This window comes from Caulobacter sp. GW822-FHT07D08 (assembly GCF_058798735.1).
In genome coordinates, this window is sequence record NZ_JBXAKU010000017.1 from 1 (window position 1) to 56,305 (window position 56,305).

The window sequence follows — 56,305 nt, forward strand, 5'->3', positions numbered from 1 at the left end:
CGATGGCGGCGGCTCCGGCGGCCGAAGCCGCGCCCGCCGCCGCCGCGCTTCCGGCGCGCCTGTCCCCCATCGCCGCGCCCCTGGCCACGCAGCCGGCGGCCCCCGTGGTCGCGCTCGCGCCGCTGCGACGCATGGCGCCGCCGCGAACGTCGTCAGGCCCCGGCCCGAACCCCGATCCGCGTCCGAATCCCCATCCGGACCCACACCCGAACCCGCGGCCCAATCCCCAGCCCAGCCCGAGGGTGACGAGGGACATCAACATCAATGTCGACGACCGACAGAAGGCCAGCGTCGAGATCCGAGCCGATCGGCAGGAGCAGACCCTGGGCGCGACCGTCTATCTCGGCGACGTCACGCTGCGCGGCCAGCTGAATCCGGTGCTGGTCAATCTGAAGGTCAACGGCCGCGTGGCGCCGATGAACTTCACGCCGAGCGACCTCGCCCGGGGAACGATCGAGCGCCTGGAAGTGACCGGCCGCGACGCCTCCGTCGACCGCAGGATGACGGTCAACGTCGTCCTCAAGAACACCGCCCCGTAGGCTCACGCAGCGGAGAAACCCCATGAACGCGCTCTTCGCCTCCGCCGCCCTGGGCCTGGTCGCCGCCTGGCCCGCCAGCGGCCTGGGCTGGATGCTCGGCAAGGCCGCCGACCGGCTGACCGGCGATCCCCTGACCCGCGCCACGGCCTGGAACCGCGCGGTGGCCCTGCCGCCGACGGTGCTGGGCCTGATGGTCGGCGTCTCGGCCCTGCCCCAGGAGACCACCGACCCGGTCTATCAGGTCGCCATGACCACCCGCGCCGCGGCCACCGCCGGCGCCGTGGTCCATGACCTGTCGACCCGCGCCCTGCCAACGGTCGATAGCGGCGAGATACTGAGCGCCGTGCTGATCCTGGGCGCGCTGGGAGGCCTGGCCGTCGCGGGCGCCCGCCAGATCGCCGGCCGCGCCAAGCTCGAGCGCATCGTCCGCGACGCCCGTCCCGTGTCCCAGGAACTGGCCCTGGCCGTCCGCGCCGCCGCCCGCCGCCTGGACACCGGCCGGCCCGAGGTGAAGGTCAGCGACGTGATCGACCAGCCCCTGCTGGCCGGCCTGACGACACCGGTCATCCTGCTGCCCGCCGAGTTGGTCGAACGGCTGGACGTCCACCGCCTCGTGCCGATCTGCGCCCACGAGCTGGCGCATCTGAAACGTGGCGACAACTGGCGGCTGCTGGTCGAGCATCTGCTGGGGGGCCTGTTCTGGATGGTCCCGCCGTTCGCCGCCATCCGCGCCCGCGCCGCCGCCACACGCGAGGAGCTGAGCGACGCCCTGGCCCTGGACGGCGCCAGCCCCGCCGACCGCCACGGCTATGCCGAGGCCCTGATCGCGGTGTTGCGCGGCCGCGCCGCCCCCGCCCTGCATCCCGCCTTCACCGGCAAAGGACGAAAGCCGACCGCCATGCGCCTGCGAGCCATCACCCATCCCCAGGACCCCGCCAGCTTCACCCGCCGCGCCCTGCTGGGCCTGGCCAGCCTGCTCGCCATGGCCGTGATCGCCAGCGGTTCGATCGCCCTGGCTCAGCAAGGCGAGAACCAGCGCGGCAGCCGGACCATCATCAGCGACAACGGCAGCGGCCAGTATGTCGAGATCCGATCGGACATGGTCCGTGTCAGCAACGCCGAGATCGTCAAGGGCAAGCTGAAGGTTCCGGACGGCCAGGTCTCGACCTATCACGGCCACGTCCAGGTTCGCGGTCGGCTCAAGGCCCCCGAGACGACGGTGCTGCTGAACGGCGACACCCCGCCGGCCGGCTTCGATCCCACCACCCTGCCCGACGGGGCGATCGAGCGGCTGGACGTCGTCAACCACTCGACCGGCGGCAAGTCGCGCGTGACCCTGAACGTCTTCCTCAAGCCTGGCGTCTAGCGCCGCGAAGGCGCACGGCTAGGCGGCGGAGGTCGCGCCCCCACCGCCGGCGCCGAGCCGTGTCAGGCCGGGCTCAGGACCTTGAAGTCGGCCTTGGCGCGAGCGGCGTCACCGGTCTTCACGGTGAAATCGTAGTCGCTCCAGTAGATCGCGATGATGTTGGGCGAGCTGCTGTTGAACGACACGGTGTGGGACTCACGCCGCGAGGCGTAGATGCTCAGATAGTAGACGTCGTGCGTCTCGTCCTCGAAGGCCAGGTACATCGAGCCGCTGAAGGCGCCGCTGGGCCCTTGGGCGTCGACGCGAACCTGGTAGCTGTAGAAGCCGGCGTTCGACAGGAGCTCGATCCCAAACACCGTACCCTTGTCGTTGGCCACGACGCAGTTCTGCGGCGAGTTGCCGTTCACCGTCGCCGACTGACCCACCTGCATGCCGCCGGGACAGGTCGCCTTGTGGTACTTGCCCCGGTCGGAGCATTCGCCGCAATCACCCGCAAAGTTCGCCACACCACTGGTCATTTGCTTCTCCCATCGGTTTTTCGTGAGTGATCGGCGCGTCCCATTCCGGGGATCGACGCCGAGCGCCAAGGTACCAGCCACCCCTCGAAATACAATCTATAAGGCTTTTTAAATCAAATTCTATTCAAACGAGCATTTGAGCTTGAGTGTTAAGCCCGGCGGCTTTGCCCAGCCCGACGTTTCCGCTAAACCCCCCGCCATGTCGCACAACACCTTCGGTCACCTGTTCCGCGTCACCACCTGGGGCGAAAGCCACGGCCCGGCGCTCGGCTGCGTCGTCGACGGCGTGCCGCCCGGCATCGCCCTGACCGCCGAGATGATCCAGGCGTTCCTCGACAAGCGCCGGCCGGGCGCCGGCAAGTTCGTCACCCAGCGCCAGGAGCCGGACGCCGTGCGCATCCTGTCGGGCGTGTTCGAGGACGAGCGCACCGACGGCCAGCGCACGACCGGCACGCCGATCAGCCTGATGATCGAGAACACCGACCAGCGCTCCAAGGACTATGGCGAGATCGCCCAGGCCTTCCGCCCGGGCCACGCCGACTATCCCTATTTCGCCAAGTACGGCGTGCGCGATTATCGCGGCGGCGGCCGCAGCTCGGCGCGGGAGACCGCCGCGCGGGTGGCGGCCGGCGCGGTGGCGCGGCTGGTGATCCCCGGCGTGACCGTGCGCGCCGCCCTGGTGCAGATCGGTCCGCACGCGATCAACCGCGACAACTGGGACTGGAGCCAGACCGAGCAGAATCCCTACTGGTCGCCGGACGCCGCGGTCATCCCCGTCTGGGAAGAGCACCTGGAGACGATCCGCAAGGCCGGCTCCTCGACCGGGGCCGTGGTCGAGGTCGAGGCCGTCGGCGTGCCCGCCGGCTGGGGCGCGCCGCTCTACGGCAAGCTGGACGCCGAACTGGCCGCCGCCCTGATGTCGATCAACGCCGCCAAGGGCGTCGAGATCGGCGAGGGCTTCGCCAGCGCCGCGCTGACGGGCGAGGACAACGCCGACGCCATGCGGCTGGGCGACAACGGTGAGCCGGTATTCCTGTCCAACCACGCCGGCGGCGTGCTGGGCGGCATCTCGACCGGCCAGCCAGTGGTGGCGCGCGTGGCCTTCAAGCCGACCTCGTCGATCCTGATCCCGCGACAGACCCTCAACGAGGCCGGTCAGGAGATCGACCTGCGCACCAAGGGCCGCCACGATCCGTGCGTCGGCATCCGCGGCGTACCGGTGGTCGAGGCCATGACCGCCTGCGTGCTGGCCGACGCCTTCCTGCGCCATCGGGGCCAGACGGGCGGCCACGTATTCGCGCCCGGCGCGAGCCGCCAATAAGAGTGACCAAAGATCGAAAACCACGATTTCCGAGCCCTGGTCACTGATTAGGCTCAGCTTTTCGGGTTGACGTGCATACGATTGCAAAGGTATGGCTCAATACGCGTATCCCCTGGCGCGCGAACGGCACACGCCATGGTTGTGATACGTTACGCGAGGACGAGGGGGCTCGGCGCGTGCGATTCGATCTCCTGAAAATCCTGCTGGTCGACGACAACCAGCACATGCGGATGTTGCTGATCGAGATCCTGCGGGCGATCGGCGTGCGCTATGTGTTCGAGGCCATGGACGGCGCCGAGGCGCTGGCGATCCTGCGCTCCACCGCGATCGACGTGGTGTTCACCGACCTGTCGATGAACGGCCTGGACGGCATCGATTTCGTCCGGCTGGTCCGCCAGTCGCCCGACAGCCCCAACCCGTTCGTGCCGATCGTGATGATCACCGGCCACTCGACCGAGCGCCGGGTGCATGAGGCCCGCGACGCCGGGGTCAACGAGTTCCTGACCAAGCCGGTCACGGCGCGCGGCGTCATCCACCGCCTGACCCTGCTGATCGAGAACCCCCGCCCGTTCGTCCGCGCGGGCGACTATTTTGGCCCTGACCGCCGCCGCCGCGCCGATCCCCGCTACCGGGGCGAGCGCAGGCGCGAAGACGACAAGCGGGCGCTGTATGTGGACGACGCCGAGGCGGGTCGCGGCCATCCGACGCGGAGAATTTAAACCTTTGGCCGGCTAGAACGTGGTGAACAGCGTTTTGCGAGCTTCACCATGACCCTTCGCCGCCTGGCTCCGCCTTCCCGCGTCGCGCCCCTGGCCGCCATCCTGACGATGGTCGCGCTCTCTCAGACCGGCTGCCTCGCGGCGGCCGCCGTCGGGACCGTGGCCGGCACGGCGATCGGCGTCACCGGCGCGGTCGTCGGCGGCGCGGGCAAGGCCGTCGTGGCCACCGGCAAGGCGGTGATCCCGGGCGACGGCAAGAAGGACCGCGATCGCGACGACTACCGCCGCTAGCGCTAAGGCCTAGGGCAGACCCAGATATTTGTGGGTCTGGACGCTCAGGCGCCATTGCGGGTGCGCCAGGCAGTAGGCGACCGCCAGCTGCGTGTTCCGGTCGCGATCCGGCCCGTCCATCGGCTGCAGGTAGAAGCGCTCGAAATCCAGACCGACGAAGCGCTCCGGCATGGCCTTGTCCTGCGGGAAGACCAGCTTCAGCTCCTGGCCCGAGGTCTGAACCACCGGCGCGTCGGCCTTGGGGCTGATACAGATCCAGTCGATCCCCGCCGGGGCCTCCAGCGTGCCGTTGCTCTCGCAGGCGATCTGGAAACCGCGCGCGTGCAGCGCCGCGATGACGGCGTCATCCAGTTGCAGGAACGGCTCGCCGCCGGTGCAGACCACCAGCCGGTCGTCCGGCCCGCCGGTCCACTGGGCCTCGACGGCGGCGGCCAGGGCCTCGGCCGTGGCGAACTTGCCGCCGTTCTCGCCGTCGGTCCCGACGAAGTCGGTGTCGCAGAAGGTGCAGACCGCCTTGGCGCGGTCCTGCTCGCGGCCGGTCCACAGGTTGCAGCCGGCGAAACGGCAGAACACCGCCGCCTTGCCCGCCTGGCCGCCCTCGCCCTGCAGGGTCAGGAAGATTTCCTTGACGGAGTAGGTCATTCTCCCTTCCCCCTTGGATGGGGGAAGGGTTGGGGATGGGGGTGACAGCGCGTCAGGACGGAGCGCGAGCCGAACCGCCGCGACACCCCCACCCTACCCTCCCCCATCAAGGGGGAGGGAGCTGTAGAGCGGATGCTCATTGCGCCGGCGCCCCCTTGGGCAGCGCCTCGCGTCCCGCCGCGACCCACTCGACATAGCCCTTCTCGCGCAGCTCGCACGCCGGGCAGGTTCCGCAGCCATGGCCCCAGGCGTGGAGTTCGCCGCGTTCGCCCTGGTAGCAGGTGTGGCTCTCCTCGATGATCAGCTGAACGAGGTCTTCGCCGCCTAGCGCCTTGGCCAGGGCCCAGGTCTGGGCCTTGGTCAGCCACATCAGCGGGGTCTCGACCCGGAAGTCGCGGTCCATGCCGAGGTTCAGGGCGCTCTGCTGGGCGTCCAAGGTGTCGCGCCGGCAGTCGGGATAGCCCGAGAAGTCGGTCTCGCACATGCCGCCGACCAGGGCCTCGATCCCTCGGCGATCGGCCAGGGCGGCTGCGTAGATCAGGAACACCAGGTTGCGGCCCGGCACGAAGGTCGAAGGCAGGCCGCGCTCGGTCATCTCGATGGCGCGGTCGGCGGTCAGGGCCGATTGGGCCACGGCGCCGAAGCTCCGGATGTCGAGGACGTGGTCCTCGCCCAGGCGATCCGCCCACTGGGGAAAGCGCGCGGCGACCTCGCGGCGCACGGCCTGGCGGGCCTCCATCTCGACGACGTGGCGCTGGCCATAGTCGAAGCCGACCGTCTCGACGCGCTCATAGCGCTCGAGGGCCCAGGCCAGGCAGACGCTGCTGTCCTGGCCGCCGGAGAACAGAACGAGCGCGCCAGTGGACGTATTCGGGCTCATGCGAGCCTCTCAAGGTGGAAAAGGGGGAACATGGCCCCTCCTCTACACGAGGCAAGGCCAAGCCGGAACCGCCAGGGGCAGCATCGGGAGCGCGCCAGGCCGACTCATGCGATACTCAATCGACGAACGAGAGCGAGATCTTTTACCCGCCGAACCCAGTCATATCTCGCCATTGCGAGATATATTGACACCCCTCGGCGCCGCGTTCCGTTACGGAAACACCAAACTTGATCTTCTAATCAATCAAAACGCACCCGTACCGGGAGAACACCGCCTCCTGGAAAGTGAAAAGGCGTAACCTATCGCTGTTCACTTACGAATGCGCCAGTTGACAGCTTTCAAACGCAAGTATGCAATCTCGGAATGCTGCGATGGGTTCGCCGTACGCCCGCGTGGTGAGAACAGTACGGCGCCGAGGAAACATCGGCCCTCGCAGGCTCCATTCATAAGGCGCCGCCCGGGTCCAGGGAGGGAATTCAATGTCGCAAACTCTGCGTATGCGGAGCCTATTGGTCATGGGCGCTTCGGCGGTCGCGATCTCCGGCTTCGCCGTCCCCGCGTTCGCCCAGCAGGCCGCCAAGCCGGCGCAACAGAACACCACCGTCATCGAAGAGCTGGTCGTCACCGCCCAGAAGAAGGAAGAAGCGCTCCAGGACGTGCCGATCGCCGTGTCGGCGTTCAGCCAGGACTCCCTCGAAGCGCAGAAGATCGACGGCGGTCCGAACCTTCAGCAGGCGATTCCGAACGTCAGCTTCGCCAAGAGCAACTTCACCAACAGCTTCAACTTCCAGATCCGCGGCATCGGGGCCAAGGCCGTCGGCGCCTCGGCCGACCAGGGCGTCGGCGTCCACCTGAACAACGCCCCGATGCAGTCGGGCAACCTGTTCGAGGCCGAGTTCTACGACGTGGAGCGCGTGGAAGTGCTGCGCGGCCCGCAGGGCACCCTCTACGGCCGCAACGCCACCGGCGGCGTGGTCAACGTCATCACCGCCAAGCCGACCGACCAGTTCGAGGCCAATATCCGCGCCGAGTACGGCAACTACAATTCGGTCAAGCTGCGCGGCATGGTCAACGTGCCGATCTTCGGCGACAAGCTGGCCGTCCGCCTGTCGGGCGCCTCGCTGAAGCGCGACGGCTTCGTCACCAACACCTTCAACAACCACGTCGTCGACGACCGGGACCTCTATTCGACCCGCGTCCAGGTGATGTTCAATCCGACCGACAAGCTGCGCACCAACTTCCTGTGGGAACGCTTCCACGAGAACGACACCCGCGCGCGCACCGGCAAGCAGCTCTGCACCAAGGACAACGGCCCGGCCACGGTCGGCGGCGTGCCGACGGGCGCGGCGCGCGGCTTCCTGACCCAGGGCTGTCTGCCCGCCTCGCTGTACGGCGCCAGCGCCTATGGCACGGTCAACACCTCGGGCACGCTGACGGGCCTTCTGGGCAACATCTTCGGCTTCACTTCGGGCGATACGAACCTGGGCGACACCACCTCGACGAACCTGCGCGAGATCGAGACGGCGCTGGATCCGCTCTACCGGTCGGGCTCGAACGTCTATCAGCTCACCCTGGCCTACGACCTGACCGACGCCCTGACGGCCACCTCGATGACCGCCTACAGCAAGGGCAGCGTCTATACGAAGCAGGACTACAACCGGAACGTCTCGCCGGTCCCCTTCAACAACACGCCCTTCACGCCGGGCGGGTTCTTCAACGACCCGCAGGTGGGCAATACGAACAAGTTCACGACCATCGACGTCTCGTCGGGCCGTTCGGAACAGTTCAGCCAGGAACTTCGCCTGCAGTCGGCCTTCGACGGCCCGCTGAACTTCACCGTCGGCGCCATCCACTTCACCTACCGGACGCTGACCGACTACTACGTGATCGGCAACTCGCTGACCCTGTCGTCGCTGGCCCTGAACTTCTCCAAGACCGGCAATCCGAACTGCAACCCGGCGACCACCGCCAACTGCATCGGCATCGACACGGCGGCCGACCCGACCGGCGACGGCCACAACTACTATGACAACCGCACGCCCTACACCCTGGTGTCGGACGCGGTGATGGGCGAGCTCTACTATCAGGCCAGCGAGGACCTGAAGTTCACCCTGGGCCTGCGCCAGACCCGCGACAAGAAGGCGGTCAAGAACTACTCGACCGTCCTGCTGGCCCCCGGCTACGGCCTGACCTTGAACCCGACCAACCCGGACCAGCGCGCCCGCTTCAACGAGACCACGGGCCGCGTCGGCGTGGACTACAAGGCTCATCTGGGCTTCACCGACGACACCCTGCTCTATGCCTTCTATTCCAAGGGCTACAAGGGCGGCGGCATCAATCCGGGCGTCCCGGCCGGGGCGGTGGGCATCAGCCAGACCTTCGACCCGGAGTTCGTCAACGCCATCGAGATCGGCGCCAAGAACACCCTGGCCGGCGGCAGCGTGCTGATCAACGCCACGGGCTTCTCGTACGACTACAAGGGCTATCAGATCTCCAAGATCGTGAACCGCACCTCGGTGAACGAAAACGTCGACGCTAAGGTCTACGGCTTCGAACTGGAAAGCATCTGGTCGCCGGTCCGGAACCTGAAGCTGAACGCCAATATCGGCTATCTGCACACCAAGATCGGCGACGGGGTCACCTCGATCGACACGATGAACCGCACCCAGTCCAACCCGGCCTATACGGTCGTGAAGGTGGGTCCGAACTCGTCGGCCGTCGGCGCCAACTGCGTGCTGGCCTCCGCCGGCGTCGCCACCATCCTGGGCGCCGGCGCCGGAGGCACCCTGCCCTGGGCCTGCTCGGGGGCGGCGGCCTATCAGGCGTTCCTGTCGACCCCGGCCGCGCTCGGCGGCGCGGGCCTCCCCGCGCCCACGGCCGCCTTCCTGGCCAACGCCACCGGGCTCTACACCTACGGGGCCGGCTACTCGATCGAAGGCACGGCGGCGAACCTGTCGGGCAATGAGCTGCCGAACTCGCCGCACTGGACCACCTCGCTCGGCGCCCAATACACCTTCGAGCTGCCCTCCGGCTGGTCGGCCACCCTGCGCGGCGACTACTACCGCCAGAGCCAGCAGTTCGCTCGCGTGTACAACACCGAGTACGACCGCCTGAAGTCGTGGGACAACGGCAACATCACCCTGAAGGTCGAAAAGCCGGAATGGGGCGTCTCGATCGACGCCTATGTGAAGAACATCGGCAACAAGACGCCGATCGTCGACGCCTACACCACCGACGACAGCTCGGGCCTGTTCACCAACGTGATCACCGCCGAGCCTCGCCTCTATGGGGTGTCGATCACCAAGTCCTGGTAGGTCCGGTTACGCAAGAAAATGGAGGGGACGGCGGGTCATCCGCCGTCCCTTTTTCGTCGAGGCTCCGGAGGCTCGGCGGAAAGGTGAGCGATTTCCCACGATTACCGCGCCGCGACCGCGCCCAACTTAACGACTCCGCAAGGCCGGCTGGGGCAAGCTGTCGTTCCAAGTCCCAGCGAAACGCCGCATGGAAACGCTATACCGTCTGATCGATCTGAGCGACCCGATCGCGCCCGGCACGTCCTGCGCCGAGGCGGCCGCGATGTTCGACGCCGATCCGGCCATGCCGGCGCTGGCGATCGTCGACGCCGACCGCGCGCCGATCGGCCTGGTGTATCGCGACGTGCTGCAGGGCATGATGCGGGTCGCCGAGGAAGCCCTCGCCGGCAAGCCGATTTCCGAGGTCATGGACACCGCGCCGCGTATCGTCGCGGCCCAGACCGACGCCAGCAGCTTCGTCAACGCCCTGGCCGACAGCCCCACGCCCGTCTTCCGCACCGCCTATATCGCCGTGGACGCCGCCGGCCGCTATGTGGGCGTCGGCGGCCTGGGTTCGCTGCTGGCCTCTCACCGTCGGCGTCAACGCGACGCCCGCGACGCCATGGGCATGGCCGAGCGCATGGCCGTCGACATCGGCGCCCACCTGGACGGCGTGCTGGCCATCACCGAACGCCTCGAGCAGCAGCGCCTGACGCCGGACGCCTCGGCGTTCGTGCGCGCCATCGGCGACACCAGCCGCGACATGGGCGCGACGGTGAACCGCGCCATCGACCTGCACCGCTCGTCCCGCGGCCAACTGACCTTCGCCCCCACCCCCACCCGCCTGCGCGACCTGGCCGACGCGGTCGAGGCCCGCTGGGCCGAACGCGCCCACGAGGGCGGCTCCACCCTGTTGGTCTCCTACAACGGCGATCCGGAATGCGGGGTCGAGGTCGACGGCGAGCGCCTGCTGCAGGTGTTCGACATCCTGATCGAGAACGCCCTGGCCGCCGGCCGCGGCATGATCGAGACCCGCCTGACGGCCCGCGCCGACGGCGACCAGATCCGCCTGGAAGGCCTGGTGCGCGACAACACCGAGGGCCACGCCGACGAGCGCCTGGCCCGGATCAACGACCCGCTGGGCCCGTCCAGCCTGCAAGACCGCAACGAGATGGCCCTGGGCGTGGGCATGGCCCTGGCTCACCGCGTCCTGCGCGCCATGGGCGGTCCCTTGCACGCCGAGGCCAATCGCGGCGCCGGCCTGACCGTCGGCTTCGGCCTGACGCTCGCGGCGGCCGCCGCCGAGGCCGAGATCCACGAGGAGCAGGCCGTCGCTTCCCGCGCCGCCCACATCCTGATCGTCGACGACAACGCCACCAACCGCATGGTCGCCGAGGCGCTGTGCGACATGTTCGAGTGCACCTCCGAACAGGCCGTCGATGGCGTCGACGCCGTCGAGATGGCCAAGGGCGGCCGCTTCGATCTGATCCTGATGGACATCAAGATGCCGCGCATGGACGGCATCGCCGCCACCCGCGCCATCCGCGAGATCGGCGGCCGCGCTGGCGGCGTGCCGATCGTGGCCCTGACCGCCAACGCCGATCCGGCCGACGTCCAGACCTACATCGCCGCGGGCATGCAGGACGTGGTCGAAAAACCGATCAAGCCCGAGCGCCTGGCCACCGTGCTGAGCGCCCTGTTGGGCGAGGACGAAGACGGCGAAGAAGCCGCCGCCTAAAAGCCAGATCAACAGGCTCTAATTCATAGACTTAGAGCGCGGTCGAGCGGTTTACCCGTTCACACCTAAACCTAACGCGCTCCAGCCGCGCCCGCGCATCCGGCGACAATTGGACGCCGCTTTCCGACGCTACCCTGGATAGCACACGCTTGGCGCCGAGGCGGATCCCAGCCTAGCTTCGCTCTCAGCGTGAGTACGGAGCGTCCCGAGTGCTGAATACGGCGGAACAACAGGCCTGGGCGTTTCTCAGCCAGGCGCCGCACCTGGGCTCGGCCCATGAGGTGGAAAGCCATTTCGCCCAGGCGATCGGGGCCTTCGGTTACGACAAGTTCTGCGCCACCCTGGTCAATGCCGAGCACTATGGCAAGGAGCCGCCGACGCTGAGCCGCCGCGACTTCGAGGGCTGGGACCAGCGCTATTGGAGCGAACGCTACGTCGTCCACGATCCGTGCGTGAAGCTCCTCCTGAAGTCGCCGCGCTCGTTCGCCTGGACCGACGCCAAGCCGCTGGGCGACGGCCGCGCCCAGTCCATGTGGGGCGAGGCTTCCGAGCTGGGCATGAACGACGGCTATGTCGTGCGCGTCTTCGGCCCGGCCGGCCAGGAAGTGCTGATCCGCATGTCGACCGAGGCCCCCACCACCGACCCGACCGCGCGCGCGGTCATCGACAGCCTGGCCACGGTGTTCGGCGCGATCATGCTCAAGCACTGGGAAATGCAGGACGACAATCCCGACTACGGGGTCATCTCCGAGCGTCAGGCCCAGTGCCTGTACTGGGCCAGCCGCGGCAAGACCGACTGGGAGATCGGCGCGATCCTGCAGCTGTCGCCGCGCACGGTCCATCACCACATCGAGGCCGCCAAGAAGCGGCTGGGCGTGGTCAAACGCCAGGAAGCCGTGCTCAAGGCGGGTGAGCTGGGGTTGCTCTCCAAACTCTAACCCAGACCCCCGCGGCCCTGACAAGCACCCTCCGCGCGCAAGGCTTAGGCCGTTTGGCCTATCGTCCGTTCGCCGGATCATGCCCCCTAATGCAGGCCGTTCCTGTTTTCGCCAGCTTTGGGGGCCGGCCATGATCCACATCATCACTTCCGAGAACCGTCATCTGTACGGCCCGCAGCTCTGGGCCATGCACGAGGAACGCCGGCGCCAGTGCGTCGAGAAGAACGGCTGGGTCGACCTCGTCGTCCTGGATGGCGGCGAGGTCGACGACTATGACGACCACCGCGCCATCTATCTGCTGGGCTTCAATGACGCCCTCGAGCTGGAAGTCGGCCTGCGCCTGCGGCCCACCGACGACCGCTGCATGCTGGCCGATAAGTTCGCTCACCTTATCGCGCCCAGCGAAACGCCCAAGAAGGGCGCCGACATCTGGGAGGCCTCGCGCCTTTTCACCACCGAGGCCTATCGCCGGCGCAAGGGCCCCGGCCGGGGCGAGCGCGTGTTCGAGTGCTGGGCCGCCGCCTTCGAACTGGCCCTGCGCCGGGGCGTGACCCGCTTCGTGGGCATGATCGACATGCAGCTCTATCCGGGCATCCTCAACTCGCCGATCGACACCCGTCTGGTCGGTATTCCGCGCCCCTACGCATACGGCGTGGTGGCGGGCTCCGAGATCGCCGTCTCGCAGGCTCTGCTGGACCGCGTGCTGGAGGCGATCGGCCGTGAATCGCCGATCGGCTACGAGATCGACGCCCTGGACATGATGGCGTTCGGCGATCTGGCCTCGGTGCAGCGCCAGGTCACCCGCGCCATGACGCCGCAGCTGACCGCCGGCGCCCCGCGCGACGAGACCCTGGCGGCCGAGACCCTGTTCCGCCTGCACGACAGCACCGGCGAGGCGCGGCGCATCTGGGAGGGCCGCGCCGACGGGTCGCCCCTTCACGCATAAGAATTTGCGGCGTGCGGTTCGTTCCGATAGGAACGGGCCGCACATGGACTTTGGCCACTCGCGCTGGGCGGCAGCGGATCGCCCTTCGGTTGGCGGCGAATCGTCTCCTTGGCGGCTAACTTCCTCGGATCGGGGAGGCCAGCTGGACCATCGCGACGTAACGCCGCGCTATGAACGCCCCAGCTTCCGCCGACGTCACGGTCGTGTCATTTTCTCCGAACAACCGTTGGAGGCGGAAAACAGATGAGCGAAGAAACAGAAGGCCGACGCCCCAACCCTGTCGACCTGCACGTGGGCGGCCGTGTCCGCATGCGTCGCAAGCTGCTGGGCGTGAGCCAGGAACAGCTGGCCGACAGCCTGGGCCTGACCTTCCAGCAGGTGCAGAAGTACGAGCGCGGCGCCAATCGCGTCAGCGCCAGCAAGCTCTACGAGATCGCCAAGACCCTGCAGGTCCCGGTGTCGTTCTTCTTCGACGGCCTGGCCGATCCGATGAGCGGCGCGCAAGTCGACGACGCCGCCCAGCACGCCGAAAAGGTGGTTCAGGAGTTCCTGACCACGCCGGAAGGCCTGGAGCTGGCCGAGGTGTTCCCGCGCATCGGACGCGGCCGCGTCCGTCGTCAGGTTCTGGACCTGGTGCGCGCGATGGCCGACGAAGCCTCTCGCGAAACCGCCTGAGGCCAGAGCCCTTTAGCTCTAGATGTTTGATTCTAGGGCCTGTTTATCCCGTTTAGACGGTTCCATCCAACCGGGACAGGCACTAGGCGCGCTCCGCTCAAGCGCGCCCCGCTCTAGCGAAAAATGAGAAGACCTCGGCTCGCGGGCCGAGGTCCTTTTCATATTTACCCTGTCGAGACACCGGATTGCGAGGCCAGCCAGATCCGCTTGGCGGCGCCCGCGACGGCGGGGGTGAGGCCGCGAAGGTCGTAGGTGCGGACGATGCGCATGCCCACCTCGCGATCGCGCTGCCAGGCCACGGTCACGTCGTGGGCCAGGCCAGCGACCAGATCGACCAGCTGCGCCTTTCCCGGCGGGGCGGCGCCGGACAGCATCTGGATGCGCGCGCCGCTGCTCGACAGGTCGCGGATCACGCAATCCCATGCGAAGGCGCCACACAGGATCTTGCCGGATCTCTGAGTCTGAATACGGACGGCTGTCCGTCGATCGTGATCGCCGCCTGACGCGTACTTCGCCATGCGGGGATAAACGCACGCCGCGGTTAATCGGCCGTCTAAATTTAGGATTTAGTCGTGAAGGTTAACGCGGCCAGAACTGGAGGCGGGGTTTGACTTTGGCGGTGACAACCCTGTCATAACGTCGTTCTTCAGGGATATCGCCATTTGCCGGTCCATGTTACCGGTACAACAGGGTTCACCGAAGCCGGACAGAAGATCCGGCCGTGCGAGGAAACGACATGGCTAAGGGATCGGTCTTGCTGGCCGACGTGAACGGGCGCGACCTGGCGTTGGCGGTCGTGCGTCCTGGCGATCCGCCCCGCGCGCACCAGGAACTGGCCTGCGGGTCCCTGCGCGAACTGGAGCTGCACCTGGCCACCGCCCTCGCCAAGGGCGGCCATGGCGAGTTGATCGGCGCGGCGGTCTGCGGCGCGGGTCCGGAGATCGACGGCGCGATCGCTCTGACGGCTGGCGACTTCACGGTGACCCAGTCGTGGCTGAGAGCGGTGCTCAAGACCCCACGCGTGACCCTGCTCAACGATTTCGCCGCCTGCGCCCTGGGCGCGCCGCGGCTGGCGAACACCGCCATGACCCTGATCCACGCCGGCAAGCCGGCCAAGAACGCGCCGATCGCGGTGATCGGCCCCAATCTTGGCCTCGGTGTCGCGGGCCTGTCGCCACATCGCAACGACGGCTGGGTCCCGGTGGTCAGCGAAGGCGGCCACATCGACTTCACGCCCGGCGAGGCGCGCGAGGTCCCGGTCTTCTCGGCCCTGCAGATCAAGTACGGCCGGGTCTCGGCCGAACACTTCCTGTCGCAGCAGGGCCTGGCGGACATCCATATGGCCCTGGGCGGCGATACCGACAGCGACGATGTGATCCTGTCCCGCGCCCGCGACGGCGACGCGCGGGCCCGCGAGGCGGTGTCGATCTTCAGCGCCCTGCTCGGCGCCTTCGCCGGCGACGCGGCCCTGATGTTCGCCGCCCGCGGCGGCGTCTACATCAACAGCCCCCTGATGGAGCGCTTCGGCGACCTGCTGGACCGCGCGGCGTTCGCCAGACGGTTCTCCGACAAGGGCCGGATGGGCGCGTATGTGCAGGGGATTCCGGTGTACCTGGCCATCGGCCGCTGCACCCTGCTCGGCTTGTCGGGGCTCTTCAGCGCCAGCGACATGAAGTACGCGGCGGACGAGGTGAAGTTCCTGGACTGTTGAGATCGCCCCCTGCGTCAGGCGGAGATGGCGCCCTCGGTCGGCCTCGCGGACAGGTCCCCCGGCGGGGGAGCGGCAATCGCCAGCGCCCCTTCCAGATCCCCCAGAATATCCGCCACGTCCTCCAGCCCGACCGACAGCCGCACCAGCCCCTCGCCGATGCCCGCCGCCGCCCGCTCCTCGGGCGAATAGGGCGAGTGGGTCATGCTGGCCGGGTGCTGGATCAGCGTCTCGGCGTCGCCCAGCGACACCGCCCGGCGGATCATCGTCAGGCGGTTCATCAGAGCCGCGCCCGCCGTGTGACCGCCCTTCAGCTCGAAGGCGATCATGCCGCCGCCGCCGGCCATCTGGCGTTCGGCCAGGGCGTGCTGCGGAAAGCTCCTCAGGCCCGGATAGAACACCCGCGCGACGGCCGGATGCGCCTCCAGCCAGCGAGCGACGGCCTCCCCACTCTGGCTGTGGCGGGCCATGCGCAGCGCCAGGGTCTTCAGGCCCCGCATGACCAGAAAGGCCGTAAAGGGCGACATCACCGCCCCGGTCATGTCCTTCACGCCGACCAGGCGCACGCGGCGCATGTCCTCGACGCCGCCGACGGCGACGCCGCCCACGAGATCGCCGTGACCGCCCAGATACTTGGTCGCCGAGTGGACGACGATGTCCGCGCCCAGGCTGAGCGGCCGGGTCAGGACCGGCGTGGCGTAGGTGTTGTCGACCACCACCTTGGCGCCGGCGTCGTGCGCGATCCGGCTGATCGCGGCGATGTCCACCAGGCGCATGTTCGGATTGGCCGGGGTCTCGAAATAGACGATCCGGGTCTTGTTCGAGATCGCCTCGGCCAGGGCTTCGGGCCGGGTCATGTCCACGGTTCGCACCGTCACCCCGAACCGGGTCAAGCCGTCGCGCAGAAAGGCGAAGGTGCAGCCGTAGAGGGTCTGGTCGGTGATGACCTCGTCGCCCGCCCGCAGGAAGCTCCACAGCGTGGCGGTGATCGCGCCCATGCCCGAGGCCGTGGCGACGGCCGCCTCGCCGCCCTCCAGGCTGGCCAGCCGGCGCTCCAGAAGATCGGTCGTGGGGTTGGAGATCCGCGAGTAGAAGTGCCCCTCCCGCGTGCTGGCGAACATCTCGCCGCCGGCCTCGGCGCTCTCGAACGCGAAGGTCGAGGTCAGGTGCACCGGCGGCGTCAGCGCCCCGTGCTCGTCGGCGGGATCATAGCCCGCATGGATCGCCCGCGTGGAAAAGCCGCTCTGGTCGTTACGCATGTCTCACTCCCTGTCGGGTGAGAGTGGCGCGAACATCGACGGCATAGATTGCGAAGTCTGCCATGATGAGCTTCAGTTTTGGCAGATTCTGCTCAGGAGGCGCGCATGGACACCAAGGACCGCCAGATCATCCGCGAGCTGCAGAAGGACGGCCGCCTGACCAATCAGGATCTGGCCGAGCGGGTCAACCTGTCGCCCTCCCCCTGCCTGCGCCGGGTGCGCAACCTGGAGGCCGAGGGGGTCATCACCGGCTATACCGCCCTGGTCGACCAGAAAGCCTACGGCCTGCCGATCACCGTCTTCGTCCGCGTGCGCCTGAACAGTCCCAGCCAGGACCTGATCACCGGCTTCGAGGCTCAGGTGCAGCGCATCGACCAGATCCTGGACTGCTTCCTGCTGGCGGGCAGCGACGACTATCTGCTGCGGGTGATCGTCGACAGCCTGGAGGCCTATGAGGCCTTCATGCGCCGCAAGCTGCACGCCATCCCCGGCATCGCCTCGATCGACACCAGCTTCGCCTATGGGGTGGTCAAGCAGACGCGGGTGTTCCCGGTGGCCGGCTGAGCCCGATCACCCTGCCGCAGGGTGCGGCAATTCGTCCGACAACCTGTCACGGGAAGTTCAGCCCCGACACCCGCCGCGAGCGGTACCATGGAGCGCGATGATCAACGAAGCGCCGCCTCTGTCTGGCTCGCCCAGCGTCACCACGGCGCTGAAGCACGCGCCTTTGGGCATCGCGATCTTCGACAACCAGATGCGCTACCTGGCCGCCTCGCGGCAGTACCTGACCGACCAGCACCTGCCGCCCGACATGCCGCTGATCGGCCGGCGACACTACGACGTCTTCCCCGAGATCCCGCGGAAGTGGCGCGACCTGCACGCCCGGGTCCTGGCCGAGGGCGTCGAGCTGCGCCACGAGGGCGACCCCTACGTCGACCGCGACGGCCGCACCGAATGGATCCGCTGGTCGATGGCGCCGTGGCGCACGGACCCCACTGACGATGGGGGCGGCGAGATCGGCGGCCTGGTGCTCTACACCGAGGTGGTCACCGCCAACGTCGAGGCGCGGCTCAAGCTGGAGGCCGCCGAGGCCCGCTACCGCGCCGTGTTCGACCAGGCGGCCATGGGCGTGGCGCGCCTGACCCCCACCGGGGAGATCATCGAGGCCAATGACAGCTTCTGCGCCCTGCTGCGGCGCGACCGCGACGCTCTGCTGGGCGTTGCCCTGCAGAGCCTGGTGCATCCGGACATGCTGGATCAGGCGCTCCTCTCGAGCGCGGCCCTGCTGTCGGGCGAGATCGAGACCTGCGCGGCCGAACGGCGCTTCCTGGTGGGCAACGGCGACCTCTGGATCCACCTGACCGCCTCGATGGTCCGCATCGACGGCCAGCCGGCCTACATCCTGGCGATCATCTCCGACATCAGCGTGCGAAAGGAGGCCGAGGACGCCCAGGCCCGCCACCAGAGCCAGCTGCGCCTGCTGATCAACGAGCTGAACCACCGGGTCAAGAACACCCTGGCCACCGTCCAGTCGATGGCCGCCCAGACCCTGCGCAACGAGCCCGATCCGGTGGTGGCCTTCGAGAAGTTCGAGGCGCGGCTGCTCGGCCTGTCGGGGGTGCACGACATCCTGACCCGCGAGAGCTGGCACGGCGCGGAGCTGCGGGAAGTGGTCGAGCGCGCCCTGCGCCCCTTCGACCAGGCCAGCGAGCGCTTCACCATCGAGGGTCCGGCCGTGCGCCTGCAGCCGGGCGGCGCGCTGACCATGGCGTTGATCCTGCACGAGATGGCCACCAACGCCCTGAAGTACGGGGCGCTGTCGAACGCCGGGGGCCGCGTGAGCCTGTCCTGGACCTATGACCCCGACGACCGCGTGCTGGAGGTCGTCTGGACCGAAGCCGGCGGCCCCCCGGTGGCCCCGCCCACCCGCAAGGGCTTCGGCTCGCGCTTGATCGAGCGCAGCCTGAACGGCGAGCTGAAGGGCGCGGCGACCATGGACTATCGCCCCGAAGGCCTGAGCTGCATCCTGCGCGCCCGCCTGACCGAGGCCCCGGCGAACGAAACCTCGACCGGCTAGGTCGGTCGCCCTCTCGCCCAGGCCCGCGGTCGCCGTTAGGTTGGGTTCCATGACGCTCGCCCGACTCACCCGCCGCTCCGCCTTCGCCGCCCTCGCCGCCGCCGGCCTCGCGCCTGGCCTGGCCGCCGCCGCGCCCAAGAAGAGCCCGCCGAAAGAGGACTGGAAGGCCCTGGCCGCCGACGTCCGCAAGGAGTTCCAGTGGGCCTGGCGGGGCTATGTCGCCAAGGCCTGGGGCAAGGACGAGATCAATCCCGTCAGCGGCACGTCGCAGTCGTTCTTCGTCGAGGGCCACGATCTTGGCCTGTCGCTGGTCGAGGCGCTGGACACCCTGTGGATCATGGGCCTGGACGCCGAGTTCCAGGCCGGCGTCGACTGGGTGAAGTCGTCGCTGCACTTCGACGTCAATGGCGAGGCGCAAGTCTTCGAGACCAATATCCGCCTGGTCGGCGGCCTGGTTTCGGCCCACCTGGCCTGCGGCGACCCCGTGCTGCTGGCCAAGGCCAAGGACCTGGCCGACCGCCTGCTGAAGGCCTTCGACGCCTCGCCCCACGGCCTGCCCTGGCGCTATGTCAACCTGAAGACCGGCGCGGTCCGCGATCCGGAGACCAACCTGGCCGAGATCGGCACCTACATCACCGAGTTCGGGGTGCTCAGCCAGCTGACCGGCGACAAGCGCTATTTCGACGTCGCCAAGAAGGCGATGAAGCATGCGCTCGACAAGCGCTCGAAGATCGGCCTGATGGCCGCCAACATTGATGCGCGCACCGGCGAGTGGATCAGCCGCGCGGCCAGCATCGATATCTATGCCGACAGTTTCTACGAATATCTGTGGGACGCCTGGGAGCTGTTCGGCGACGAGGACTGCAAGCGCTGGGCCCAGGAGGTCACCGCCGCCCAGTTGGCCCACCAGGCCAAGCGCTATGACGGCCGCCTGTGGTTCCCGATGGTCGACTACGAGACTGGCGCGGTGCTGAACACGTCGCAGAGCGAGCTGGCCGCCTACTATGCCGGCCTGCTGGCCCAGGTCGGCTTCAAGACGGAGGGCGACGACTACCTGGCCTCGTTCACCGAGATGCAGGCGACCTATGGCGTCATCCCGGAATCGATCGACGTCGCCACCCGCCAGGCCCGCCGCAAGGCCACCGGCCTGCGCCCCGAATATGCCGACGCCTGCCTGAACCTGTGGCTGCTGGACCGCGACGACCGCTATCGCCAGCTGACGGCGATCCACTATCGCGAGATGAAGGCGACCAGCCGCGCCGCCTATGGCTATACCGCTCTGAAGGACATCACGACCAAGCCGATGACCCAGGGCGACAACTGCCCCGGCTACTGGTGGTCCGAGCAGATGAAGTACTACTACCTGATCTTCTCGGACACGCCGCGCATCGACTACGCCAAGCTGCAGCTCAGCACCGAGGCCAATGTCCTGCGGGGTTTCCGAAAGGTCTAAGCCGTCCGCCCCGACCAACCTGTCGCGTTTGAAAGCCTGAGGCGCCTCCGCCTCGGCGACGTCATCCCAATGAGTCCGAACCGCCGCACGGCTGTCGCCTGAATCAGCGATGCAGTGGGAAGGGCTGGGGAGCTTTGACCATGCGACTTGATGCGCTTTCGATCGCTTTAGCCATCGCGACGCTGGCGGGTTCGGCGCATGCCGCCGACCCGCGCCAACGCCTCTACGACCCGGCCGACGGCGTCATGGTGGTGGCTCACCGCGCCTGCCACGCGCCCGCCCCGTCGCGCGGCCTGACGAGCGCCGTCCCCGAGAATTCCATCGCCGCCCTGGAGCGCTGCATCGCCCTGGGCGTCGACGTCGTCGAGATCGACGTGCGCCGCACCCAGGACGGCGCCCTGGTCCTCATGCACGACGCCAAGGTCGACCGGACCACCACCGGCAGGGGTAAGGTCTCGGACCTGACCCTCGGCGAGCTGCAGGCCCTGCGCCTGAAGGCCGGCGACCAGGCCACCGACGCCGCGCCGCCCACCCTGGGCGCCTTCCTCAAGGCCGCCCGCGGCCGCATCCTGGTCAATATTGACCTTAAGGAAGGCTCGCCCGCGCGGGTCGCCCGCCTGGTCAATGACGTCGACGCCGCCGACTGGGTGCTGTTCAAGGCCCGGGTCGGTCTGGGCGACGCGCCGATCGCGGACCAGCCGCTCTACAAGAACCTGGCCTTCATGCCGATCGTCGGCGGCAAGGGCGCCCCGCGCGCCGTCCAGTTGGCCGAGATCGCCACCGCCCAGGCCTCCGGCGCGCGGGCGATCCCGGCCATCGAGCTGGGCGCGCTGAAGAAGGACGGCTTCATGGCCGTGCGCGACGCGGCCCGCGCCGCCCGCGTCCGCCTCTGGACCAACACCCTGGCCGGCAAGGGTCCGAAGGGACTGCCCGACGCGGCCGGTGACGCGCGCGCCCTGATCGATCCCGGCAAGGCCTGGGGCGGCCTGATCGCGCAGGGCGTCAGCGTCGTTCAGACCGACTATCCGGCGGCGCTGCTGGACTATCTCGACGGCCAGGGCCTGCGCGGCGGCGCGAGGATCACCGTCGCAGACGCGCGATCGTCTTCTCCAGAGCAGCGCGGCGCTTCGCCCAGGAGCCGCTGAGCGCGACGGCCTCGGCGTCGAGCCCGCGGCGACGCTGTTCAAGGTCGGCCTCGGCGTCGCGTTGTTCGGTCTCGGCGGCGTCGAGCGCGGCTTCGGCCTCCGCCAGCGCCCGCTTGCGCTCGGCCTCGGCCTCGGCCTGATCGTCAACCTTCTTGGCCTTGGGCTTCGGCAGCCTGTCGACCGCCGACTTCAACCCGCCCTCGGCCCGGCGGATCACCGCGCCGGGCGCGGCGAGAGCGGCCTTGGCGTCGGGCGCCTCCGGAGCCTCCTCGGCGACGCCCTCCTTGAACAGATCGCGATCGGTCTCCCAGGCCGCCAGGGCCTTGGCGCGCGAGGTCTCGGCCACCGTGTAGCGATGGAAGCCGTCCGACCACGTGAAGACCTTGAGCGCGCGCGCCATGCGGCGAGAACGGGCGGCGCCGAGAAGCCGTTGCTTGCTCGCGTCGATCGCGCTATTTTCGTAGCTACAAGAATTGATATCGCAAATGGCGATATGTAAGATAAACTCAATCTATGAGATAGTCGTGTCGGAGGAACGCTTCCGACATGGATATCGAATTCGATGAGGAGAAACGCCGCCAAACGCTGGAGCATCGCGGCTTGGATTTCGCGGATGCGGCTTCAGTGTTCGACGGGCCGGAACTCACGCCCCCGACGATCGCGAGGACTATGGAGAAAATCGCTTTCAGACAGTCGGCCGACTAGACGGACGCCTGATCATGGTCATTTGGACGCTACGCGGAAAGACGCGGCGCATCATCTCGATGAGGAAATGCAATGCCCGAGAACAAAGAAAATTCGGAAAGCGCGTGGGTTGATCCGGATGACGCTCCCGAATGGACCGAAGACCAATTCGCTCGCGCTGAAATCCGGATCGGTGATCGTGTCATCCGGCCCGCCAATGGCACGCTGACGCGGCCTGGCCGCCCAAAATCCGACAGTCCCAAGAAGCAGGTCACCTTGCGCCTGGACCAGGAGGTGATCGAAAAGCTGCGCGAAGGCGGGCCCGGCTGGCAAAGCCGCGCGAATGAGATCCTCAAGAAGGCCGTCTGCGCCTAACTCGGAAGATATTGAATTCTAAGGAGAAAGTATTCCGTCCTGGTGGCGGGGGGCGGGATCGAACCGCCGACCTGTGGGTTATGAATCCACCGCTCTAACCATCTGAGCTACCCAGCCATAGCCAGGACGGACGGGGGTCATACTCCCGAGCGCGCTTCGCATCAAGCCTTAGAGTCGACGTGCATCTGGCGGCGAAACCGCACACACTTTCGCCTGACGCACTTTACGATAGCATTCCGTCCAGCGCGGCCTCCAACCGTCGCGCCAGCGCGTCGGGTCCGTATTCGGTCAGCACCAGTTCTCGCGCCGCCGCGCCCAGGCTCCGGGCCGTATCGCGGTCGCTGATCAGCTCGCCCAGGGCCTCGGCCAGCCGGTCGGGGTCGTCGTCCGGCACGAGGCGGCCGGTGATCCCCTCCTTGAGGATCTCGACTGGCCCGTCGATCTCGGTGGCCACCACCGGCAGGCCGACGGCCATGGCCTCGAGCAGGGTCAGCGGGAAGCCTTCCTGATGCGAGGGAAAGGCGAACAGGTCGCCCGTGGCCAGAAAGCCCGCGATATCGTCGGTCCAGCCCGTCAGCTTCACGCACGGATCGAGATCCAGCGCCTTGATCAGCGCCTCCAGGTCGGCGCGCTCGCCGCCCTCGCCGGCGATCTCGCAGGTGACGTCGACGTCCCAGGCGCGCAGCTTGCCGACCGCGCGGATCAGGACGTCGAAGCCCTTCTTGGCGTGCAGCCGGCCAGCGGCGACGATCTTCACCGGGCCGTCCTCGCGGGCGAAGGGCCTGGCTCGGACCTTTGGCGGCCGGACGGCGTTCTGAACGACGTGAACATGATCCGCGGGCGCGCCGCGCTCCAGGGCCAGGTTCGCCAGGTGCTGGCCGACGCACAGATAGTGGGTCCCCGGCGTCACGTCGAAGCTGGGCTTGTGCACGCAGACGGCCTGGATGACGCCGGCCGGGGCGGCCTTGGCGAACACCCGCGCCGGACGCTGGCCGTGGCTTAGGATGATCGCCGGCCTGTTCGCCCGGACCACGGCGCGCGCCGCGCCGAGGGTGATCGGATCCCAGTCGGTAAAGGCCGGCATGGCGGTCAGGGGCGGGGTTCGCCCGGCTTGCGCGGCGGCCACCTTGCCGCCCTTGCGCACCACGCCGACGCACCGTCCGCCGCGCTTGGCGGCCCAGGCCTCGAGGATCGGCTGATAGTCGAGAAACACCTGCTCCAGACCGCCCAGACCCTTGCCCAGCATGGCGTGCAGCAGGTTGGTCAAGGCGAACTCCGGGGACAGCGTACGGCGGCGGACCATCGGCGGGCGCCGATCCAGTGTCAACGCGGAGCTAGACGGCCGGCTCCCCTAGCAGCCTCGTGGCGACCGTCTCGCCGATCGCCAGAGAACTGGTCAGGCCCGGGCTCTCGATGCCGAACAACGCCATCAGGCCTTCGAAGCCGTGGTCCTCGGCGCCGCGCAGCTGGAAGTCGGGCTGCGGCGCGTCGGGGCCGTGCAGCTTGGGCCGCACGCCGGCGTAGTCGGGCTGCAGGGCGCCGTCGGGCAGGCCCGGCCAGAACTTGCGGATATAGGCGGCGAAGACCTCCGCCTTGGCCGGGTCGACGGAATAGTCGGGCTCGGGGACGTATTCCAGGTCCGGCCCGAACACCGCCTGGCCGCCCAGGTCGTTGCGGTAGTGGGTGCCCAGCGCCCCGTGGATCGGCGGCGGATAGATCAGCCGCTGGAACGGCGCCTTGCCGGTCAGGCGGAAATAGACGCCCTTGCCGTAGTGGGCCTTGGGGATGTGGTCGGCCGGATAACCTTCGATGCGGCCGGCGACGTCCTGCGATGACAGGCCCGGCGCGGTGACCAGCAGGCGGCAGGTCAGGCTGGTCGGATCCGCCCCGCCGGCCCGAACCGTGAAGCCGCCCCCAGACAGCGCTTGCGCGCCCTCGAACGGCGTCGACAGCACCACCGCCCCGCCGGCGGCCTCGATCTCGCCCTGCAGGGCCAGCATGTAGTCGTGGCTGGCGAAGACCCCGCTCTGCGGCGACAGCAGCGCCGCGTGGGCGTTGAGGCCGGGCTCCAGGGCGCGGGCTTGCTCGCCGGTCAGCCGCTCCATGCCCTCGACGTCGTTGGCCAGGGCCTGATCCCAGATGGCGTCGAGGCGCGGGATCTCGTCGTCGGACGTCGCCACCACCAGCTTGCCGCAGCGCTTGTAGGCAACGCCGTGCGTGTCGAGGAACGCGTACAGTAACCGCCGCCCCTGGACGCATAGCCGCGCCTTCAGCGATCCGGTCGGATAGTAGAGCCCGCCGTGAATGACCTCGGAATTGCGCGAGGAGACGCCCTGGCCGATGTGGCTCTCGGCCTCCAGCACGGCGACGATCAGGCCCCGCCTGGCCAGCGCATAACCGCAGGCCAGGCCCACGGCGCCGGCCCCGACCACGACAGCGTCGAAATCGAAATCAGCCATGGGAACGCCTAGGATCCGGCCTGGGCCTTCAGGTCCGCCAGCATGTCGGACAGCGAGCGCTTGCCGCCAACCCAGTCGGCGGGGTCCTGCGTCTCGACCACTTCCAGCTTGTCCAGCAGAGCCTCGAGCTTCTCCGGACCGCCGACGATCTCCGCCGCCCGCCGATAGTTCAGCTCGGCCAGCTCCGCCGCCACGCCCTCATCCAGCGAGGCGAACTCGCCCCGCTCGACCCGCGCCTGCAGGTCGGCGGCGTCCTCGGCGTTGAGGGTGACGGTCACGGGGTTCGGAGGCTTGTTCATGGTGGGAAGCCTAGCACGAACCCCGGAGCGCGCCACGCAGGTCCCTGATCATTTCAGCGCCACCGGCCTGCGCGCGCCATGCCGGACACTGAGGATGAGGATGTCCGTTGCTCGTATCCGATACAGGATCACATAGGGCGAAACTGTTACACCGCGCACGGCGGAGCCGTATTGCGGCTTCAGTCCGTAGCCTTCAGGCGCGTTGGCCACACTCTCGCAGCGCTGAAGCAGCTGAGCCACGAAAGCCACTGCGGCCTGGGGCTTATCGCGCTTTATGTCCTCGCCTATCCGGCGGATTTCCTTAGCGGCCAGCGCGCTGAGACGCACTGGCTTCAAGCGCGGTCGTCCTGAGCGGCAAAGCGCTCATATTCGTCTTTCAGCGCGTGCAGGAACTCGAACGCGTCGACCTCGCCGACATGGGCTTCGGAATCGGCCTCGATCTTGCCCGCCAGAGCCTGAAACGCCGCCTCGCCACCGACCAGTTCAACCGCGCGAAAGTGCTCAAGCTCCAGGAGCGCGGCCGTGACGGCCTCATCCAGGCTGCCGAACTCTCCCGAGGCAACGCGCGCGCTAAGTTCCTCCACGGCGCTGCTGGGAAGGGTCACTGAAACCGAGGCATCGCGAACCGGCTTGTTCATGGCGGAAAGTCTATCACAGACTTCCCGCCACGATACGGTGGTCAGCTACCGCCCCACTGCGCCCACAGCTTGGCCTCCGCCGCTTTCGCCGTGACCACCGAGGCGTCCTTGACGTGGCCGTAGCCGCGGATCTGTTGCGGGATCTCGGCGATCATCACCGCCAGCGGCAGGCTCTCCTGGGAGAGGCCGGCGGCCAGGCGGTCGAGGGTCGTCTCGTAGGACGCCATCAGGCCGCGCTCCATCCTGCGCTCCTCGGTGTGGCCGAAGATGTCCAGGGCGCCGCCGCGCAGGCCCTTCATCCTGGCCATCATCGGGAAGGCGACGTCCAGCATCCAGCCGCCGAAGGCGATCTTCTTGGGCTTGCCGTCCGGCCCCTTGGGGGCCAGCAGCGGCGGCGAGAGCCAGACCTTGGCCTTGCCGCCCTTGAAGGTCCCGGCCAGCTCGTCCTTGAAGCGACCATCCGTATACAGACGAGCGACCTCGTACTCGTCCTTGTAGGCCATCAGCTTGTAGAGGTTCACCGCCGCCGCGCGGGTCAGGGCCTCGCCGCCAATGCCGGCTTCGGCGCTGCGGACCTTGGCCACCTTGTCGGCGTAGCGCTGGGCGTAGGCGGCGTTCTGGTAGGCCGTCAGCTCCTTGATGCGGTGGGCGATCAGGTCGTCCAGCGGCATGGTCTCGGGCGTGGCGACCTTGTCTTCCTTGACGGTGATCGAGGCCGGGTCGTGGGCCACGCGGCGGCCCAGTTCGAAGGCCTGCAGGTTGGCCTCGGCGTCGACGCCGTTCAGCTTGATGGCGCGATAGAGGGCGCGGCTGGAGACCGGGATCACCCCGCGCTGCCAGGCAAAGCCGACCATGATCATGTTGGCGTAGATGGCGTCGCCGAACTCGGTCTCGGCCAGGCGCTGGGCCGGGCAGGCGTCGAAGGTGTTGGTCGCGCCCTTCACCCGGCGGGCCATGGCATTGCTGTCGAACTTGACGTCGCGGCTGGTGACGAAGTCGGCGGTCGGGGCGAAGTCGCTGTTGCCGAAGGCGCGCGTGCGGTCCTTGGCGTAGAGCGACAGGCCCTCGGGCGAGGCCGCCACCAGCAGGTCGCAGGCGATCAGCACGTCGGCGCTGGCGGCCGGCACGCGGCCGCCGACGATGGTCTCTTCGGTCTCGCCGATCTTGACATGGCTGAACACCGAGCCGCCCTTTTGGGCCAGGCCCGTCATGTCGACCACGCTGCCAGCGCGGCCGTCGATGTGGGCGGCCATGGCCAGGATCGAGGCCACGGTGGTGACGCCCGTGCCGCCGACGCCGGTGAACAGGATCTTGCGCACGCCGGTCAGCGGCTCGAACTCGGGCAGCGGCGTCGACTCGGCGGTCAGCGCCGCCGGCGTCTTCTTGGACTGGGCGCTCTCGGCCCCTTCCAGGGTGATGAACGAGGGACAGAAGCCCTCGACGCAGCTGTAGTCCTGGTTACAGGACGACTGGTTGATCTTGCGCTTGCGGCCAAACTCGGTGGCCAGGGGCTCGACCGAGACGCAGTTGGACTTCACCGAGCAGTCGCCGCAGCCTTCGCAGACCAGCGGGTTGATGAACACGCGCTTCGTCGCCTTGGGCATGGAGCCGCGCTTGCGACGGCGGCGCTTTTCGGTGGCGCAGGTCTGGTCGTAGAGCAGCACCGTCACGCCAGCCGTGTCGCGCAGCATCTCCTGCACGCGCATCAGGTCCGAACGCGGGAAGACCTCGACGCCCGGCGCAAGATCGGTGACGCCCTCGTAGCGGTTCAGCTCGTCGACGACGATGACGGTCTTGGTCACGCCCTCGGCCGCCAGCTGGCGGGTGATCTGGGCGGGGGTGAAGCCGCTCTCGGCGCGCTGGCCGCCGGTCATGGCGACGGCGTCATTATAGAGCAGCTTGTAGGTGATATTGGCCTTGGCCGCGATCGCGCCGCGAATGGCCAGCGAGCCGGAGTGGTTGTAGGTGCCGTCGCCCAGGTTCTGGAAGACGTGCTTCTCGCTGGTGAATGGCGCCGCGCCGACCCAGGTCAGGCCCTCGCCGCCCATGTGGGTGTTGAGGTCGGTCATCGGGTCATTGAACCCGGCCATGTAGTGGCAGCCGATGCCGGCCAGGGCGCGCGAGCCCTCGGGCAGCTTGGTCGAGGTGTTGTGCGGGCAACCCGAGCAGAAGAACGGCTTGCGGGCCTGGTCGGCGGCCAGGCTGACCGCGGCGACGCCGGCGGCCGAGACACGGTTCAGATAGGCGCGCGCCCGCTCCATGTGCGGGCCGTCCGGCAGGCGGTCGTAGATGGCGAGCGCGATTTCGGCCACCGACAGCGAGCCGAGTTCCGACAGCAGCGGGGCGCCGCGTTCGTCGACCTTGCCGATGATGCGGGGCCGAGCTTGCGCGGGAAGGTCATACAACGCCGCGCGCGCCTGAGGCTCGATCAGGCCGCGCTTGTGCTCGATGACCATCAGGGTCTCGAGGCCGGCGGCGAAGGCGCGCAGACCCAGCGGCTCCAGCGGCCACGGCATGCCGACCTTGTAGATGGATACGCCCAGGTCGGCGGCTTCCTGCAGGGTCATGCCCATGGCCGTGAAGGCCTCCAGCACGTCCTTATAGGCCTGGCCCTGGCAGACGATGCCCAGGCGCGCCTTGCCCACCCGCACGTGCGAGGCGCCCAGCACCACGCGGTCGATGTGGTTGGCGCGGGCGAAGGCCAGGGCGGCCGGGAGCTTGTGGAGCCGCATGCGCCGCTCCTTCTCCATCGGCTGGTCCTTCAGCCGGATGCCCAGACCGCCGGGCGGGAATGGGAAGTCGGGGATGACGGCGTTATGGCGATCCAGCGAGACGTCGATGGTCACGCCCGAGTCCATGGTGTCGGCCAGGGCGATCATGCCCGTCCACAGACCCGAGAACCGCGACAGGGCGATGCCGAGGACGCCGTAGTCCAGCACCTCCTGCACGTCGGCCGGCGACAGCACCGGCATCTCGAAGTCCTGGAAGGCGAATTCCGACTGCGACGGCAGGGTCGAGCTCTTGCAGCCGTGGTCGTCGCCGGCCACCGCCAGCACGCCGCCGGTCGGGAAGGTCCCCGCGAAGTTCGCATGCTTGAAGACGTCGCCGGTGCGGTCGACGCCGGGCGCCTTGCCGTACCACATGCCGAACACGCCATCATAAAGCGCGCCTGGGAACAGGTTGGCCTGCTGGCTGCCCCACACGGCGGTGGCGGCGAGGTCCTCGTTGAGGCCTTCCTGGAAGACCACGTCGTGCGCGGTCAGCAGTTTCTTGATGCGCGCGGCCTGCTGGTCGAGACCGCCCAGCGGCGAGCCGCGATAGCCGGAAAGATAGCCCCCGGTGTTCAGGCCCGCGAGGCGATCAAGACGCTTGCGATCCAGCAGAACCCGCAGCAGCGCCTGAACGCCAGTGATGAAGGCTCGACCATTTTCGAGCACATATTTGTCGTCGAGAGTGACTTCAGAGTGCCGCATGGCAAAAATTTTCCTCCGGGGTCTTCTCGCCCGTAACGCAATATCTTATAGAAGCGCGGAAATTGTTTGCCCAAGGCGTGCCCGACTCAGGCCCCCTTTGCGCAAAATTGGAGCGTCAACGCCCGCTTGGGGGAGGAATTTCTTGTCCGAACAACTCGACGCCGTGGATGCCAAGATCCTCGATCTCATCCAACACGACGCCGGACTGTCCGTCGCGGAGATCGCCGAACGGGTCGGCCTCTCGTCCAGCCCATGCTGGCGCCGGATCAAGCGCCTGGAAGACGCTGGCGTCATCCAGCGTCGCGTCACGATCCTGGACCGCGAGAAGCTGGGTCTGGGCTTCGAAGTCTATTGCACCGTCAAGCTGTCCCTTCCGACCAAGGAAAATCTGGACACGTTCGAACAGGCCGTCGCCAAGTGGGCCGAGGTCGTGCAGTGCGCCACCGTTACTGGCGCGGCTGACTACGAGATGCGCATCGTCACCCGCGACATGCGCGCCTTTGACGAGTTCCTGCGCGAGAAGCTGCTGTCGCTGGGCCTGGTCAGCAACATCGAGAGCCGCATCGTCATCCGCGGCGTCAAGAACTCGACGGCCGTGCCGCTGGGTCTGGTGAGTCCGTACGTCAGCCCGCTGGGCTGATCCTTCACGATGGCGCGTGACGGCCCAGGGGCCGTCCGCGTCGATCTTCCGACACCTTGGGGAGAGGCCAGATGGCCCCATCGAGCGCCGGCGGCGCGTCGACGCGACGCGTGCTGGCCGCCAGCCTGATCGGCACGGCGGTCGAGTTCTACGACTTCTATATCTACGCGACCGCCGCCTCGCTGGTGTTCGGGCCGCTGTTCTTTCCCGCCAGTTCGCCAGCCATGCAGCTCCTGGCCTCCTACGCCAGCCTGAGCGTGGCCTTCATCGCCCGCCCGCTGGGCTCGATCGTATTCGGCCATTTCGGCGACCGCATCGGGCGCAAGTCGACCCTGGTGGCCTCGCTGCTGATCATGGGCGGCTCGACGCTGCTGGTGGCCTTCCTGCCGACCTACGCCACGGCCGGCTGGGTCGCGCCGTTCCTGCTGTGCCTGCTGCGCTTCGGCCAGGGCTTTGGCCTGGGCGGCGAGTGGGGCGGCGCGGCCCTGTTGGCGGTCGAGAACGCCCCGCCCGGCTTCCGCGCGCGCTTCGGCATGTTCCCGCAGCTGGGCGCGCCGGTGGGCTTCATCGCCGCCAATGGCCTGTTCCTGGCTCTGGGCGCCGTCCTGACGCCGGAGCAGTTCCAGAGCTGGGGCTGGCGATTGCCGTTCCTGGGCAGCATCCTTCTGGTCGGGGTCGGCCTGTGGATCCGCCTCAAGCTGACCGAAACCCCCGCCTTCCAGGCCGCCGCCCACGCGGCCCCGCCGCCGCACGTGCCGGTGGCCGAGCTGCTGAAGACCCACGCCCGCGAGACGATCGGCGGCACGTTCGCCGTCGTCGCCTGCTTCGCGCTCTTCTACCTGACCACCGCCTTCTCGCTGGGCTACGGCGTCACGGCCCTCGGCTATGACCGCCAGGTGTTCCTGGGCGTGCTGCTGGTCGCCATCCTGTTCATGGCCGGCGGCATCGTCTGGGCCGGCTATTGGGCCGACAAGACCAGCCCCCGCCGCGTGCTGATGGCCGGCTCGCTGCTGACCATCGCCGCCGGCGCGGCCCTGGCGCCGATGATGGGCTCGGGCTCGCTCTGGACGATCGGCGTCTTTCTGTCCCTGGCCCTGGTGGTCATGGGCCTGGTCTATGGCCCGCTGGGGGCCTGGCTGCCCAGCCTGTTTCCGGCGCGGGTGCGCTATACCGGCTCGTCGATCGCCTTCAATGTCGGCGGGGTGATCGGCGGCGGCATGACCCCGGCCATCGCCCAGGCCCTGGCCACCCACGGCGGGCTGAAGCTGGTCGGCCTGTATCTCGCCGGCGCGGGCGCGATCAGCCTGCTGGCGCTGCTGCCGCTGAAGAAGGCCGCCGACACGCTGTAGGGATCAAAAACGCGAACCTTGCATTGCCGGCTTTGCACAAGACGCGGCGGTCTTGTCCCAGCTAAGCTCCGCGTATTCCTTCCCGGAGCCGACCCATGATCGACCTCGTCATCGAAGCCCGTCGCCACGACATCGGAAACTTCGAGGTTGGCCGCGTGCTGCCCTTCCACGCCAAGCGCATGGTCGGCCCGTTCACCTTCCTGGACCACATGGGGCCGGCCGACTTCGCGCCGGGCTTCTCCAAGAGCGCCGACGTCCGCCCGCATCCGCACATCGGCCTCTCCACCCTGTCGTACCTGTTCCAGGGAGAGATCACCCACCGCGACAGCGTCGGCTCCGAGACCGTGATCAAGCCGGGCGAGGTCAACTGGATGACCGCCGGCTCGGGGATCACCCACTCCGAACGCTTCGAGACCCTGCGCCGCCAGGGCGGCCGCATGGACGGCATGCAGGCCTGGATCGCCCTGCCGAAGGAATATGAAGAGATCGCCCCCAGCTTCAGCCACCACGAAGGCCCGGCCGAGCTGCCGTCCTACGAGAGCGGCGGACTGAAGGCGCGGCTGATCGCCGGCGAGGCGTTCGGCGCCAAGGCCAATGTGCCGGTGTTCTCACCGCTGTTCTACGTCCACTGGGAGCTTGAGCCGGGCACGACCGCGGCCCTGCCGGCCGAATATTCCGAGCGCGCGGCCTATGTCGCCGACGGCCGGGTCGAGGTCGACGGCCGCGAGCTCTCGGCCCTGCGGATGGCCGTCTTCGCGCCGGGCGAGACCGTGGTGTTCAAGGCGCTGGAGCGCTCGACCATCATGCTGCTGGGCGGCGAGCCGATCGGCCCGCGCTTCATGGAGTGGAACTTCGTCTCCTCGTCCAAGGACCGCATCGAGCAGGCCAAGGCCGACTGGAAGGCCGGCCGCATGAAGCTGCCCGACCTGGACCACGACGAGTTCATTCCGTTGCCGGAAGGGCCGCCGAAGACGCCGCAACCGCTCTAGGCAGGCGCCTGTCCTCTCCGCACTGGCGGCGGACGGACGGGTCCTGCGCATAAAGCTTGGGATGACAGTTGAAAGGCGTCGCTAGGGAGGCTCATAACGTCCGCATGATCGACACCGCCTTCACCGACTTTGTCCGCGGCCTGCCCAAGGCCGAGTTGCACATGCACATCGAGGGCAGCCTCGAGCCCGAGCTGATGTTCGAGCTGGCCCAGCGCAACGGGATCACCCTGCCCTTCAAGTCGGTGGACGAAATCCGAGCCGCCTACGCCTTCTCGAACCTGCAGGACTTCCTGGACATCTACTACCAGGGCGCGGGGGTGCTGATCACCGAGGCTGACTTCAAGGACCTGGCCCTAGCCTATTTCAAGCGCCTGGCCGCCGACGGCGGGACCCACGCCGAGATCTTCTTCGACCCCCAGACCCACACCGATCGCGGCATCGCCTTCGACACTGTGATGAAGGGCCTGCTGGCCGGCATGGACGAGGCCGAGAAGACGCTGGGCGTCACCTCCAAGCTGATCCTCTGCTTCCTGCGCCACCTGTCGGAGGAGGCCGCCTTCGAGACCCTGGAACTGGCCAAGCCCTGGCTCGACAAGATCGCCGGCGTCGGCCTCGACAGCTCCGAAGTCGGCCACCCGCCGGCCAAGTTCGCCCGGGTGTTCCAGGCGGCCCGCGACCTGGGCCTCAAGATCGTGGCCCACGCCGGCGAGGAAGGCCCGCCCGAATACGTCTGGGAAGCCATCGACCTGGTGAAGGTCGACCGCATCGACCACGGCAACCGCGCCCTCGAGGACGAGGCCCTGACGGCGCGCCTGATCGCCGATGGAACCACCCTGACGGTCTGCCCGCTGTCGAACCTGAAGCTGTGCGGCGTGCCCAGCCTGGACGTCCATCCCCTCAAGAAGATGCTCTCCCTGGGCCTGAAGGCGACCGTGAACTCCGACGACCCGGCCTATTTCGGCGGCTACCTGCTGGAGAACTACATGGCCACCGCCGACGCGGTCGGTCTTACGCGGGACGAGATCGTCACCCTGGCCAAGAACAGCTTCACCGGCTCTTTCCTGACCGAGGCCGAGAAGGCCCGGCGGGTGGCGCAGGTCGAAGCCTACGCGGCCGCCCACTAGAGTCGTGAGCCCCTTCCCGTGAGCGTCGTCGCCGCCAGCGCCTATGTCGCCGGCCAGGCCGTTCGTCCGGTCAGCCTGGACGATCCGGACAGTCTGCGGCCGCGCGAGGGCGAGTTCGTCTGGATCGGCCTTGTCGAGCCCGACGAGGCCGAACTGCGCGTGCTGCAACAGGCCTTCCACCTCCACCCTCTGGCGATCGAGGACGCGCTCAATGCGCGCCAGACGCCCAAGGTCGATGTCTATGGCGACCAGCTGTTCGTCGTGGCCAAGACCGCCCATCTGGACAATGACCACATCGAATATGGCGAGACCGACTTCTTCGTCGGCCACCGCCACCTGATCACCGTCCGCCACGGCTCGGCCCGCGCCCACACCGAACTGCGGGCCCAGCTGGAAGCCGCGCCGGCCCTGCTGGCCCACGGCGTCGACTACGTGCTGCACGCGGTGCTCGACTTCATCGTCGACGGCTACATGCCGATCGTCGACGCCATCGAGGAAGAGCTGGTCGCGTTCGAGCGGCGGGCGCTGGACGCCTTCCTCAGCCGCGCCGAGATCGCCCGCATCTTCAACCTTCGCCGGGCGCTGATGAAGTTCAAGAAGCTGCTCGGGCCCATGACCCAGGTGGTCAGCGCGCTGGAGCATCACGATCTGCCCTGCATCGACAGCGAGGTGCGGCCCTATTTCCGCGACGTCCGCGATCACATCCAGCGCACCGAGATCCTGGTTGACGGCCTGCGCGAGGTGCTGACCTCGGTGTTCGAAATCTCCAGCCTGCTGGAACAGCAGCGCCAGGGCGCGATCACCCGCCAGCTGGCCGCCTGGGCCGCCATCCTGGCCGTGCCGACGGCCGTGGCCGGCATCTACGGCATGAACTTCGAGCACATGCCCGAGCTGAAGTGGCAGTATGGCTACTACGGCGTGCTGGCCGTGATCGTGGTGGTCTGCGGACTGCTGTACCGGCGATTCCGGAAGACGGGCTGGCTCTAGGCCCCGCAAATCTCCAGGATCTCGTGGTGCCGCGCGGCGTCGATGCCGTCGCGCTGGTCCTGGGCCAGGCGGCTCTTGTCGCCCTCCAGCAGCATCAGGGTCGGGCGCTCGTCGGGGGTCTGGAACTGGATCAGCAGACGGGTGCCCAGCGTCGTGCCGGGATAGGGCGCGAGGCGGTTGGCCAGCTTGGCCGGGTGCGGCGGCTCCTCGCGTCCGTCGGCGTCATAGAGGTCGAGATAACGCTCGAAGACCTCGGCCTCGACCTCGGCCCAGGCGCCCCAGCCGAAATAGTCGTCCGTCCCCTTCAGGGGCACGGGCAGGATGCAGCGGATGAAAACCCGGTCGCCCCACTGGCAGAGGTCGTCATTGTAGCGGGCTTGCGCGTCGCGCTCGTCCTCGGGGATCGCCCAGACCTCGTCGGGCAGGGTGAAGCCCCAATCCAGGGACAGCGGCTCTTGAGACTCTTCGGCCATCGCAACCTTCGGCGTGAATACGCGCCGATAATTAGGCCAAGTCGGCGGCCGCCTCTAGGCCACCGCGTCGCGCAGGGCGTCGCACAGGCGGTCCAGACCCTCGATGTCGAGCCCCGGATCCAGGGTGATGACCACGGTCGAGGCCGCCAGGTGGTCGGCGGTCGGGGTGTCGTCGGCGGCCAGGGCGCGGTCGCGGACCGAGCAGCTGGCGGCGATCCCGGCCGCCTGGAGCTTCCAGGCCACGGCGCCGGCGTCGTCGGTCGGCAGGGACAGGGCGCAGGTCTGCGAGATCCAGCTCATGCCCCAGCCGGGTTGGAAGCCGACGCCGCTGTCCAGCAGCAGGACGCGCAGTTGCTGGGCCGTGCCGCACAGACGCTGGCGCAGGCCCGGCCAGGCGGCTAGGCCGTCGTCGCCGGAGAAGGGCGCGGCGTCGATGGCGTTGATCGGGGTGGCGTCCTCGCAGGCGACGAAGACGCCCGACCCAGCGGGCAGACCCACGAGAACAGGAACCGGCGCGGCGATCACCACGTCGAAGGCGCCGGCGGCGTCGATCAGGATCGGCAGGCCAGTCTCGGCGCGGAAGGCGGCCCAGGCGCGCATGTCGGGAGCGCGGCCGTGGGCGGCGGCGGGAACGATGGCCTCCAGCGGGCCGGGCGCATCGGGCAGGCGCGCGCGCAGGTGGCCGGTGTCGAACATGGCGCTGAACGGGTCGACATCGACCAGCCAGGCCCTGAGTCCCGCGGCGGCGACGCCGGCCAGGGTTTCCGGATCGGCCAGGGCGGAGACGACGCAGACGCCGCCCTCGCGCACGCCCAGGGCCTTCAGCGCCGCGGCGGTGGCCTCGACGCGGTCGGCGAAGGCGCGAACGGCGACGGGACGGGCGAACCGGGCGGCCAGGCGCTGATCGAGGTCCGAGCTGTGTCCGGCGACGCCGAGCGCGGCGGCGACCGCGTCGAAATCGATGGGGCCGCCAGAAGCGCGGATGAACGTCTTCGCTTGAGGAGCGGCGATCTGAGCGGCGGCGGCGGGCTTCGGGAGCATGGCTTTAGAACGCATTCCACGACGAACCGGGCGACCTCCATGGCCGCACCATATGGTTAAGCAACCGTATTCATCGATTCCGCCTGGCCTAATGCGGCGCGCCGTCGCGGCAAAAAGTTCACTGACTAGGCGAAACTTGCCCCGAAGCTTGCCCCGAAGCTTGCCAAGCGTCCCGCAGTTCGCGCTTCAGCACCTTGCCGATATGGCTGCGCGGCAGGCTGTCGACGATCTTCACATCGGCCAGGCGCTGGGTCTTGCCCACCTGGCCGTTGACGAAGGTCTTGATCGCCTCGGCGTCGGCCTCGCCCTTCACCGCCACGAAGGCCACCGGGGTTTCGCCCCAGGCGTCCGACGGCACCCCGACCACCGCCGCCTCGACCACGGCCGGATGCTGGACCAGCACCGCTTCCAGGTCGGACGGATAGATGTTGAAGCCGCCGCTGATGATCATGTCCTTCTTGCGATCCATCAGGGTGAGGAACCCCTCTTCGTCGAAGCGGCCGACATCGCCGGTGCGGATGAAGGTCCAGCCCTCGGGCGAGGTCCAGATCGCCTCGGCGGTCTTGTCCGGGCGGCCGTGATAGCCGCTCATGATCGCGGCCGAGCGGCCGACGATCTCGCCGACCACGCCGGGGCCGACCTGGACGCCGTCCTCGTCGATCAGGCGGATGTCGTGGCCCGGCGCGGGCTGGCCGACCGTGTGCAGCTTGTCCGGATGCTCGTGGGCGATGAGGATGCAGGTGCCGCCACCCTCGGTCATGCCGAAATATTCGACCAGGCCGCCGGGCCAGCGCTGCAGCACCTGGGCCTTCAGTTCGGCGCCGAACGGGGCGCTGGTGCAGAACTTCAGATGCGTCGAGGACAGGTCGTAGCTGTCGAAGTCCGGCCGCTCCATCAGGCGGCGGTACTGCACCGGCACCAGCATGGTGTGAGTCATGCGGTGCTTCTGGGCCAGCTCCAGATATTTGCCGGCGTCGAACTTCTTCATCAGCACGACGGTCCCGCCGCCAGCCAGGGTGGGGAAGAAGCAAACGAGCGTGGTGTTCGAATAGAGCGGGGTCGACAGCACCGCGACCGCGTTCGGCCCGTAGCCAACCGCGTCACCGCGGAAGACGTGCTTCCAGCGCATGCCGTGCGACTGGACGATGCCCTTGGGCGTGCCGGTGGTGCCGCTGGAATAGATGATGTTGAACGGATGCTCGGGCGTGATCGCGACCGGGCGCGGCGTCGCGCCTTCCGGAGCCAGCCAGGCGTCGAAGGCTTCGCCGGCGCCTGAACCGTCCAGGGCGATCTGGCGCACCGGGATCGGCGCGGGCCTCTGCGCTTCGGCGACGCCGGCGTCGAGAAAGAACAGCCTGGCCCCGCAGTCGGCGACCATGCCGGCGATGGCCTCGGGCGTCGAGGACGGCGCGATCGGGGCCACCGCGACGCCGACCCGCAGGCCGCCGAGGAACACCGCCGCGTAGGGGATCGACGACAGGGCGCAGACGGCGATGGCCTCGCCGGGCGCGATCCCGTCACGCTGCAGGGCGGCGGCGACGCGGTCGACCAGGGCGTCGAATTCCGCGTAGGTCACCCCCTCGCCGGTCTCCATGATCACGGCCGGATGGTTGGGGCCTTCCTGGGCGCGCTGGCGAAGGATGTCGCCCATCACGCCGTAGTCGGCGGACATCATGGCGGCGATGGTGGTCATGGGTAACTCCGATAACAGGTCTGCGCAGCCCCCTCCGGCCCTTCGGGCCACCTCCCCCATAAAGGGGGAGGAAGGGCGCGGTTCTCCTCCCCCTTTATGGGGGAGGTGTCGGCGAAGCCGACGGAGGGGGCAGCGCCGCCCTAAGCGTCCTTGAACCCCTTGCCCTCGGCCACCAGCCGCTCCAGCAGGGCCGACGGCTTGAAGTCGTCGCCGTGCTGGGCGTGGAACTCCCGCATCTTGGCCAGGATCTTATCCAGCCCCACCAGCTCGCCCCAGAACATCGGGCCGCCGCGATAGACCGGCCAGCCGTAGCCGTTGATCCAGACGATATCGATGTCGGACGCCCGGATGGCCTTGCCCTCTTCCAGGATCTTCGCGCCCTCGTTGACCATCGGATAGAGGCAGCGCTCCAGGATCTCCTGGTCGCTGATCTCGCGGCGCTGGATCTGGCGCTTCTCGGCGAAGTCGCGGATCACGCCTTCGACCTCGGCCGACGGCTTGGCGTTGCGGTTCTCGTCGTAGTCGTAGAAGCCCTTGCCGTTCTTCTGGCCGCGACGGTCCATCTCGCACAGCACTTCGCGCACGGTCGACGAGCTGGTCTTGGCCGGGTCCCAGCCGATGTCGAGGCCGGCCAGGTCGCTCATCGCGAACGGGCCCATCGGCAGGCCAAAATCGTACAGCACCCGGTCGACGTCCCAGGGCATGGCGCCTTCCAGGATCAGCTTCTGGGCCTCGCGCTGGCGCTGGGCCAGCATGCGGTTGCCGACGAAGCCGTGGCAGTTGCCGACCAGCACCGCGACCTTGCCGATCTTCTTGCCGATCTGCATCGCGGTGGCGATCACCGACTTGTCGGTCTTGGCGCCGCGCACGATTTCCAGCAGGCGCATGACATTGGCCGGCGAGAAGAAGTGCAGGCCGATCACGCTCTCGGGCCGGCTGGTGCTGGCGGCGATCACGTCGATGTCCAGGTACGAGGTGTTCGAGGCCAGGATCGCGCCGGGCTTGGCGATCTTGTCCAGCTTGCCGAAGACCTCCTTCTTGATCTCCATCAGCTCGAACACGGCCTCGATGATCAGGTCGCAGTCGGCCAGGTCCTCGAGGTTCATCGAGGGCGTCAGCAGGCCCATGCGCTTTTCGACGTCGTCCTGGGTCAGGCGGCCCTTCTTGGCGGTGTTCTCATAGTTCTTGCGGATGATCCCGACGCCACGCTCCAGGTTCTCCTGTTTGGCCTCGATGATCGTCACCGGGATGCCGGCGTTGAGGAAGTTCATCGAGATGCCGCCGCCCATGGTGCCGGCGCCGATCACGCCGACCTTCTTGACCGGGATGATGGGGGTGTCGTCCGGCACGTCGGGGATCTTGGCGGCCTGGCGTTCGGCGAAGAACACATAGCGTTGAGCGGCCGATTGCGTGCCGGTCATCAGCTCCATGAACAGCCGGCGCTCTTCCTTCAGGCCCTCGTCGAAGGGCAGGTTCACCGCCGCCTCGATGCACTTGATGTTGTTCTCCGGCGCCATGAAGCCACGGAACTTCTTGGCGTTGGCCTTGCGGAAGTCGGCGAAGATCTCGGGCTTGCCGCGCGCGGCCTCGACCTTGTCGTTCAGCTCGCGGACCTTGTTCAGCGGCCGCCCCTCGGCCAGCACCACGCGGGCGAAGGCGATGGCCCCGTCGCGCAGGGCGCCTTCCTCGACCAGGGAGTCGAACAGGCCCATGGCCAGCGCCGCCTTGGCCGGCACGTGCTGGCCGCTGGTGACCATCTCCAGCGCCTTTTCGACGCCGACGATGCGCGGCAGGCGCTGGGTGCCGCCGGCGCCCGGCAGCAGGCCGATGTTCACTTCCGGCAGGCCGGCCTTGGCCGAGGGCACGGCGACGCGGTAGTGGGCGACCAGCGCCACCTCCAGGCCGCCGCCCAGGGCGGTGCCGTGGATCGCCGCCACGACGGGCTTGGGCGAGTTCTCGATGACCGCCTGGACGTCCTGCAGGCTGGGGCCGGTCATGGCCTTGCCGAACTCGGTGATGTCGGCCCCGGCGATGAAGGTCTTGCCCTCGCAGATCAGCACGATCGCCTGCACGGCCGGATCGGCGATGGCCGCATCGAACGCGCCCTTCAGCCCTTCGCGGACGGCGGCCGACAGCGCGTTGACCGGCGGCGAGTTCAGCGTGACGACGCCGATGTCGCCTTCGACGGAAAGATCGGTGACGGCATTGATCGCGGCCATGGCGTTTCGACCCCTATTTTCGTTTGAACGGTTGTTTGAAGCCAAGCCTGCACGGTCGCGCGAAGATGTCCAGACCTCCGTGACGACACGCGCTTTCGGAGCGCTTCGAGACGGGGCGACGTTGACGAATTTCATCACATACTACAAATTCGAAATCACGGTTTCAGCCGAGATCATCCGTGGGGGTGGGTGCGGCGTCGAGGGGCTGCTCGACGCCGCATTTGCCTGAAATCCAGAGAGAATGATCCGCGCTGGGGAGGGCGTTCGCGGGAAGTCATGGACTTTGGATGCGCCTTGCACGCGTCCTCACAATTCGAAGTCGGTGAATTCCGCGAGCGTGGCGCGTTGCTCGCAATGCGTCGGACTTTGGTAAAAGCGCAACTCGGCGCGGGAGCTGTCTCCCGCGCCGCTTTCTTCCGTGTCAGCCCGCCGCTTCCGTGAAGCTCGAATAGACCAGCGTCCGCAGCTCCCGACGGATCGGATAGGAGGTCGACGGCATCAGCTGGGTCATGAACACTACCGCCAGGTCCTCGACCGGGTCGATCCAGAACGCCGTCGAGGCCATGCCCCCCCAGAAATATTCGCCCAGCGAGCCCAGGTTCTTGGTCCGGGCCTGGTCGATGGTCATGGCGAAGCCGAGGCCGAAGCCCAGGCCTTCGAACACCGCCTCGCTAAACAGCGACTTCGAGACCTGAACCAGCTCCTTGCCGCCCGGCAGGTGGTTCATGGTCATCAGCTTGATGGTCTTGGGGCTGAGCAGGCGCGCGCCGTCCAGCTCGCCGCCATTCAGCAGCATCCGGCAGAAACGCATGTAGTCGTCGGCGGTCGAAATCAGGCCGCCGCCGCCGGACTTCACCGACGGGTCCATGAAGAAGCGGCTCTTCTCCGGATCGTCCTGCAGCACCACCCGGCCCGAAGGCGTCAGGGCGTAGCAGGCGGTGAAGCGGTCGCGCTGGCTCTCCGGCACGAAGAAGCCGGTGTCGACCATCTTCAGCGGATCGAAGATGCGGGTCTTGAGGAAGACGTCGAACGGCATCCCCGAGATCTTCTCGACCAGATAGCCCAGCACGTCGGTCGAGACCGAATAGTTCCACGCCTCGCCCGGCGAGAACTCCAGCGGCACGGTCCCCAGCGCGTCGACGAAGCCCTGCAGGCCGCCCTCGCTGTCGATCCCGTCCAGCTTCAGCTTGCGATAGGCCGCGTCGACATTGGTCCGCTGCTGGAAGCCGTAGGTAAGACCCGAGGTATGCCGCAGCAGGTCGAGCGTCCGCATCGGCTCGCCGGCGCGCTTGGTCTGGAACGCCCCCTCGACCCCGGCGGCGAACACGCCCAGGTCGCGCCAGGCCGGGATGAAGCGGTGAACCGGATCGTCCAGCGACACCAGGCCGTCCTCGACCAGCATCATGAAGGCCACGCTCGTGACCGGCTTGGTCATTGAGTAGATGCGGAACAGACTGTCGGCCTTCAGCGGTTTTCCCCGCTCGACATCGGCGCTGCCCAGCACCGAGGTATAGGCCAGCTGGCCACGCCGCCAGACTTGGGTAAGCGCGCAGGGCAGTTTTCCGGTGTCGATATACTTGGACTGGATGAAGCTATCGATGCGCTTCAATCGCTCGCTCGACAGTCCGACGGCTTCTGGCGTGCTCAAGTTCCTGGTCTCCCCTTGCGACCTGCTCTGGTCGCGCTTGCATACCGTTAGATCGAAATCGAAGACGGGGCTTTTTTCCGCAACGTAAACTTTACCCGATCCTGCGAGTATCGATTGAAAACGAGGAAACGGGGATGGGCAAGGTCTTGGACGCCGAGGCGGCCTCCAGAATTGAAGCCGCGGCCGCGGACTGGTTCTTCCAGAGCAGCCTCGACATGTTCGTTGTCCTGGACGACCGGGTGATCGCCCGCGTCAACCCCGCCTGGGTGCAGCTGACGGGCTGGTCGCCCGACGAATCGGTCGGCCGGCACATGCACGACTTCTTCCACCTGCATGACAGGCTGATCATCGAGGACATCGGGCGGGCGCTGGAGGCGCGCGGCCAGGCGTCCGGCGAGCATCGCCTGGCCCGCAAGGGCGGCGGCTGGCTCTGGGTGCGCTCGAAGTCCAAGGTCCTGGAGGGCGGCGGCCTGATGATCGTCTTCCAGGACTTCAGCGAAGACCGCGCCCGCGAGATCACCCGCCAGCAGGCCGAGCGCTCCAACGAACTGCTGCGCAGCGCCGCCGGCGTCTACGTCTGGCGCTTCAACCCCCGCAAGGGCGTCTATGTCTTCGACCAGGACATCCCCACGCCCAGTTCGCCGCAGGGCGGGGTGCGGATCATGACGGTGGCGGAGATGACGATGTCGATCCACGCCGAGGACCGCGTGCGCGTTTGGGACGCGTTCTCGCGCACCCTGCGCGGCGGCGAGCATGTCGAGATCGACTACCGCTACCTGGATCCGGCGACCAGCAACTGGGCGCACATGCACTGCGCCTGGCGCGGCGTGCGCGGCTCCAGCCCCGACGCCTACGACGTCATCGGCATCAGCCAGAACGTCACCGAACTGGTCGAGGCCCGCGACGCGGCCCTGAGCGCGGCCGAGGCCAAGAGCCAGTTCCTGGCCAATATGAGCCACGAGATCCGCACACCGATGAACGGCGTGCTGGGCGTGCTGCACCTTCTGAAGACCGAGACGCTGACCGACGACGGCCGCCGCCTGCTGAACGAGGCGCTGGGCTGCGGCGAGATGCTGTCGGAGCTCTTGAACGACATCATCGACTTCTCGAAGATCGAGGCCGGCAAGCTCGAGCTGGGGTCCGAGCCGGTCGATCCGGCCGAGTTGCTGGTCGGCGTCGCCGACATGCTGCGACCGCAGGCCGAGGCGAAAGGCCTCTATCTGCGTGTCGAGGCGCCTCCCAAGGGAGACGAGGGCGACCTGGGCTGGGCGGCCACCGACCCGCTGCGCCTGCGTCAGGCCCTGTTCAACCTGCTGGGCAACGCCGTGAAATTCACTCTGGAGGGCGGCGTCGTGGCGCGGCTCTCCGGCAAGCGTACGGATGGAAAGCTCCGCCTGCGCTTCGAGATCACCGACACCGGCGTCGGCATCGACGAAGAGGCCGGCAAGAGCCTTTTCGAGCGCTTCCGTCAGGGTGACGGCTCGACCACCCGCCGCTTCGGCGGTTCGGGCCTGGGCCTGTCGATCTGTCGGCGCCTGGCCGAGATGATGGGCGGCGAGGTCGGGTTCGAGAGCAAGGTCGGCCAAGGCTCGACCTTCTGGCTGCAGGTCGAGGCCGACGCCTGCGCCGCGCCGCATATCGGACATGGAGCGGCCCACGTCGACGAACCCGACACCTCGTTGTTCGACGGCCTGCGCGTGCTGTTGGTCGAGGACAACGCCACCAACCGCCTGATCGCCGGCCGCATGCTGGAGGCGTTGGGCGCCCAGGTGAGCTCCGCCGAGGACGGCGTCCAGGGCGTCGCCGCGGCCCGCGCGGGTTTCGACCTGATCCTGATGGACATCCAGATGCCGGTCATGGACGGGATCGAGGCCACCCAGCGCATCCGCGCGCTGCCCGGCCCCGCGGGGGCCGCGCCGATCCTGGCCATGACGGCCAACGCTCTGTCCCACCAACAGGCCAGCTATCTGGCGGCCGGCATGGACGGGGCGATCGCCAAGCCGCTGTCGCCGCGGGCCCTGACCCAGGCCATCGTCCGGACCCTGGCCGCCAGGCCGTCGGCCGCGCTGGAGGCGTCCTGATCGGGATTGCCGTCGCGGGCGCGATGCGCTTGGTTGCGGGCCAACTTTCCTGGGAGGCGCCGATGGCCCTTTTGATCCTGAGCGTCATCGGCAGCGACCGGCCCGGCTTGACCCAGGCCATAGCCAGCGCGGTGCTGTCGGCCGGCGGCAACTGGCTGGAAAGCCACCTCAGCCAGTTGGGCGGCCTCTATGTCGGCTCCGTGCTGGTGGAAGCCGGCGACGCCGACGCCCTGCGCGCCGCCGTCAGCGCGGTGGACGCTCAAGGCCTCGACGTGCGGATCGCGCCGGCGGTCGAGACGACCGGACCCGAGGGCCAGGCCGTCGCCTTCAGCCTGGTCGGCCAGGACCAGCCCGGTATCGTCCATCAGGTGACGGCCGTGCTCGCTGGCTTGAACGCCAATATCGAGGCCTTCGAAACCCGTATGAGCGTCGAGCCCTACTCCGGCGCGCCGCTGTTCCATCTGGACGCCCGCCTGCGCCTGCCGCCCGCCCTGGACGCCGAGGCGGTCAAGGCGGCGCTGGAGACCATCTCGGCCGAGATCATGGTCGACATCTCGCTGACCCCGGCCGAGTGAACGCCCGACCGGCCAGCGCTTCCGGCCGCCTCGGCTGATCCGTTCTCAACCACCGAGCCATACCGGGCCTCTGTTCAAAGCGCCGCCGCGCCGCTAACCCTCGGCCGGAGGTCGAGCAAGCGCGACACCCTGGGGGACCATGCTCTTTTCGTCGCCGCTGTTCCTGTTCTTCGTCCTGCCGCCGGCGCTGCTGCTGTATTTCATCGCGCCCAAGGTTCTGAAGAACGCCGTCCTGCTGATCGCCAGCCTGCTGTTCTACGCCTGGGGCGAGCCGGTCGCGGTGTTCGTGGTGCTGGCCTCGGCGCTGCTGGACTATGGCCTCGGCCCCCTCGTCACCCGGCCCGGACCGGCAGGGAGCCGCTGGCTGGCGCTGGGCGTGTCGGCCAACATCCTGCTGCTGTTCGTCTACAAATACGCCGACTTCCTGATCGACACGGTGCAGCCGCCTCTCTCGTCCCTTGGCGCGCCACCCCTCCCCCATCTGAACCTGGCCCTGCCGCTGGGCGTGTCGTTCATCGTCTTCGAGAAGATCACCTACCTCGTGGACCTGCGCCGGGGCGAGAGCCAGCGGGCCAGGACCCTGCGCGACTACCTGCTGTTCGTGTTCTTCTTCCCCAAGGTCCTGGCCGGGCCGATCATCAAGTATCACGAGATCGACGACGCCTTGCGCGACCGCAAGGCCGACTGGGACGACCGGACCTGGGGCTTCCTGCGCTTTCTGTGGGGTCTGGCGAGGAAGGTGCTGGTCGCCGACGTCTGCGGCCAGGTCGCCGATCGCGCCTTCGATCCGGCCAACGGCCCCATCGGCTTCGCCGGGGCCTGGATCGGGGTGCTGGCCTTCACCGTGCAGATCTATTTCGACTTCGCCGGCTATTCCGACATGGCGCTGGGCCTGGCGCGGATGTTCGGCTTCCGCCTGCGCGAGAACTTCGCCCACCCCTATGGCGCGACCAGCGTCACGGAGTTCTGGCAGCGCTGGCACATCTCGCTGACCACCTGGATCCGCAGCTATCTCTACATCCCGCTGGGCGGCAACCGACAGGGACCGGCGCGAACCTATCTGAACCTCTGGCTCTGCTTCCTGCTGTCGGGCCTGTGGCACGGCGCGGCCTGGACCTTCGTGCTGTGGGGAGCCTGGCACGGGGCGTTCATGGTGCTGGACCGCCAGAGCTGGTGGAAATGGACGCAGCGCCTGCCCTCGCCGCTACGCGTGGCCGGCGCCCTGGCGCTGGTCATGATCGGCTGGGCGATCTTCCGCAGCCACGGCCTGCCGCAGCTCTCCGCAGTGCTCTCCGCGATGGCCCAGCCCGCGCTGGACGGCCAGTTCCTGGCGGTGCGCGGCCACGAGGCCGCCGCCATGAGCATCGGCCTGCTGGGCGCCCTGGTCGCCGCCGCGCCCCAAGTCCGGACCCTGACCGAGCGCGCCGCCGCGATCCCGGCCGCTCGCGCCGCCGCCTCGCTGGCCATCGTCCTGCTGGGCCTCCTGGCGATCGCCAAGGCGGTGACGACGACCTTCAACCCGTTCCTCTATTTCCGGTTCTAGGCCATGCGCGCGCTGCTCACCTGGACGCCCCGGATCCTGGCCCTGGCCGTGCTGCTGGGCCTGGGCGCCATCGGCGCCTCGGCGCTGAAGGACCACCCCGCCGACGCGACCCTGCTGGGCATGCGGATCCCGCCGGAAAAGGTCGCCCTCTCGCCCGCCGCCCTGTGGCGTGGCGAGTACCAGAAGGCCGCCGAGGCCCGCGCCGCCGCGTCGCTGCCGGCCCGCCCGGCCATCGTCCGCGCCTACAACCAAGCGCAATGGGACGCCTTCGGGACCTCGTCCATGGCCTCGGGCTCGATCATCCGGGGCCGCAAGGGCGCCCTGTTCGAGGAGAGCTATATCGATGCCCACTGCGGCCTCAAGCTGAAGGTCGACGTCGCGGCCATGCCCGACTACGCCCGCCGCCTGCGGCGCGCGCAGGACTGGTTCGAGGCGCGCGGCCAGAAATTCGTCTACGTCCTGGCCCCGATCAAGACGACCTGGTTCCCGGACCTCGTGCCGCCGAGCTACCCCTGCGCGGCCAGGCGCGACAGCGTCTATCCCGCCGCCCGTAGCGCCCTGACCGCCGCTGGCGTCCACTGGGTCGACGGCCGCGCGACGCTGGAGGCCCAGCGCGGCAAGCTCGGCTACGAAATGTTCCCCCGCAACGGCATTCACTGGAACCAGCTGGGCGTCGCCCTGGCCGCCCGCGCCTTCGTCGGCGAGCTGAACCGCCAGGGGCTCGAAACGCCGGCGCTGGACTGGGACGTCGCGCAGGCCCCGGACGAGACCGGCCTGGACCGCGACCTTTCCAGCCTGCTGAACCTGCGAAAGCCGCCCAAGGGCTGGAAGGCCCCGGCCGTCACCGCCCATCCCGTCGGACCGCCTGGCTCGGGCGTGTTCACCCTCGCCGCCGTCAACGACAGCTTCTTCGATCCGCTGGCCCTGTTCCTGACGCAGGCGCGCCTGGCCGGCCGCGCCCGCAACTACGGCTATCTGACGCTCGCGCCCATCGAGTACCGCGACGGCGGCGCCTATCCCCTGACCGCCACGCCGCGAAGCGTGCTCAAGGACCTGATGGCCGCAGACGTGGTGGTGCTGGAGCAGGTCGAGAGCCAGACCGGCGGCGCGGTCGGCCGCAAATTCCTCGACCTGGTCGAAACCCAGATGGCGGCGGAAGGCCCGTCAAAAGCGGGCGTCCTGAAACATTCCTGACAAACCCTGACGCTAGGTGAGCGCCAATTGTCCCTCGACGGACGGAGCGCCCTTTAAGCCGGCCCTCCACACGCCTAGATTGGACCCGATAGTCCAGTGCCTGGCGCGGCCGCCGAAGGTGAGTGGACTTGGGGATTTTGTTATGGACGACGGTCGGGTGGCGGGGGCGGCGACAGCGCGCTACGCCCGCAAGAAGGAGACGATCCTGGCGGCGGCCACGGCGATCCTGAACCGCCAGGGCGTGCGCGGCATGACCCTGGCCGATGTCGCCGCCAATGTCGGGCTGAACACTACCAGCGTCACCTACTACTATCGCAGGAAGGACGATCTGGCCGCCGCCTGCTTCATGCGCGGCCTGGAGCGCTTCGAGGCCATGGTCGAGGAGGCCGCCGCCGAGGCCGCGCCCGCCGCGCGCATCCTGAAGTTCCTGGACCTCTATCTCGACCTGAACCGCCGGGTCCGCCTGGGCGAGGCCACGCCCCTGACCAGCTTCGCCGAGATCAAGGCCCTCAAAGAGCCCCTGCGCGGTTCGGTGGTCGGCGCGTTCAACGATCTGTTCCGCCGGGTGCGGAGCTTCTTCGACGACCCGTCCCTGGCCCACCTGGACAAGCGCCAGCGCACGGCCCGCACCCATCTGCTGATGGAGCAGGTGTTCTGGTCGGGCCGCTGGCTGCGCCGCTACGACGTCGACGACTATGGCCGCGTGCGCGACCGGATGGGCGACATCCTGCTGAACGGCCTGCCGGCCAGCGGCCAGGTCTGGGCCCCGCGCGCCCTGCCCGACCCGACCCCGGTGTCGCCCGAAGGCCAGGAGTGGCGCGAGACCTTCCTCGTCGCCGCCACCCGCCTGATCAACCAGCGCGGCTATCGCGGCGCCTCGGTCGAGGAGATTTCGGCGGCGCTGAACGTCACCAAGGGCTCGTTCTACCACCACCACGACGACAAGGACGCCCTGGTCGCCGAGTGCTTCGAGCGCACCTTCACCGTCACCCGCCGCTCGCAGCTGGACGCCCGCGACCTGCCGACCGACAACTGGACGCGACTGGTTTCCACCGCCGCCGGCCTGACCAGCTACCAGCTGTCCGAGCACGGGCCGCTGCTGCGCGCCTCGTCGCTGGGCGCCCTGCCCGACACCCTGCGTCACGACATGGCCGACGGCTATATGCGCGGCTGGCAGCGCTTCGCCTCGATCATCTCCGACGGCGTCGCCGACGGCTCGATCCGGCCGATCGACCCCAGCATCGCCGCCCACATGATCAACTCGATGCTGAACGCCGCCGCCAGCCTGGGCGCCTGGGTCCCGGGCCTGGAGCGGGACGAGGCGGCCGACCTGTTCGCGAAGCCGCTGCTGACGGGGGTTTTGAACTAAGCCGAGGAACCGAAAACCTCGTCCTTCGACAAGCTCAGGATGAGGTTTTCTACCGCGACGGCGAAAAAGTAGTCCTCATCCTGAGCTTGTCGAAGGACGAGGACGGGCCAAAGGTTGCGACCTATTAACCATAGTCTCGCCTCCCCCCGCTGACGGCTGTACCCTGACGCGACTGAGTCGCTTCGAGCCCCGCCGTCATGACGACGATCAATCCGTATTCGTCGAACTACGCCCCCGGCCTGACCGCCGGGCAGACGGCCGCGCAGCGCGCCCAGCAGGCCGCCGCCAACGGGACGACCCGCGACCAGAGCCCGACGATCAACACGCCGGCGGTCAATGTCACGCTTTCCGCCGCCGCCCAGGCCGCGCTGAAGGCCCAGACCGACTCCCGCACCGTCGAGACCGTGGTCTCCGACGCCCGCGCCCAGATCGCGAGTCTGCTGAAGGCGGCCGGAACCAAGAGCGCCCTGAACAACGGCGACGCGACCATCGACCTCTCGAGCATGGACCGCCGCAGCCTCTACGCCGTCGCGTCGAACAAAGGCGGTCAGTTCCCAATGGACCAGCAGGTCGTCGCGTCCCTGGCGCTGAAGGATCAGCACGACACCGCGCTCGCCAGCCCCGCCGCCCAGGCGCGGCTGACCGGCGACTATGCCAGCCTCTACCAGACCGCCCTCGACCAGATGGACGCCGCCGGGCCGGAGGAAAAGGCCTCCACCGCCTGGACCACCGAGCGCGCCGCCCTGGTCGAAGGCCGCAAGCAGGCCATCGCCCGCCCAGGCCTGGCCCCCGCCGGAATCCAGAACGACAGCGTCGCCGCCTACATGAAGGAGACCGGCAGCGTCGTCGCCGGGGCCAAGACCCGCGACTTCGGCAAGGTGGCCGGCGACGTCCGCACCGCGCTGGACAAGCAGTACGAGCTGGCCGTCGCCCCCGACGCGGCCAAGGACGGCAGCAGCGGCGCGATCGACTTCCGCCGCTTCGACGACCGCTCGCTGTCGGCCGTGGCCCTGAACAAGGACGACCAGTTCTCGCCCCACGAGATCGCCCAGGCCAAGGCCGAGATCCGCCAGCGCGACAGCGACGCCATCAAGGCCAGCTACCAGTCCGACGCGGACGGCGGCTTCGGCAAGGCGATGATCACCCGCTACGCCGGCATGACCACCGAGGAACGCGACGCCACCGGCTGGACCCCGGCCGTCTATTCCAAGCTGGTCGAACTCCAGGCCGCCAGCGACAAGCTGGCCCAGATGTTCAACGCGGATGGCGAAGTGGCTGGGGCGCCGAGCATGCTGGATTATCTGTAGGCCCTATCGCCGCTCCCCCGCCGTCTCCGCGCGGATGGCCTTGAACTCCGAGCCCGCCTTCCAGTCCGGCCAGTCGCGGGAATTGGCCAGGGCCTTGCCGGCCTCAAAGGTCAAAGCGACGTCCTGGGCGGCGCCGCGCAGGTCCCAGTCGGGGCTCCAGGCGTCGCAGGGCTGGTGGTAGCAGCGGCTGGTGTAGTCGGCGACCCAGGCGTCGCCGGCGGCGCGGCCGCCCTTGATCAGGTCCGCCCCGCCGCCCAGGCCCATCAGCAGCAGCACCGGCACGCCCCGGCGAGCCAGCGAAAAGTGGTCGGCGCGGTAGAACAGCGCCCGCTCGGGCTTGGCGTCCGGGGTGATGGTCCGGCCCTGCCTGGCGGCCTGGGCGGCGAGGCCGTCCTCCAGCGCGTTCTGGCCCGCCCCGACCAGCACCACGTCGCGCGCCGGCCCCACGGTCTGCAGCACGTCGAAGGTGTAGTTGGCCACCGTCTTGCCCAGCGGCGCGGTGGGGTGGTTGGCGTAGTATTCCGAGCCCAGCAGGCCACGCTCCTCGGCGGTCCAGGCGGCGAACAGGATCGAGCGCTCCGGGCGCGGGCCCTGGGTGAAGGCGCGGGCGGCCTCGATCACCGCGGCCACGCCGATGGCGTCGTCGGCGGCGCCGCGCCGGATGGTGTTGCCTTGAGCGTCCGGCGCGCCGACGCCATAGGCGTCCCAGTGGGCGGCGTAGACCACGGTTTCGTCCGGATGCTTGGCGCCCGGCAGGCGGGCCAGGACGTTGGCGCTGTCCGTCGCCTGGTGGCTGACGGCGTAGTCGGCCGACAGGCTGGCGCCGGTCAGCGCGACGGGCTTGAAGGCGGCGGTGCGGGCGGAACGCTTCAGCGCCTCGAAATCCAGGCCCGAGCGCTTGAAGAGGTCGACCGCCACGTCGCGCTGGATCCAGCCCTGCATGAGCAGCTTGTCCTTGGCTGGATCGGCGCGGACGATGTCGTAGCCCTCGCCGTTCGAGGCCTTGACCGTCGTCCAGCCATAGCCTGCGCCCAGGCTCTCGTGGACGATCAGCGCGCCGATCGCCCCGCGCCGCACGGCCTCCTCGTACTTGTACGTCCAGCGGGCGTAGTAGGTGGCGGCGGAACCGCCGAACTTGCCGGCCACGGGCTCGCCCGGCGCGGCCTCCAGGTCGGGGTCGCCGATCAGGAACACGGCGATCTTGCCCTTCAGGTCGACGCCCTTGAAGTCGTCCCACGCCCGCTCCGGCGCGGCGACGCCGTAGCCGACGAAGACCAGCGGAGCCTTGTCGATCTTCACCTTGTCGACGGGGCGCAGGGTCATGACCTGCGACTGCTCGCCCTGGTTCAGGGTCAGGGGGCCGGCCTTGGTGACCACCGTCAGGGTCGCCGGGCCATCGAGGCGTGTGCGGACCAGCGCCACCTTCTGCGTCCACGCGCCGTTGTCGCCGGCCGGCTCCAGGCCCAGCGCCTTGAACTGGGCGCTGATGTACTCGATCGTCGGCGCCTCGCCCTCCCCGCCCGGCGCGCGCCCGGCGAAGCGGTCGGAGGCCAGCTCCCGCGTGATGTCCGACAGCCGCGCCGGATCGATCGGCCCGCTGTCCTGGGCTTGGGCCGGGGCCGCGGCGCTGGCGAGGATCAGGCCTGAGGCCAGGGCGAGGAGAGCGGCTTTGGACATGGACGAACCTTCGATCGACGGATGACGATTGGTAGCGTGATCCCGCCCCCCGTCACAAGAAATCGGCGCGCCCCGCGAAGGGCGCGCCGCAAGTTACCCACATGCTCGAGGGAGTTCGCGACCTAGAACTTCTTGCGCAGGCCGACCTTGTAGGTGCGGCCCAGCGGATCGCCGGTGAACGGGTCGTAGCCCAGGTCGAGGCGGGCGTAGGATGGGTCCTTGTCGAACAGGTTGGTGATCGCCAGGGTCGCCGTCGTGTCCCAGGGCAGGAAGACGCGGTAGGCCAGGTCCGTCAGGATCTGCTTCTTGATCGTCTTGCCCGCGCTGACCGTGACGCCCGCGCCGGTGGTGTCCTTGTAGGCGTTGGCCGCGAACGGGGCGGTGCGCTGGTCGGTGTACGAACCGATGTAGTGGACCGACAGCCGCAGGTTATGCGGACCCCTGTTCCATTCGGCGAAGACGTCGCCCTTCCACTTGGGGATCGGCACGACCGTGGTCTGGTAGTTCAGCAGGCCCACGGCGTCGAAGGGCTTCTCGACCGTGACGCCTTCCACGACGGTGGCGCCGACCTTGTACTTCTGGATGTAGGTGGCGTTGCCGCCGAGGGTGACGTCACCGCCGGCCACCTCCCTGAAGCGGTACTCGGCCGAGAAGTCGAAGCCGGCGTTCTTCACCGGCGCGCCGTTGATATAGGCGGTGCGCAGGCGGGCGATGCTGGTGGTCGGGGTCCCGCAGGCGCCGTTGAAGGTGAAGCGCGACACCAGGCCCGCATAGGCCGGGTCGGCGCAGTTGTTCGCCCCGGCCGCGCCGTTCGGATAGAGCGAGGCGACCATGCCCGCCACCGGCTCGGCGACGATCGGGTTTTTGAAGTCGAAGTAGAAGTAGTCGATGCTGGCCTTGAAATCCCCGGCCTTGAATAGCGTGCCGAAGTTGTAGGTCTTGGCCTTTTCCGGCTTCAGGTTCGGGTTGCCGAAGATGTCGACGGCGCGGAACACGCCCAGGATGCCCTGCAGCGAGGTCACCGAAGTGGTGGTGGTCAGCGGATCCGGCGGCCCCCGGAAGGTCGAGCCGGCCGAGGCGCGGAACGCCAGCCACGGCATGGCCTGCCAGCGCAGCGAGGCCTTGGGGTTGAAGGTCGAGCCGATGCCGTTGCCGTACTTCTCGTAGCGGGCCGCGAACTGGGCCTGGAAGTCGTCGGTGATCGGCACGGACAGCTCGCCGAAGCCGGCCATCACGTCGCTCTGGTTATCGGCCTCGTTGCCGACGCCCAGGAACATGAAGGGGCCGTTGCGGGCCGAGCCGGTGCAGGTGGTCACCCCGAAGTCGGGGGTGTTCACGCACGGATTGATCGCGGCGTTGCTGATGTCGTTGTAGTCGGCCTTGAAGTAGGTGCGGCGATACTGCACGCCGGCGGCCCAGGCGACGTCGCCGCCCGCCAGGGTGATGCTGGTCTTGCCGTTCAGCACCGCCTCGCCGACGAACAGGCGCGAGGACTGCTTGGTCGACAGCTTCTTGAAGAACCAGTCGACCAGATCCTTGTTGTTCTGCAGCGTGGCGTTGTAGCCGGGATTGGCCACGCCGGTGATCACGTTGGACGGGATCGCGCTGGCGAAGGGGTTGTAATACATGCAGCCGCCGACGCCCGGCGTGCCCTGGATGCCGGGGGTCGTGGGATTGCTGTCGCACAGCGGTCCGCCCAGCCCCTGCAAGGCCAGCGCGAAGCGGTTGACCAGGGTGTCGTAGCCGGTGCGGATGCCGACTTCCTGCGAATAGGTCAGGGCGATGTCCCAGCCGACGCCGTTCTCGAACTCGCCCGACAGGTCGCCCGACACGCGGAAGGCGTCGAAGGAGCGCGAGCCGATCGAGGGGCCATAGCCGAACTTCGGATTACCGCCGATGCCGAACGGCCGGTTGGCCACGTCCAGCGCCCCGCCAGCGAAGATCGCGCCCGGCGCGGTGGTCACCGCCCCCGTCGCCAGGCTGTTCAGTTGCACCGTCGGATTGGCGGCGATGAAGGCCGCGAGCCCCGGATTGCTCGCCGGCACGAAATAGCGGCCAGCCAGGGCCGCGATCGGCGCCACTTCCGCCGTCGGCACGGCGAGCGCCGCGTAGGACGGCGAGGTGTTCCAGTCGGGCACGTCGGTGTGGGCGTACAGCACCTCGGCGTGGAACTTGGTCTTGGCCGACAGGTCGGTATTGACCTCGGCATAGGCCTGAACCGCGTTGGACTTTTCCACGACGTTGTCGAACGGCGTGTAGTGCCAGTAGCAGACCGGCGTCAGGCCGCTGAAGCCGGCGAAGCCGCCCAGGCCCGAGCAGCCCGGGTCGCGCATGCCGCTGGAGGTGCTGGCCAGGGGAATGAAGGTCGAGGGGTTGCCCGCCGCCGACCAGCCCGCCTCGGGGTTTGAGAGGTATGACTTGTTGGCCCAGTCGCGGTCGGCCACCGACAGCTTGGAGCGATGCTGCCAGCCCACGCTGGCCAGGACGTTGCCGTTGTCCCACGTCTGGCCCCAGGTGAGGCTGCCGCCGTAGTCGCCCTTCGAGCCGTCGATGTGACGGTAGTCGGCGGCCGCTTCCAGGCCGTTGAAGTTCTTCTTGGTGATGAAGTTGACGACGCCGGCGATGGCGTCCGAGCCGTAGGTCGCCGCGGCGCCGTCCTTCAGCACCTCCAGGCGGCCGATGGCGGCGGCGGGAATGATATTGGTGTCGACGATGCCCGCGCCGGCCTGGCCGAACGGGTTGATCGCCAGGCGGCGGCCGTTCAGCAGCACCAGGGTGCGCTGCGAGCCCAGGCCGCGCAGGTTGACCGAGCCGGAGCCTTCCGAGCCCTGGGCCCGGCTGTCGAACTGGTTGGTGTCGCCCAGCACGCCATTGGAGATCGAGAGGGCCTTCAGCAGCTCGACCGTCGAGGGCGAACCGCGCTTCTGGAGTTCCTCGGCGCTAACGACGTCGACCGGCAGGGCGGCGTCCTCGGGCGTCCCCCGGATGAAAGAGCCGGTGACAACGACTTCCTCGACCTCGGTCGGCGCGTCGTTGGGTTTCTGCTGGGCCGCCGCCGCGCCCGCCATGCCGCTCGTCAGGGCGAAGGCCAGCGCGAGGCAGGAGCCTCCGCGCAGGAAGCTGGTTCGTCTCATGATTTCCCTCCCTCGATTGTTTTTGATGGGCCGATCGTCTGCGCGATGCCCTGGTGGGTATTGGGGTCGTTCAGCTGGGCGGTGGTCTCCCGAATTCGGCGCGCGCGGCCGCCCGCGCGCCAAAGCCCGCGCGCCGCGAAGTGCGTTCTTTTTCGAAACTTGGCGATGCGCCTTCTGGAGCCGACAAGCCTTGGTTCCCCTGGAGGCCGGACACTTGAAAAGCCACGCGTACTGCGCCGGTTTCAGTAACCGTCACGGATGCCGAAAAATGATCTCGAACATCTGTTTCGATGATGCGGTATGTTTTTGCCTCACGTCAACCGCCCGCCGCATGGGATCGCTTTGGCGCGTCGACACGTCGCACCAACCATCGGTATGGCCGCGCAAGGCTCCAAGGACGCGTGCGCCGCAACATAAGCTTCGCTAAAGCGTTGGGCTGGGACTTTCCCATCGGCGCGGGGGCGCCTAAGTGGGAAACCATTGGTCGCCAAGTCCCGCCCGCAGGGCGAGAACAACCGGATTCGAACTCTATGCGTTTCGCCAAGACCGGCGCTTCCAGGCGTCCAGGCCGGCCTTCCATTCTGCTCGTCTCGACAGCCGTGCTCGTCGGCGCCGGTCTGTCGGCCTGCACCACCCCCGCGCGCCGGGCCGACGTCAAACTGCCGTCCGCCTTCGAGGCGCCGGCGGGATCGCCGCTGGCCTCTCAGGCTCTGGATCAGTGGTGGACCGCCTTCAACGATCCGGTCTTGAACGATCTGATCACCACGGCCCTGGACCAGGCTCCCGATGCGCGCCTGGCCGCCGCCCGGCTGGAAGAGGCCCGCGCCGTGCGGGAGGGCCAGATCCGCCAGATCTACATCCCGCAGACCCCGCTGACCGGCTCGGCCAAGCGCACCGACACCCACATCATCGACCAGAGCGGCGCCGGCGGCTTCACCCAGGGCGGGGTCAGCAAGACCTATTCCGCCGAGTTCGACGTCTCCTGGGAGCTGGACCTGATCGGCCGGCGCAGCGCCGCCCGCCGCGTGGTCGACAACGACCTGGCCGCCGCCCGATTCGCTTACGAAGGCGCCCGCGCCGCGCTGGCGGCCAATGTCGCCCAGTCCTACTTCGAGGCGCGCGGCTACGCCGTGCAGCTGGAGGACGCCCGCGCCAACGCCACCATCGCCGAGAACCTGTTCAAGGTCTCCGACGAGAAGGGCCGCCGGGGCCTGTCCGCCACCTCGGAAGGCGACCGCACGGCCGCCGACCTGGCCCAGGCCCAGGCCCAGGTCGCCCAGCTGGAAGCCCAACTTCAGGCCTCGCGCCGCGGCCTGCTGATCCTGGTCGGCAAGGGCGTCGATCCGCTGGCCAGCCTGCCGGTCGAACCGATCCTGGCCAAGGCCCCGCCGGTCCCGGCCGCCGCCCCGGCCGAGCTGCTGGCCCGCCGCCCCGACATCCGCGAGGCCGCCGCCCGCCTGGCCGCCGCCTCGGGCAATCTGAACATCAGCGAGCTGGCCCTGTTCCCGACCCTGACCCTGACGCCCGGCGTCGGGATCTCCAAGTCGATCAATCCCAGCTTCCTGCAGGCCGGCTCGGCCGTCTCCACCACCAGCTCGGCCTGGACCCTTGGGGCGAACCTGTCGATCCCGGTGCTGAACATCCCCAAGCTGATGTCCGACATCAAGGTCAGCGGCGCCCAGGTCGAGCAGGCCGCCGTGACCTATGAGCAGACCGTCCAGAGGGCCTTCGGCGAGACCGAGAGCGCCCTCGTGCAACAGGACGCCGACGAGCGCCGCGTGACCCTGCTGGCCGCCGGCGAGCGCCGCGCCGCCGTGGCCTACGAG

Annotated in this window: 47 protein-coding genes, 1 tRNA gene and 3 pseudogenes (1 of these 51 cut by a window edge); 31 read left to right on the forward strand and 20 right to left on the reverse strand. The window is 68.3% G+C overall.

The features are described 5' to 3' along the window. Window positions 1–539 (forward strand): annotated as a pseudogene (locus AC1RJ9_RS22825) (hypothetical protein); the annotation flags it as partial. Between the two features lie 22 nt (window positions 540–561). After that, window positions 562–1,905, forward strand: coding sequence for a M56 family metallopeptidase (locus tag AC1RJ9_RS22830; protein WP_492835904.1), 1,344 nt, complete (start codon window positions 562–564; stop codon window positions 1,903–1,905). Window positions 1,906–1,967: 62 nt separating this feature from the next. Here the strand turns inward: AC1RJ9_RS22830 and AC1RJ9_RS22835 are convergent, their stop codons facing one another. Then, on the reverse strand, window positions 1,968–2,423 hold the full coding sequence (locus AC1RJ9_RS22835) for a hypothetical protein (protein ID WP_492835906.1): 456 nt from the start codon (window positions 2,421–2,423) through the stop codon (window positions 1,968–1,970). Window positions 2,424–2,622: 199 nt separating this feature from the next. Between AC1RJ9_RS22835 and aroC the strand changes: the two genes are divergently transcribed. The 3 genes from aroC (at window position 2,623) to AC1RJ9_RS22850 (ending at window position 4,754) form a co-directional block, all read left to right on the forward strand. Next, window positions 2,623–3,744 carry a chorismate synthase gene (aroC, locus tag AC1RJ9_RS22840; RefSeq protein ID WP_492835908.1) on the forward strand — a complete coding sequence of 374 codons (1,122 nt, stop codon included), beginning with the start codon at window positions 2,623–2,625 and terminating at the stop codon, window positions 3,742–3,744. Between the two features lie 176 nt (window positions 3,745–3,920). Further along, a complete protein-coding gene (locus AC1RJ9_RS22845) occupies window positions 3,921–4,463 on the forward strand; it encodes a response regulator (RefSeq protein ID WP_492835910.1) in 543 nt (180 codons plus the stop codon). 48 nt (window positions 4,464–4,511) lie between these two features. Then, a complete protein-coding gene (locus AC1RJ9_RS22850) occupies window positions 4,512–4,754 on the forward strand; it encodes a hypothetical protein (protein ID WP_492835912.1) in 243 nt (80 codons plus the stop codon). 9 nt (window positions 4,755–4,763) lie between these two features. Here AC1RJ9_RS22850 and queE read toward each other — a convergent pair whose 3' ends face one another. Further along, window positions 4,764–5,396: a 7-carboxy-7-deazaguanine synthase gene (queE, locus tag AC1RJ9_RS22855; RefSeq protein ID WP_492835914.1), complete on the reverse strand. Its 633-nt coding sequence runs from the start codon at window positions 5,394–5,396 to the stop codon at window positions 4,764–4,766. A gap of 136 nt (window positions 5,397–5,532) precedes the next feature. Continuing rightward, the gene (queC, locus tag AC1RJ9_RS22860) at window positions 5,533–6,276 is read right to left on the reverse strand and encodes a 7-cyano-7-deazaguanine synthase QueC (protein ID WP_492835916.1); all 744 of its coding nucleotides are present in this window, start codon (window positions 6,274–6,276) and stop codon (window positions 5,533–5,535) included. Between the two features lie 479 nt (window positions 6,277–6,755). On the opposite strand from queC, the gene AC1RJ9_RS22865 reads away from it, so the two are divergent. The 5 genes from AC1RJ9_RS22865 (at window position 6,756) to AC1RJ9_RS22885 (ending at window position 13,866) form a co-directional block, all read left to right on the forward strand. After that, window positions 6,756–9,590, forward strand: a complete 2,835-nt coding sequence (locus AC1RJ9_RS22865; RefSeq protein ID WP_492835917.1) for a TonB-dependent receptor — start codon at window positions 6,756–6,758, stop codon at window positions 9,588–9,590. A gap of 187 nt (window positions 9,591–9,777) precedes the next feature. Then, the gene (locus AC1RJ9_RS22870; protein ID WP_492835918.1) at window positions 9,778–11,307 is read left to right on the forward strand and encodes a response regulator; all 1,530 of its coding nucleotides are present in this window, start codon (window positions 9,778–9,780) and stop codon (window positions 11,305–11,307) included. A 209-nt stretch (window positions 11,308–11,516) separates the two neighbouring features. Beyond that, window positions 11,517–12,245 (forward strand): helix-turn-helix transcriptional regulator, encoded by a 729-nt coding sequence (locus tag AC1RJ9_RS22875; protein ID WP_492835919.1) that lies wholly within the window; start codon window positions 11,517–11,519, stop codon window positions 12,243–12,245. Between the two features lie 130 nt (window positions 12,246–12,375). After that, the gene (locus AC1RJ9_RS22880) at window positions 12,376–13,191 is read left to right on the forward strand and encodes an acyl-homoserine-lactone synthase (protein ID WP_492835920.1); all 816 of its coding nucleotides are present in this window, start codon (window positions 12,376–12,378) and stop codon (window positions 13,189–13,191) included. A 243-nt stretch (window positions 13,192–13,434) separates the two neighbouring features. Continuing rightward, entirely contained in the window at window positions 13,435–13,866 is a 432-nt protein-coding gene (locus AC1RJ9_RS22885) for a helix-turn-helix domain-containing protein (protein ID WP_492835922.1), read from the forward strand. A 164-nt stretch (window positions 13,867–14,030) separates the two neighbouring features. Here the strand turns inward: AC1RJ9_RS22885 and AC1RJ9_RS22890 are convergent, their stop codons facing one another. After that, entirely contained in the window at window positions 14,031–14,384 is a 354-nt protein-coding gene (locus AC1RJ9_RS22890) for a PilZ domain-containing protein (RefSeq protein WP_492835924.1), read from the reverse strand. Between the two features lie 218 nt (window positions 14,385–14,602). Between AC1RJ9_RS22890 and AC1RJ9_RS22895 the strand changes: the two genes are divergently transcribed. Beyond that, window positions 14,603–15,577 carry a glucokinase gene (locus AC1RJ9_RS22895; RefSeq protein ID WP_492835926.1) on the forward strand — a complete coding sequence of 325 codons (975 nt, stop codon included), beginning with the start codon at window positions 14,603–14,605 and terminating at the stop codon, window positions 15,575–15,577. Window positions 15,578–15,591: 14 nt separating this feature from the next. Here AC1RJ9_RS22895 and AC1RJ9_RS22900 read toward each other — a convergent pair whose 3' ends face one another. Beyond that, a complete protein-coding gene (locus AC1RJ9_RS22900; protein ID WP_492835928.1) occupies window positions 15,592–16,833 on the reverse strand; it encodes a methionine gamma-lyase in 1,242 nt (413 codons plus the stop codon). A 105-nt stretch (window positions 16,834–16,938) separates the two neighbouring features. Between AC1RJ9_RS22900 and AC1RJ9_RS22905 the strand changes: the two genes are divergently transcribed. The 4 genes from AC1RJ9_RS22905 to AC1RJ9_RS22920 all read left to right on the forward strand — a co-directional run bounded on the left by AC1RJ9_RS22905 (window position 16,939) and on the right by AC1RJ9_RS22920 (window position 21,508). Continuing rightward, on the forward strand, window positions 16,939–17,397 hold the full coding sequence (locus AC1RJ9_RS22905) for an Lrp/AsnC family transcriptional regulator (RefSeq protein WP_492835930.1): 459 nt from the start codon (window positions 16,939–16,941) through the stop codon (window positions 17,395–17,397). 97 nt (window positions 17,398–17,494) lie between these two features. Then, window positions 17,495–18,910: a sensor histidine kinase gene (locus AC1RJ9_RS22910; RefSeq protein ID WP_492835932.1), complete on the forward strand. Its 1,416-nt coding sequence runs from the start codon at window positions 17,495–17,497 to the stop codon at window positions 18,908–18,910. A gap of 49 nt (window positions 18,911–18,959) precedes the next feature. Beyond that, a complete protein-coding gene (locus AC1RJ9_RS22915; protein ID WP_492835934.1) occupies window positions 18,960–20,363 on the forward strand; it encodes a glycoside hydrolase family 47 protein in 1,404 nt (467 codons plus the stop codon). Between the two features lie 140 nt (window positions 20,364–20,503). Then, the gene (locus AC1RJ9_RS22920; protein WP_492835936.1) at window positions 20,504–21,508 is read left to right on the forward strand and encodes a glycerophosphodiester phosphodiesterase family protein; all 1,005 of its coding nucleotides are present in this window, start codon (window positions 20,504–20,506) and stop codon (window positions 21,506–21,508) included. Here AC1RJ9_RS22920 and AC1RJ9_RS22925 read toward each other — a convergent pair. Continuing rightward, window positions 21,444–21,908, reverse strand: coding sequence for a hypothetical protein (locus tag AC1RJ9_RS22925; RefSeq protein ID WP_492835938.1), 465 nt, complete (start codon window positions 21,906–21,908; stop codon window positions 21,444–21,446). The genes AC1RJ9_RS22920 and AC1RJ9_RS22925 overlap by 65 nt on opposite strands. Before the next feature lie 146 nt (window positions 21,909–22,054). Here AC1RJ9_RS22925 and AC1RJ9_RS22930 point away from each other — a divergent pair, with 146 nt between their 5' ends. From AC1RJ9_RS22930 to AC1RJ9_RS22940, 3 genes and pseudogenes are all read left to right on the forward strand, one after another. After that, on the forward strand, window positions 22,055–22,213 hold the full coding sequence (locus AC1RJ9_RS22930; protein ID WP_492835940.1) for a hypothetical protein: 159 nt from the start codon (window positions 22,055–22,057) through the stop codon (window positions 22,211–22,213). Window positions 22,214–22,215: 2 nt separating this feature from the next. After that, window positions 22,216–22,326: pseudogene (locus tag AC1RJ9_RS22935) on the forward strand (BrnT family toxin); the annotation flags it as partial. Continuing rightward, the gene (locus tag AC1RJ9_RS22940) at window positions 22,286–22,567 is read left to right on the forward strand and encodes a BrnA antitoxin family protein (RefSeq protein ID WP_492835942.1); all 282 of its coding nucleotides are present in this window, start codon (window positions 22,286–22,288) and stop codon (window positions 22,565–22,567) included. The pseudogene AC1RJ9_RS22935 and the gene AC1RJ9_RS22940, both read left to right, overlap by 41 nt. 40 nt (window positions 22,568–22,607) lie before the next feature. Here the strand turns inward: AC1RJ9_RS22940 and AC1RJ9_RS22945 are convergent. The 7 genes from AC1RJ9_RS22945 to AC1RJ9_RS22975 all read right to left on the reverse strand — a co-directional run bounded on the left by AC1RJ9_RS22945 (window position 22,608) and on the right by AC1RJ9_RS22975 (window position 29,436). After that, a tRNA-Met gene (locus AC1RJ9_RS22945) sits at window positions 22,608–22,684 on the reverse strand. Window positions 22,685–22,790: 106 nt separating this feature from the next. Further along, the gene (locus tag AC1RJ9_RS22950; protein ID WP_492836115.1) at window positions 22,791–23,834 is read right to left on the reverse strand and encodes a glycosyltransferase; all 1,044 of its coding nucleotides are present in this window, start codon (window positions 23,832–23,834) and stop codon (window positions 22,791–22,793) included. Between the two features lie 67 nt (window positions 23,835–23,901). Next, a complete protein-coding gene (locus AC1RJ9_RS22955) occupies window positions 23,902–25,026 on the reverse strand; it encodes an NAD(P)/FAD-dependent oxidoreductase (protein ID WP_492835944.1) in 1,125 nt (374 codons plus the stop codon). Between the two features lie 8 nt (window positions 25,027–25,034). Further along, complete coding sequence (locus AC1RJ9_RS22960) at window positions 25,035–25,325, reverse strand: hypothetical protein (RefSeq protein ID WP_492835946.1); 291 nt, start codon at window positions 25,323–25,325, stop codon at window positions 25,035–25,037. A gap of 48 nt (window positions 25,326–25,373) precedes the next feature. After that, entirely contained in the window at window positions 25,374–25,652 is a 279-nt protein-coding gene (locus AC1RJ9_RS22965; protein ID WP_492836117.1) for a type II toxin-antitoxin system RelE/ParE family toxin, read from the reverse strand. A 5-nt stretch (window positions 25,653–25,657) separates the two neighbouring features. After that, entirely contained in the window at window positions 25,658–25,963 is a 306-nt protein-coding gene (locus tag AC1RJ9_RS22970) for a hypothetical protein (RefSeq protein WP_492835948.1), read from the reverse strand. Window positions 25,964–26,004: 41 nt separating this feature from the next. Continuing rightward, window positions 26,005–29,436, reverse strand: a complete 3,432-nt coding sequence (locus AC1RJ9_RS22975) for an indolepyruvate ferredoxin oxidoreductase family protein (protein WP_492835950.1) — start codon at window positions 29,434–29,436, stop codon at window positions 26,005–26,007. 142 nt (window positions 29,437–29,578) lie between these two features. Here AC1RJ9_RS22975 and AC1RJ9_RS22980 point away from each other — a divergent pair, with 142 nt between their 5' ends. From AC1RJ9_RS22980 to corA, 5 genes are all read left to right on the forward strand, one after another. Then, window positions 29,579–30,076, forward strand: a complete 498-nt coding sequence (locus AC1RJ9_RS22980) for an Lrp/AsnC family transcriptional regulator (protein ID WP_125155882.1) — start codon at window positions 29,579–29,581, stop codon at window positions 30,074–30,076. A gap of 71 nt (window positions 30,077–30,147) precedes the next feature. Beyond that, on the forward strand, window positions 30,148–31,425 hold the full coding sequence (locus AC1RJ9_RS22985; protein ID WP_492835952.1) for an MFS transporter: 1,278 nt from the start codon (window positions 30,148–30,150) through the stop codon (window positions 31,423–31,425). Window positions 31,426–31,520: 95 nt separating this feature from the next. Continuing rightward, window positions 31,521–32,414 (forward strand): pirin family protein, encoded by an 894-nt coding sequence (locus AC1RJ9_RS22990; RefSeq protein WP_492835954.1) that lies wholly within the window; start codon window positions 31,521–31,523, stop codon window positions 32,412–32,414. 104 nt (window positions 32,415–32,518) lie between these two features. Beyond that, on the forward strand, window positions 32,519–33,538 hold the full coding sequence (locus AC1RJ9_RS22995; protein WP_492835956.1) for an adenosine deaminase: 1,020 nt from the start codon (window positions 32,519–32,521) through the stop codon (window positions 33,536–33,538). Between the two features lie 18 nt (window positions 33,539–33,556). Then, on the forward strand, window positions 33,557–34,525 hold the full coding sequence (corA, locus tag AC1RJ9_RS23000) for a magnesium/cobalt transporter CorA (protein ID WP_492835958.1): 969 nt from the start codon (window positions 33,557–33,559) through the stop codon (window positions 34,523–34,525). Here corA and AC1RJ9_RS23005 read toward each other — a convergent pair. The 4 genes from AC1RJ9_RS23005 to AC1RJ9_RS23020 form a co-directional block, all read right to left on the reverse strand. After that, a complete protein-coding gene (locus AC1RJ9_RS23005) occupies window positions 34,522–34,998 on the reverse strand; it encodes a DUF2199 domain-containing protein (protein WP_492835960.1) in 477 nt (158 codons plus the stop codon). The two genes, corA and AC1RJ9_RS23005, sit on opposite strands and share 4 nt — an antisense overlap. A 54-nt stretch (window positions 34,999–35,052) precedes the next feature. After that, window positions 35,053–36,039, reverse strand: a complete 987-nt coding sequence (locus AC1RJ9_RS23010; RefSeq protein ID WP_492835962.1) for a DegT/DnrJ/EryC1/StrS family aminotransferase — start codon at window positions 36,037–36,039, stop codon at window positions 35,053–35,055. Between the two features lie 118 nt (window positions 36,040–36,157). Continuing rightward, window positions 36,158–37,732, reverse strand: a complete 1,575-nt coding sequence (locus AC1RJ9_RS23015) for a class I adenylate-forming enzyme family protein (protein ID WP_492835964.1) — start codon at window positions 37,730–37,732, stop codon at window positions 36,158–36,160. 140 nt (window positions 37,733–37,872) lie between these two features. Beyond that, window positions 37,873–39,951, reverse strand: a complete 2,079-nt coding sequence (locus AC1RJ9_RS23020; RefSeq protein ID WP_492835966.1) for a 3-hydroxyacyl-CoA dehydrogenase NAD-binding domain-containing protein — start codon at window positions 39,949–39,951, stop codon at window positions 37,873–37,875. On the opposite strand from AC1RJ9_RS23020, the gene AC1RJ9_RS23025 reads away from it, so the two are divergent. Further along, the gene (locus tag AC1RJ9_RS23025) at window positions 39,929–40,180 is read left to right on the forward strand and encodes a hypothetical protein (RefSeq protein ID WP_492835968.1); all 252 of its coding nucleotides are present in this window, start codon (window positions 39,929–39,931) and stop codon (window positions 40,178–40,180) included. The two genes, AC1RJ9_RS23020 and AC1RJ9_RS23025, sit on opposite strands and share 23 nt — an antisense overlap. A 192-nt stretch (window positions 40,181–40,372) precedes the next feature. On the opposite strand, the gene AC1RJ9_RS23030 is transcribed toward AC1RJ9_RS23025, so the two are convergent. Then, entirely contained in the window at window positions 40,373–41,599 is a 1,227-nt protein-coding gene (locus tag AC1RJ9_RS23030) for a serine hydrolase domain-containing protein (RefSeq protein ID WP_492835970.1), read from the reverse strand. 134 nt (window positions 41,600–41,733) lie between these two features. Between AC1RJ9_RS23030 and AC1RJ9_RS23035 the strand changes: the two genes are divergently transcribed. From AC1RJ9_RS23035 to AC1RJ9_RS23060, 6 genes are all read left to right on the forward strand, one after another. Then, window positions 41,734–43,680, forward strand: coding sequence for a hybrid sensor histidine kinase/response regulator (locus AC1RJ9_RS23035; protein ID WP_492835972.1), 1,947 nt, complete (start codon window positions 41,734–41,736; stop codon window positions 43,678–43,680). A 62-nt stretch (window positions 43,681–43,742) separates the two neighbouring features. Further along, window positions 43,743–44,255: a glycine cleavage system transcriptional repressor gene (locus AC1RJ9_RS23040; RefSeq protein WP_492835974.1), complete on the forward strand. Its 513-nt coding sequence runs from the start codon at window positions 43,743–43,745 to the stop codon at window positions 44,253–44,255. 139 nt (window positions 44,256–44,394) lie between these two features. Beyond that, window positions 44,395–45,798 (forward strand): MBOAT family O-acyltransferase, encoded by a 1,404-nt coding sequence (locus AC1RJ9_RS23045; RefSeq protein WP_492835976.1) that lies wholly within the window; start codon window positions 44,395–44,397, stop codon window positions 45,796–45,798. Between the two features lie 3 nt (window positions 45,799–45,801). After that, window positions 45,802–46,992 carry an alginate O-acetyltransferase AlgX-related protein gene (locus AC1RJ9_RS23050; protein WP_492835978.1) on the forward strand — a complete coding sequence of 397 codons (1,191 nt, stop codon included), beginning with the start codon at window positions 45,802–45,804 and terminating at the stop codon, window positions 46,990–46,992. A gap of 142 nt (window positions 46,993–47,134) precedes the next feature. After that, window positions 47,135–48,361, forward strand: coding sequence for a TetR/AcrR family transcriptional regulator (locus tag AC1RJ9_RS23055; protein WP_492835980.1), 1,227 nt, complete (start codon window positions 47,135–47,137; stop codon window positions 48,359–48,361). A gap of 197 nt (window positions 48,362–48,558) precedes the next feature. Next, a complete protein-coding gene (locus AC1RJ9_RS23060) occupies window positions 48,559–49,668 on the forward strand; it encodes a hypothetical protein (RefSeq protein ID WP_492835982.1) in 1,110 nt (369 codons plus the stop codon). A gap of 3 nt (window positions 49,669–49,671) precedes the next feature. Here AC1RJ9_RS23060 and AC1RJ9_RS23065 read toward each other — a convergent pair whose 3' ends face one another. Together AC1RJ9_RS23065 and AC1RJ9_RS23070 are read right to left on the reverse strand one after the other, a co-directional pair. Further along, a complete protein-coding gene (locus tag AC1RJ9_RS23065; RefSeq protein WP_492835984.1) occupies window positions 49,672–51,345 on the reverse strand; it encodes a M20/M25/M40 family metallo-hydrolase in 1,674 nt (557 codons plus the stop codon). A gap of 122 nt (window positions 51,346–51,467) precedes the next feature. Further along, window positions 51,468–54,787, reverse strand: a pseudogene (locus AC1RJ9_RS23070) (TonB-dependent receptor); the annotation flags it as partial. 222 nt (window positions 54,788–55,009) lie between these two features. Between AC1RJ9_RS23070 and AC1RJ9_RS23075 the strand changes: the two are divergent. Beyond that, on the forward strand, window positions 55,010–56,305 hold the 5' portion of the coding sequence (locus AC1RJ9_RS23075; protein WP_492835986.1) for an efflux transporter outer membrane subunit. The gene runs 195 nt beyond the window's last position; 1,296 of the gene's 1,491 nt are visible here — the first part of the coding sequence; it begins with the start codon at window positions 55,010–55,012; its stop codon lies beyond the right edge, outside the window.

What these genes read in the sequence shown, in the direction of transcription:
- aroC (WP_492835908.1), top strand. Translation starts at nt 2,623, where the DNA reads ATGTCGCACAACACCTTCGGTCACCTGTTCCGCGTCACCACCTGGGGC.
- AC1RJ9_RS22920 (WP_492835936.1), top strand. Translation starts at nt 20,504, where the DNA reads ATGCGACTTGATGCGCTTTCGATCGCTTTAGCCATCGCGACGCTGGCG.
- AC1RJ9_RS22940 (WP_492835942.1), top strand. Translation starts at nt 22,286, where the DNA reads ATGCCCGAGAACAAAGAAAATTCGGAAAGCGCGTGGGTTGATCCGGAT.
- AC1RJ9_RS22905 (WP_492835930.1), top strand. Translation starts at nt 16,939, where the DNA reads ATGGACACCAAGGACCGCCAGATCATCCGCGAGCTGCAGAAGGACGGC.
- AC1RJ9_RS23050 (WP_492835978.1), top strand. Translation starts at nt 45,802, where the DNA reads ATGCGCGCGCTGCTCACCTGGACGCCCCGGATCCTGGCCCTGGCCGTG.
- AC1RJ9_RS22955 (WP_492835944.1), bottom strand. Translation starts at nt 25,026, where the DNA reads ATGGCTGATTTCGATTTCGACGCTGTCGTGGTCGGGGCCGGCGCCGTG.
- AC1RJ9_RS22890 (WP_492835924.1), bottom strand. Translation starts at nt 14,384, where the DNA reads ATGGCGAAGTACGCGTCAGGCGGCGATCACGATCGACGGACAGCCGTC.
- AC1RJ9_RS22970 (WP_492835948.1), bottom strand. Translation starts at nt 25,963, where the DNA reads ATGAACAAGCCGGTTCGCGATGCCTCGGTTTCAGTGACCCTTCCCAGC.
- AC1RJ9_RS22830 (WP_492835904.1), top strand. Translation starts at nt 562, where the DNA reads ATGAACGCGCTCTTCGCCTCCGCCGCCCTGGGCCTGGTCGCCGCCTGG.
- AC1RJ9_RS22895 (WP_492835926.1), top strand. Translation starts at nt 14,603, where the DNA reads ATGGCTAAGGGATCGGTCTTGCTGGCCGACGTGAACGGGCGCGACCTG.
- queE (WP_492835914.1), bottom strand. Translation starts at nt 5,396, where the DNA reads ATGACCTACTCCGTCAAGGAAATCTTCCTGACCCTGCAGGGCGAGGGC.
- AC1RJ9_RS23055 (WP_492835980.1), top strand. Translation starts at nt 47,135, where the DNA reads ATGGACGACGGTCGGGTGGCGGGGGCGGCGACAGCGCGCTACGCCCGC.
- AC1RJ9_RS22910 (WP_492835932.1), top strand. Translation starts at nt 17,495, where the DNA reads ATGATCAACGAAGCGCCGCCTCTGTCTGGCTCGCCCAGCGTCACCACG.
- AC1RJ9_RS22885 (WP_492835922.1), top strand. Translation starts at nt 13,435, where the DNA reads ATGAGCGAAGAAACAGAAGGCCGACGCCCCAACCCTGTCGACCTGCAC.
- AC1RJ9_RS23020 (WP_492835966.1), bottom strand. Translation starts at nt 39,951, where the DNA reads ATGGCCGCGATCAATGCCGTCACCGATCTTTCCGTCGAAGGCGACATC.
- AC1RJ9_RS22995 (WP_492835956.1), top strand. Translation starts at nt 32,519, where the DNA reads ATGATCGACACCGCCTTCACCGACTTTGTCCGCGGCCTGCCCAAGGCC.
- AC1RJ9_RS22975 (WP_492835950.1), bottom strand. Translation starts at nt 29,436, where the DNA reads ATGCGGCACTCTGAAGTCACTCTCGACGACAAATATGTGCTCGAAAAT.
- AC1RJ9_RS22985 (WP_492835952.1), top strand. Translation starts at nt 30,148, where the DNA reads ATGGCCCCATCGAGCGCCGGCGGCGCGTCGACGCGACGCGTGCTGGCC.
- queC (WP_492835916.1), bottom strand. Translation starts at nt 6,276, where the DNA reads ATGAGCCCGAATACGTCCACTGGCGCGCTCGTTCTGTTCTCCGGCGGC.
- AC1RJ9_RS23015 (WP_492835964.1), bottom strand. Translation starts at nt 37,732, where the DNA reads ATGACCACCATCGCCGCCATGATGTCCGCCGACTACGGCGTGATGGGC.
- AC1RJ9_RS23005 (WP_492835960.1), bottom strand. Translation starts at nt 34,998, where the DNA reads ATGGCCGAAGAGTCTCAAGAGCCGCTGTCCCTGGATTGGGGCTTCACC.
- AC1RJ9_RS23065 (WP_492835984.1), bottom strand. Translation starts at nt 51,345, where the DNA reads ATGTCCAAAGCCGCTCTCCTCGCCCTGGCCTCAGGCCTGATCCTCGCC.
- AC1RJ9_RS23045 (WP_492835976.1), top strand. Translation starts at nt 44,395, where the DNA reads ATGCTCTTTTCGTCGCCGCTGTTCCTGTTCTTCGTCCTGCCGCCGGCG.
- AC1RJ9_RS22900 (WP_492835928.1), bottom strand. Translation starts at nt 16,833, where the DNA reads ATGCGTAACGACCAGAGCGGCTTTTCCACGCGGGCGATCCATGCGGGC.
- AC1RJ9_RS23035 (WP_492835972.1), top strand. Translation starts at nt 41,734, where the DNA reads ATGGGCAAGGTCTTGGACGCCGAGGCGGCCTCCAGAATTGAAGCCGCG.
- AC1RJ9_RS22925 (WP_492835938.1), bottom strand. Translation starts at nt 21,908, where the DNA reads ATGGCGCGCGCGCTCAAGGTCTTCACGTGGTCGGACGGCTTCCATCGC.
- AC1RJ9_RS23060 (WP_492835982.1), top strand. Translation starts at nt 48,559, where the DNA reads ATGACGACGATCAATCCGTATTCGTCGAACTACGCCCCCGGCCTGACC.
- AC1RJ9_RS22990 (WP_492835954.1), top strand. Translation starts at nt 31,521, where the DNA reads ATGATCGACCTCGTCATCGAAGCCCGTCGCCACGACATCGGAAACTTC.
- AC1RJ9_RS23040 (WP_492835974.1), top strand. Translation starts at nt 43,743, where the DNA reads ATGGCCCTTTTGATCCTGAGCGTCATCGGCAGCGACCGGCCCGGCTTG.
- AC1RJ9_RS22835 (WP_492835906.1), bottom strand. Translation starts at nt 2,423, where the DNA reads ATGACCAGTGGTGTGGCGAACTTTGCGGGTGATTGCGGCGAATGCTCC.
- AC1RJ9_RS22915 (WP_492835934.1), top strand. Translation starts at nt 18,960, where the DNA reads ATGACGCTCGCCCGACTCACCCGCCGCTCCGCCTTCGCCGCCCTCGCC.
- AC1RJ9_RS22930 (WP_492835940.1), top strand. Translation starts at nt 22,055, where the DNA reads ATGGATATCGAATTCGATGAGGAGAAACGCCGCCAAACGCTGGAGCAT.
- AC1RJ9_RS22880 (WP_492835920.1), top strand. Translation starts at nt 12,376, where the DNA reads ATGATCCACATCATCACTTCCGAGAACCGTCATCTGTACGGCCCGCAG.
- AC1RJ9_RS23010 (WP_492835962.1), bottom strand. Translation starts at nt 36,039, where the DNA reads ATGCTCCCGAAGCCCGCCGCCGCCGCTCAGATCGCCGCTCCTCAAGCG.
- AC1RJ9_RS22850 (WP_492835912.1), top strand. Translation starts at nt 4,512, where the DNA reads ATGACCCTTCGCCGCCTGGCTCCGCCTTCCCGCGTCGCGCCCCTGGCC.
- AC1RJ9_RS22960 (WP_492835946.1), bottom strand. Translation starts at nt 25,325, where the DNA reads ATGAACAAGCCTCCGAACCCCGTGACCGTCACCCTCAACGCCGAGGAC.
- AC1RJ9_RS22870 (WP_492835918.1), top strand. Translation starts at nt 9,778, where the DNA reads ATGGAAACGCTATACCGTCTGATCGATCTGAGCGACCCGATCGCGCCC.
- AC1RJ9_RS22865 (WP_492835917.1), top strand. Translation starts at nt 6,756, where the DNA reads ATGTCGCAAACTCTGCGTATGCGGAGCCTATTGGTCATGGGCGCTTCG.